Genomic DNA, 57531 nt, shown 5'->3' with positions numbered 1-57531 from the left:
AACTTCGATATACAGTTTGTTGCGGATACCGATCTTGATCTCATGCTTCTCTTCCTTCGTTCCGTCCGCATTCATCAGCGTTACGTAACGTTTGCCCTGCTGCTGCTGAAGGGCCTCGATTGGAAGCAGCAAAATATCTTTCTTGTCCTGCGTAATGATCTCGGCAGTGGCCGTCATTCCGTTACGCAGCTGCCCGTCATTCTTGACGGAGATGCCGACATCGAAGAAGGTCACGCCGTTTGTGGTCGTACCGACCGTAGAGACCTGATTGACTTCGCCTTCATAGATTTTGTTTGAAATCGAGTCCACCTTCACCGTCGCTTTCATGCCGACCTTCACATTAGGCAGATCGAGCTCGTCGACTTGTACGGGAAGCTGCATATAATCGAGGTTGGCTACGGCGCCAAGCTGCGTATTCGCCTCAATGGTCGAGCCTGCAGGGTAGCTCGCAAGCACGTTGGTCTTTTTGTTGGCGAAGTCCGTGGAGAAGATGCCGTCAAACGGAGCGGTAACCGTTAATTGGTCCAGCTTGTCCTGATAGTTTTTGATGGTAATCTTCTGTCTCTCGATCGCCGCCTGCTTGTTCAAAATATCGTTTTGCAGCGTGTCGTTCGTAATGGAGACGATAAGGTCTCCTTTATTGACGTAATTGCCGGTTTTGATATTGACGTTGTTCACGATACCGCTGGCTGCGGAGAGGACGCTTTCCACCTTCACAAAATCCAGGGTGCCTTTATCGGTGGATTGAGCTGTTCTGCCGCCTAGTACAGCGCTTCCTTTGACCTTCATGCCTGCGCCGAGGGTGCCGTCATTTTTCACGGATATTTCCACATCGAGCAATTTGCTGCCGTTTGCATCGCCTTTCGGCTGTTGTCCTACGGATTCGACGACGGCGGTTTTGGTCAGGTTGAAGCCGTCAATGGTCAGGTCTATGGTGTCGCCCTTCTTGAGCTGAACCGCATCCTCCAGCAGGAACGGGAGCTTGGTCGTCATCGACGAAATATCCGATATCGTTCCAATACGGCCGTTCTTGCTCACGTTGGAGCCGACATCCAGATTGGAGGTTAATGTCAGCGTGCCGCTGATCGGGGCGTAGATATTCAGGCTGTTCTGCTGAGTTCTCAAATCGGCGAGGTCCTTCTCCTGCTGCTGCAGGTTGACTTGAGCTTCCTGCAGATTCGCTTCCAGACTCAAGTCGGAGATAACGAACAGGACATCTCCCTTTTTGACCTGCTGATTGCGGGTCAAATTCATCGTTTTGATCGTTCCTTCTACAGGAGCAATAATATTTTGGACATCACGCGCTTCAAATTGAGAAGTACCTGATACGGAGGACGTAATGGCGCCCTTCTTAATCTCCGCTACCTTTTCCTGTGCGCTGGCAGCCGGTTTTTTGGTGTTATTGGACAAATAATAATATGTACCGCCACCGCAAAGAGCCAGCCCGATGATGACGGCTATCCATTTTTTACTGCGCAGTAATCCCATTCTTGCTTCTCCTTTCCGACATTTCAGCTTTTCTACCTTGCTGCTTTCTAACTTTATCAACGGTTTGTGAAAAAAATGTGAATTTAAACTTAAGGGGAGATTAATGCACGGAAAAAACAGGTCGATTGAAGGAAGCTTGCCGAAAAAGAGTGCGAAAAAAGCCGAAATCCTGTCGAAGGATTCCGGCTCTGGTATATGGTTGGTTGGAGGATTACTCCTCGAACAGCTTTTTCAAGTTTTCCTGGAACGGTGCGCGAACGATCCCTTTTTCCGTAATAATAGCGGTCACGTATTCGTTAGGGGTCACATCGAACGCAGGGTTGTATACCTTGATGCCTTTCGGTGCGGTCCGTTTTCCGAAGCCTTGCGTGATTTCGTCTTCATGCCGCTCTTCAATCGGGATATCCGCGCCGGTAGGCGTGTTCAAGTCGATGGTCGACATCGGGCAGGCGACATAGAACGGAATGCCGTGAGCCTTGGCTAGTACGGCAACGCTATAGGTGCCGATCTTGTTGGCCACGTCGCCGTTCGCCGACACGCGGTCCGTACCGACGATGACGGCCTGCACCCAGCCCTTGCTCATGACGGCGCCGGCCATATTGTCGCAAATGAGCGTGACATCGACACCGGCCTGCTGCAGCTCGAACGCCGTCAGCCGGGCGCCTTGCAGCACCGGGCGCGTCTCATCGGCGAACACCTTGAGGCCGATGCCGCGCTCCTGCGCCAAATACATCGGCGCAAGGGCGGTGCCGTAGCGGGCTGTGGCAAGGCCGCCCGCGTTGCAGTGCGTGAGGACGCCCATGCCGTCCTCGAACAAGGACAGCGCGTGCTCGCCGATGAGGCGGCACGTCTCCTCGTCTTCGCTCTGGATGAGCTTCGCTTCATCCAGCAGCGCTTGCTTCAACGCTTCCGGCTCCGTGCCGGCGGAAGCGAGCTCCTGGGTGCGCAGCTTCATGCGGTCGAGCGCCCAGAACAAATTCACCGCCGTCGGGCGCGACGTCGCGAGATATTCGCACTGCTTGACCGCAGCGTCAAGCAGCTCCTCACGGCCTCCGCTCACGCCGCGGACGCCGAGGTACACGCCATAGGCGGCCGAGATACCGATCGCCGGCGCTCCGCGTACCGCAAGCTGCTTGATCGCATCCCAAACCTGCTCCGATGTCGTCAGCTCCAGATAAACGATCTCATCCGGAAGCAGCCTTTGATCCAGCAGCTCGAGACGGTTTTCCGCCGAATTCCAACGAACCGATTGCAGCCAATCCGCCGTTTGCTTCTCTGTTGTACTCATGTAGTTATCTCCTTTGGTATAGCTAGACTCGTATTATTGTACGGCCTTCCACGCGATATCGATCAATTCGTCGATGGATTGGGCTTTGCGGTGATGCTTGATCAGCGCAGTCCCGATCCGCAGCGCGATGCGCTGAGCGCGTTCTTTGGCTGCCGCATCCTCCAGCTTGTTAATATCCGCCACTTGGGCTAATCCATGAACCCGGCGAACCGTCTTGCTTCCCGTATAGCCGATAGCATCCTGCAGAAGCTGCTGCATGTACCAGTCTTGGTAGCCCGGCGTTTTGGATACGCGATCGACGCCGTGCTCATTCCACAGCCTGCGGAATTCTTGCTCGAATACAGTCCAGCTTTCTTTGATGGTGTCCGTCAAATAGGTGCGGTAATCCTTGCGCGACGCTTCGTCCTTGCTCCAGCCCTCTTGAGCGGCGAAGTTCAGCAGCAGGTTCGCGAACACAGCTCCGATATCGAAGCCCATCGGCCCGTAATAGGCAAATTCAGGGTCGATAACCTTCGTGGAGTCCGGCTTGATAAAAATACTGCCGGTATGCAAGTCGCCGTGCAGCAGCGCCTGGGCTTTGGTCAAAAAGCCGTTGCGCAAAATCGCCACCTCCAGATGCAGCTCCTGGTCGTTCCAGATCGCTTCTACGGCGTCTTGAATAGCAGGGGGCACATCGTTCGTATCGGCATTCCGGTACGGGTCGTCGAAGATCAGATCCTCGGTAATTTTGCACAAATCCGGATTAATAAACTGCTGAACACGCAATTTCTTGTCCTGCTGGTTCATTCCTAGATCGGAAGTGTAAAACAACGTGTGGGCCAAAAAACGGCCGATATGACCGGCGAACAGCGGATAGCGGTTGCCTTCGATCAGCCCTCTGCGCATAATGACATGATCGCTCAGATCCTCCATCACCGTCAAAGCCAGGTCCTTATCGTATACAAACACATGAGGGACGAGGTCCGGGCAGAGCGACTCCTGGATCATCAACGCTTCGCTCTCAATTCTTGCGCGGTCCAGAGAGAGAGGCCAGGATTCCCCAACGACTTTGGCATAAGGGAGGGCCTGCTTCAAAATAATACTTTTGCCGGTGGACGGCTCCGTAATATGGAACACGAGATTAAGATTGCCGTCGCCGATCTCTTTGCTCGTTAGTTCGCTGCCTGCAGTGAACAGGTTGGGAATACCTCTTGCGTATTCCACCGCTTCGGCTTCCGTTAACGCGTGATATGAAGTCATGGGTGTATGATGCCTCCTTAAGGTTTTATTAAAGTTTTGCGAGAGCAAAACCGGCTTCAAATGCATGTATGGAAATTACTGCGCAAACTGGCTTTTTGTGCATCGCTTCCGTTGTGTAAAGCAGGAATAAGCCTTGCGGTAGTCCGTAAAACTATCATCCCATAGTATAGCAAATTGTGCGGGGTTGGAATAGACTCTCTCATGTTAATTCCTTATATATAAATCGGAATAATTTGCATTTATTCTTAAGACGGCTTTTTTACAAAAAATTCATGCTCCGATAATATCCCCATAATGCATGATTTTTACAATGATATCAGATCAATAACGACGGCATGACTAGGAGGTATGGCTCCCTTATGAATATTCTGCTTCGAATTCTTTGCGGCGCTGCTGCGCTAAGTATCGTATTGGCCCTCGGAATGTACGCGGACGAAGACCAGCCTGTGGCCGCCAATCCCATGAAAGCGAATCAACAGCAATACGATAGAATTCATGAAGCCTCCAAATTTTATGTGAACTCCGGCCGCTAAACAAACAATTTAATAGGTTATGGTTGAGCATTCTGCTAGAGCAGTGTGCTTTTTTTATTCCAATTCTCCTTACAGTACCTGAATCGGCATCGAAGCCAATGCAGTGTCTAAAGGTATAAAAAAATGATATGATAAAAAATGGAAAATAAACCATATAAAGAAACGGAGGTGGAGAGGATTGAACCGAAAGCAAGTTGTTGGCTTTCTGCTAGGCATGGGACGGTTATGCAGACGGGAAGTTCCATCCCGATAACCAGGTTAGTAAGGAAGAGTTTTTAAGCATGCTGATTAAAGCATTTGGGCACAAAACGGATTCCAATTCAGGAGCGGGATGGTCGGACAGCCTGTATACCTTTGCTCTTGAGCACAAATATCCCGTGAAGGGCGTGCAGTAGCACAGTATAAAGTCTTTACAATAACAGAATTTTTCATGGGAAGGATGGATTCAGGTGAAAAAAAGAATTATTGCCAGCCTGCTGCTTGGAGCAAGCTTCGCTTGTACAATGTCGGCAGTAGGTTACGCTCAAACAGTAGATTCGGGACTACCAGTTAGAACTAAGGAATCCATTGAAAGTAAATGGGCCACTTACAATCCGGAAGGCTACCAGGGCCAGGTATACGATGAAATCCCCGTCATAAGCACAGAGAAGTACAGTCCGGGAAAAGTGAACATCAGCTATTTGAGAGGCGGCTTGGCAAGAGCTAATTTTTATCGATATATTAGCGGGCTGCCGGATAATCTGGAGCTGGAAGAGGGTTTTTCAAGATCTGCACAATACGGAGCTGTAATCAGTGCAGCTGTTTACGGAAATCTTACTCAAGAACCCAAACAACCGAAGAATATGGATAATGATTTTTACTATATTGCCCGATCCTCGGCCAGAAACAGCAACGTGATCACAGTAGATGCTTCAAGAGGAAATAAAGCAGCTAAGGCAATAGATAGATATATGGGCGGCTCTATTTTTGACCTGTTTAAAGAGGAATATTACGGAGCTGACAAAAGTGGGTATGGCAAAGATAGATTAACCACCGGTCCCAATCTTCAGCTGCTAGACCCTTATTTGAAAAAAATCGGCATAGGATTAGCCTCAAGAGATAATCAGGCCTATTATACCGTATTGGACTTTACGGATCTCAGCAGCCGAGATGTTTTTAATTATTCGTACATTCCCTACCCAGCCCAAGGCTATTTTCCTGCAGATGTGTTTAGAGAAAATCAAGCCTGGACCATCATGCTGAGTTCTGCTTCTTTCTCACAAATAAAAGATGAAGTTTATGTGGAGTTAACGCGCCAATCGGATCAATACAAATGGACTTCTCGAAGCACGGACGATTCACACCGCTTGTACTTGAATCTTCAATTGGGTGTTAATTGGGGAGACCGGATTCATTTTCAACCCAAAGAGCTGGACAAAATTCGTGATGGCGATGTGTTTACAGTGAAGGTTACCGGTTTGAAAACTTCCTCTGATGAGGCAGCGGAGCTGAAATATGATGTAAAATTCTTCTATATTAACAAGGCGTCTGTCGAACCGGATGATAAAGAAAAGCCATCCTCCAGACCTTCAGCCCCGGAAGCCACCGTTCCTGCCGATACCGGAAATAAAGGAGAGCCGAACCAGAAGCCTTCCGAAATCCAATTCCCCGACATAGCAGGCCATTGGTCGGAGTCCACGGTAAAATGGGGCATAGCGAAAGGGATTGTCGACGGTTACGCAGACGGGAAGTTCCAGCCAGATCGTCAGGTTAGCGAGGAAGAGTTCTTGAGTATGCTGCTTAAGGCCTTCGGGCACAAAACGGATTCCAATTCAGGAGCGGGATGGTCGGACAGCCTGTACACCTTTGCCGTTGAGCATAAATATCCCGTGAAGGGGGCAGAGAACCGGGCGGCAAGGAGCCAAATGATCACAAGAGAATCTATGGCGGAAATTGTTGCGGCAGCCGACGGAGAGCCGTTGCTTAAGGATGTAGCGATCGGTTACTTGCTCTCGAAATCATACGCGGAAGGAAGAACCGATAACGGCGCTGCAGGATTCGCAGGACAGGAAGGGCTGACCCGTTCAGAAGCTTTGCAGATCATACGCAATGTGCAGGAGCATGGAATAAAGTCTTTACAATAATAAAATATAGAACAAAAAAACCTAACGTGACGCTAGGTTTTTTTGCCTGATCTGAAGCCGGTTATCCTATTCTGCCGCGGCGGTGCTCCACCAAATCAATTGCACCCAATACGACATGTGCAAGTCCGAATCCGGCGACCGCCGCCGCAGCCATCGGATATTTTCCCCGCAGCGCTACACCTGAAGCCGTTACAGCCGTACCCAATACAGTAGGAATGAGTCCTTCTCTCATATGCTTCATCCTCCTTGAAGTGAGTTTGTGTACGCAGGTATAGGTTCGCGTTTTTTCACTTCTTTTATGCCTGGCAACAGTTGCTTGAACGGAAATGAAATCTTATAATTATACCTTTAGAAGTCTTTTTCATTATACGATTTCATCAAGACAGCAAGATTAAATGAGGCTATAACAGGAAAGGATGGAACATAGTGAGTACCCCACCTGCAGCTTTAAAAGAATGGGCGGTTGCAGTGGAAGCGTTGCGAAGCGGAAGGCAAATTCTCATTATGCGCAAAGGCGGCATTCGGGAAGAAACAAGGCACTTTCAAGTGCAGAGCGACAGCTTCTATCTGTTTCCTACATATGAGCATCAAAAAAAACAGTGGATCAAGGCGGAAGACCAGCCAGTGCTGGACAAGACCCTGGAGCATTGGAGTGTTGAGGATACGGAGGTGACGATTCGTTGTTACGCCGAGCTTGCTGAAGACATATTAGTAGAGAATCAGGAGCAGCTTGATAAGCTGGCGGCTTTTCATCTATGGACGGATTCGTTCGCCGAGGAAAGACTGAAGTGGAAACGAACACAGCCTTTGCATGTCATGCTGCTTCGAGTGTACGAGCTTGCTGAACCCGTCCGGCTGCCGTTACTGGCTGAATATAGCGGCTGCAAATCCTGGATTGAACTGAACAGCTCCCGTCTTGACGGAGTAGGGCGCAGTGCGGTCCTGAATGACGAAGATTTCCAAGAAGCGGTGAGAAATATTAAATCTGCCTTAGGCTAGGATAGGCTCCCGCGGGCTTATGAAACATAACCGTATAAAAATGAGCTAAATGGGTCTTTATTGATTTGCCCCGGTAAGATATAATATAGTAACATTGAGAATCATTGATAATCAATTTAGAATGATTATTAACTAAGAATTACAATATCTAACGATTCATTTCAAAATGGAGGAAGAATACAATGGCAAATGCACCGGAATTTATTATAGACGGTTTGAAGGCAACTGTCGAAGGCAAAGAGATTTTGAAAGGGTTAAGCCTGAAAATCAAAGGCGGAGAAGTTCACGCGGTAATGGGTCCTAACGGTACCGGTAAAAGTACGCTGGCTTCCACCATCATGGGACATCCGAAATATGAAGTAACGGATGGCTCGATTTCCCTGAACGGCGACGATGTTTTGGAAATGGCCGTGGATGAGAGAGCAAGAGCAGGTTTGTTCCTTGCCATGCAATATCCAAGTGAAATTGCGGGCGTAACTAATGCAGACTTCCTCCGTAGTGCCATTAACGCGCGCCGCGGTGAAGGCAATGAAATTTCTCTGATCAAGTTCATCCGCTTGATGGAAGCGAAAATGAAAGAGCTTGAAATGAACCCTGAGTTCATGCACCGTTATTTGAACGAAGGCTTCTCCGGCGGTGAGAAAAAACGGAATGAAATTTTGCAAATGATGATGCTTGAGCCAAGCATTGTTATACTTGATGAGATCGACTCCGGTTTGGATATCGACGCCCTTCGTATCGTAGCTAACGGCGTAAACGCTATGCGTTCCGAAGACCGCGGCTTCCTGATCATCACTCACTATCAGCGTTTGCTCAACTACATCAAGCCTGACTTCGTACACGTAATGATGCAAGGCCGTATCGTAAAATCCGGCGGTCCTGAGCTGGCTCAGCGTCTGGAGAACGAAGGCTACGACTGGATCAAGGAAGAGCTCGGTATCGTTGATGAGACGGTAGGTCAAGAAGAGGAAGAATTCAAAGTTCCAATGAACACGACAGCTCCAAAATTCTAAAATAAGTCCACGACGGAGGAATATATCTATGAGTACACAAACCATTCTTCCAATCGATCGCCAAGCCATCGTGGAGCTGTCCCAATCGAGACAAGAGCCTGAATGGATGACCAACCTTCGCGCTGAAGCGCTGGAGCTGGCCGGATCATTGGAATTACCGAAATTGGAAAAAACGAGAATCGACCGCTGGAACCTGCGTTCCTACGGAAGCTATAAAGCGGAAGCGGCATTGACTACATTGGAGCAGCTGCCGGAATCGGCCAAAGCATTGCTGCAAAATGAAAATCCCGAAAATCTGCTTGTGCAAAAAAACGCAAGCATCGTATATCACAAAGCTTCGGAAGAGCTCGCTAAACAAGGTGTGATTTTTACAAGCCTTGAAGAGGCTCTGAAGCTGCATTCCGACCTGGTAAAAAGCCATTTTGGTAAGGCAGTAGCCAAGGACGAAAACCAGGTCACTGCTCTTCATACCGCTATTTGGAGCGGCGGCGTGTTCTTGTACGTTCCTAAAAATGTACAGGTGGAAGTGCCGGTTCAAGCGTTGTTCTTAACAGACGATGCGGATGCAACCTTCTCGCCGCATGTCCTGATCGTTGCCGAGGAGAACGCATCGGTAACTTATGTTGATAACTTCGTTTCCGAAGGCAATTTGAACAACCTGGTTCAAAACGGCGTAGTAGAAGTTATCGTGAAGCCGGGCGCTACCGTGAATTTTGCTTCGGTACACAACCTGAACGATTCGATCACGGATCTGACTTACCGCCGTGCTGTCGTGGAAAATGATGCTACCATCAACTGGGTTATCGGCGAAATGAACTATGGCAATGCTATGTCTGATACGACCTCCATTCTGAAAGGCAACGGCTCCAATTCGGATGCAAAAATCATCTGCGTCGGAACCAACGATCAGAAGCTGAACGTAACGACAAGAGCGGTTCACTTCGGCAAAAACTCGAGCAGTGATATGATCACTCGCGCCGTTATGCGCGACGAGTCCACTGCGATCATCAACGGCATTACCAAGATCGAAAAAGCGGCAACGGGAGCTAACGGGCAGCAAACGGAGAAAGTGCTTATGCTGAGTCCGAAAGCCCGCGGGGACGCGAACCCTATCCTGCTTATCGACGAAGACGATGTAAAAGCAGGTCACGCAGCGAGCGTAGGACAAGTAAATCCGGAGCAAATCCACTATTTGATGTCCCGCGGTATTACTCGTGAAGAAGCACAGCGCCTGGTCATTTATGGCTTCCTGGCTCCTGTTGTTTCCGAGATTCCAATGGAGAAGGTTCAATCCCAGCTGCAAAGCCTTGTAGAAAGGAAGCTCGGACAATGAAGACGTCGGAGATTCGGAAACTATTTCCCATCCTGCAGCAGGAAGTGAACGGGCATCCGCTGGTATATCTGGATTCCGCAGCCACTTCACAGAAACCAGTATCCGTAATCGAAGCCGTCAAGCATTATTACGAGTGGGATAACGCTAATGTGCATCGTGGAGTCCATACGCTGGGCTCCCGCGCTACTGACGCGTACGAAGGCGCTCGGGAGAAAGTGGCTAAATTCATTAATGCCAAATCGACGCAGGAGATTATTTTCACCCGCGGTACGACATCGGCCTTGAATTTGGCTGCATCCAGCTATGCCCGCGCCGTCTGCGGCGAGGGCGACGAGATCGTCCTTACTCCTATGGAGCATCACAGCAATCTCATACCATGGCAGCAAGTAGCGAAAGCTACCGGCGCTGTCTTGAAATATATTCCGCTTCAACCGGACGGATCCATTCGTCTGGAGGATGTAGAGGCCACTATTACCGACCGGGCGAAAGTGGTTGCTGTTACTTATGTTTCCAACGTTCTGGGCGTTGTAAACCCTGTGAAGGAAATTGCGGCGATTGCGCATCGTCACGGAGCCGTGATGGTAGTGGACGGGGCCCAAAGCACTCCTCACTTGAAGGTGGATGTGCAGGACCTGGATTGTGATTTTTATGCATTGTCCGGTCACAAAATGTGCGCTCCTACAGGAATCGGCGTATTGTACGGCAAGAAATCGCTTCTTGAGACCATGGAGCCGATCGAGTTCGGCGGCGAAATGATCGATCATGTGGATTTGTACGATTCCACCTGGAAGGAGCTTCCGTGGAAGTTCGAGGGCGGCACGCCTATTATTGCCGGAGCCGTTGGTTTGGGAGCGGCGATCGATTTTCTGGAAAGCATCGGGATGGATGAAATCTTCCGCCATGAGCAGCAGCTGACGGCTTATGCGATCGAACGTATGTCCGAAATTGAGGACCTAACGATATACGGACCGAGAAGCCATCGTGCCGGTACGGTTACTTTTAACCTTGGGGACGTTCATCCTCACGACGTTGCGACAGTATTGGATGCCGACGGCATTGCCGTTCGCGCAGGACATCATTGCTGCCAACCGCTAATGCGGTGGCTGAACGTTTCGGCTACGGCCCGCGCCAGCTTCTATCTTTATAACACAGAAGATGACATTGACCGGTTGGTGGCTTCACTAATCAAAACAAAGGAGTACTTCGGTCATGCAATTGGATGATTTATACCGCAGAGTCATTATGGATCATTATAAAAATCCGCGCAATCGCGGCACGCTGGATGATGAAGCCGTAACGATCGACTTGAACAATCCTACGTGCGGTGATAAAATTCAACTGCAAATGCAGGTGGAAGACGGTATCGTCAAAGCCGCCAAGTTCGTGGGAGAAGGCTGCTCGATCAGCCTTTCTTCCGCTTCTATGATGACGGATGCCGTTAAAGGCAAGACGCTCGAGGAAGCATTGGAGATGGCAGAGAAGTTTTCCGGACTAATGAAGGGTGAATCGGTGGAATTTGAGTACGAGGATATCGAAGCCCTGTCCGGTGTGAATAAGTTTCCGGCAAGAATCAAATGCGCTACACTTGCATGGAATGCGCTGCGCAAAGGAATCGAACAGGCTCACAATAAGCATTAGTTTGGGGTGACCTGAACTTAAGGAGGTTGGCGAACAATGGCAAAGAAAATGCCGGAGATGGAAGATTATAAATATGGTTTTCGCGATGAGCATAAAGCGGTTTTCCAAACAGGAAAAGGCTTGACTCGCGAGATCGTTGCCGAGATTTCCAGAATGAAAGGCGAGCCGGAGTGGATGCTCGATTTTCGTCTGAAATCGTTGGAGCAATTTGAGAAAATGGCTATGCCTCGTTGGGGTGGCAACCTGGACGATCTGGATTTCAATGATATCCAGTACTATGTAAAACCGTCCGAGAAGCAAGGCAAAACGTGGGAAGAGGTTCCTACGGAGATTAAAGAAACGTTCGATAAGCTCGGTATTCCTGAAGCGGAGCAAAAGTTTTTGGCCGGCGTATCCGCTCAGTACGAGTCTGAGGTTGTATACCACAGCATGCAGAAAGACTTGGAGGATCAGGGCGTTATCTTCACCGATACCGATACGGCTTTGAGAGAATTCCCTGAATTGTTCAAAGAATATTTCGGTACCGTTGTTCCTCCTAGCGACAACAAATTCGCGGCTCTGAACAGCGCGGTTTGGTCCGGCGGAAGCTTCATCTATGTACCAAAAGGCGTGAAAGTGGAAATTCCGCTGCAAGCTTACTTCCGTATTAACTCCGAGAATATGGGACAATTCGAGCGCACGCTGATCATTACTGATGAAGACAGCTTCGTTCACTATGTAGAAGGATGTACGGCTCCTATTTACAGCACGAACTCCCTGCACAGTGCGGTTGTTGAGATCATTTGTAAGAAAAACTCCCGTGCCCGTTATACAACGATTCAGAACTGGGCGCCTAACATTTACAACCTCGTTACCAAGCGTGCCGTGGCGGAAGAAAATGCGACCATGGAATGGGTTGACGGTAACATCGGTTCCAAGCTGACGATGAAATATCCTGCGGTTGTATTGAAAGGCCGCGGTGCTAAGGGTATGGTGCTCTCTATCGCTGTTGCAGGCCGTGGGCAGCATCAGGACGCAGGTGCAAAAATGACTCACCTGGCGCCTGAAACCACGTCGACAATCGTATCCAAATCGATCAGTAAGCATGGCGGTAAAGTAACTTACCGCGGCTTGGCATCCTTCGGACGCAACTCCGCAGGCTCCAAGGCTAACATCAAATGCGATACTTTGATTATGGATAAGGAATCGACTTCGGATACCATCCCATACAACGAAATCATGAACGACAACATTACGCTGGAGCACGAAGCTACCGTATCCAAGGTGTCCGAGGATCAATTGTTCTATCTGATGAGCCGCGGCTTGACGGAAGCGGAAGCTACCCAAATGATCGTAATGGGCTTTATCGAGCCGTTCACGAAAGAACTTCCAATGGAATATGCCGTAGAGATGAACCGTCTCATCAAGTTCGAGATGGAAGGTTCTATCGGTTAACCCAGTATTGACTGGATCAAGGTTATCCTCGATCTTACGAGTAATGTACAGATACGTGTCCGCAGTGACTTTGACATTCAATGTCCAAGTCGTTCGGACACGTATTTTTTATTCTCTCTTCTTCAAATTAACCTCACTGATTCCAGCATAGCTTATTTCTCCACTGCTTTTTCAAAATAAACGATTTCGCACAATCGAATGTGATGCTTTTTTCCATGAACTACAAGGGCTACGTGATCGATGAAAACATCGTCCAGAGTACCTACCAATTTGCCCACAGTTGTCGTGATGCTAACCATTAACCCTTTGTGTTGAATCAAATGCTCGATAAATTTAGGTTCCACAGTTGTCGTATACGTTATATTTTTCGGTAATACCAGAGTGTCCTTGCGCTGAACATCTTCATTTCGATAATAATGCGGAGCCGGGAATGAGGCATAGGCTTGCGGATAGCCATAGTACACAAATCTATTCATGTGCTGCTAACCCCTTTGTCACAAATTGGGAAACCAATTATAACATATGACAAATACCCAGGCGGGGTTCCAATCAAAGAATGAAGCAATGAATGGGATACCGTGCATGATATCCTCAATGTGCTGCTATGATCGGCACGCAGATTTCACAAAATTCATTATGAACCATAGCACCGGTATATCGTTCTAGAATCGGCTTATGGTCTATTTGGTAGCCGCTCTTTTGTAAAGTGGAAAAAATATCAATCCATGCTTTTTGAATATCTTCAGCAGTATGTTCAATTTGAAAAACAACATAGGGTCCGCCAGAAAGTTCAGTTACGGCAACGGAATGATCCGCTTCATAATCATTTGAAATGACGATGCATGCATCATATCTGCATGCTTCAGGAAGGGTGGTTTCCGGGTTATCCTGTGGTATTCCGAGAATGATCGCGGATCCTGTAAGCAAATGGTTCTCCTTAGCCCACTGCTTTAATTTCTCCATAGTCAGAGCATTGGATGGACCATAGGGGCCGATTTGTCTCATGTATGCAATACGATAGCTGGGAAGAGTTTCAACCTTATACTTCATACTTTCATTCCTGCCTTTCTTAATCATTTTGGGTACATTTCGAATGCTAACATGATATAAAAATAAATGCATTTGATATTAAAAATAATATTGATAAATATTTTTTATGGAAAAAGAGTATTCAGCTAAATAATGTGCTCGGAAAGAACGTTTGTTATTTTCAGTGGTTGGAAAGCCTTATATAACAAAAAATGAGCGCATTCCCAAACGGGAATGGCTCATTTTACTGTGCTGAACAGTGTACACCCATTAAAGCATTAAAGCGAAGGAAGCAGCGATGTCCTGCAGTCGGGGACTACCTATCCACAACGAAGCAATGTCTATCATTAGTTCTTGGAAAGAACTATAGGTCATTTACATATAGATTTCCTGAATCTCCAATTGAGGATGCTCCGACAGGTTAATAAATTGTTCGCCAACCTGAATCAATGGCCGAAAAAAGTCTGTAGGATGCGTCATAATAATGATACCGTTTTCACCATTGGTAAGCAGAATTCTTTTATTAATGAAGTTAGGAATCATGTTACGGATAAATACTTGGGTAATCTTAGGATCCAGCTTGCCGAAGCTGAGCCGGTGCAGTTCTTTAAGCACATGCAGCAAATCCTGCTTTTCCTGATAGACCCTATGCGAGATCATGGCGCTGTAAACATCAGCTACCGCTACGATTCTGGCAAGAGGATGAATGTCCTGGCCTCGTAGCCTGGCTGGATAGCCTGTCCCGTCCAAACGTTCATGATGCTGCAGAGCGGCCAAGGCAATAGGCTCAGGAAGCCCGGACGCAAGGATCATTTCGTGGCCGTACTCGGCGTGTTTCTTGACCTGCTCGAATTCATCTTTCGTCAGAAACCCCGGCTTTTGGAGGATGGCATTGTCGATGCGGCTTTTGCCAAGGTCATGCAAATAACCGGCCTTGCCAGCATAGAGTGCCTCCTCCTCCGTTTGACCTAGCCACTTGGCTATATAATAAGAGATCATGCCTACTTGGACACTATGCTGGTAGGTGTAATCATCTTTATTGTTCAATGTTAATAATAAAGAGACGACATCTTTTTGCTCGATAAAATGATTGGCAAGGGGTGCAAAGCATTGCTCCACTTGTTTTTCTTCAATTTTGCCCTGAGCGGTTATCTGATTGAACAAATCCTTGATTCCACTTACCGCTTCTTCATAAGCAGCTGTTTGAGCTAATGTCTGAGTTGGCTCGGAAAGGGCTGGCTGAAGCTGCTTCTCCGTGCTGTGCTCTGCTTGTCGCATCATGATGTCGACATAATCGATGTTGTGCAGTTGAAGTTTGTCAATATCATCGGCATTTAACACGGTGTGCGCGGATACAACAAGGAGCCCGTTCCAATTAAAAACGTCTGAGCCGGTTCGATCACCAACCTGTAAATCCATGACAGAAATTCTCATAGCCGTCTCTCCCAATCACAGTGTACGTATAAGCTAACTAGTATAAAGTTATGGTATCAAGAATGTATTATATTGGCAACCGAAATATGAGCATTTTGTCACAAAAAAGGGAGAAACGGTGAAAAATATCACAACTACATTCCTATATATCGACTATATAAGCTCTTGGCCATGACGGGATCATCCGTCCCTTGAACTATCAATCGGCCATCAGAGAAAAGGACCAAGGTCAATGAGTCGTTCGGGTAAAACTTTAAAAGGAACGGATTGAGCTCAATACGCCCGAGCGGGCGCCATTTTTCGGCCCAGTCGGACAAATGGAAGGTACCGGATCGAACCGGTTGAATTTGGACGGAATTACGTCCGCATAAGGTTTGAATCGTGTCCTCTTCGACCTCCTGCTGCAAATAGTCATAGTGACCATGCCCGCAGGCTGGACAGTCCGTTTTACGCGCTTTGCTCACGTCCACGGCAGCGTGCTGGTTGTACCATAAGTCCCAGTGGACCATCTTGCGGTTCAGCTGGGCGTGGGCGCCAACGAGCAGCTTGAAGGCCTCTGCAGCCTGGTGGGAGGCTACCGTATGAATAATAGGTCCGATCACTCCCGCTGTATCGCAGGTCTCTGTCGTTCCTTGGGCGGGTGCCTGCCCGAACATGCAGCGCAGGCAAGGAGTTTCACCAGGCACGATCGTCATGGATACTCCTCGGGAGCTGACAGCGCCGCCGTAAATCCAAGGGATGCGATGCTTCAGGCTGACATCATTGATCAGGAAACGGACGGCAAAGTTGTCCGTGCCATCCAGGATCAAATCGACGTCGGTAAGCAGCGATTCGGCGTTGGCAGGATGGAGGTCGGCGACCACGGGTTCAATCGTGACAAGCGAATTAATCTGCTGAAGCCTGCGCGCCGCAGCCATCGCCTTTGGCTCTGAGGAAGCAGCGTCGGCTTCATCATAGAGCATTTGACGCTGAAGGTTGCTCGCCTCAACGAAATCCCTGTCGATGATACGGACGAAGCCGACACCGGCGCGCACCATGTGATTGGCCAGTACGGTTCCCAATGCGCCCATCCCGACGATAGCCACCCGGGCTTGCATCAGCCGGGCCTGACCTTGCTCGCCAATGGGGCCAAACAATAGCTGCCGCGAATAGCGCTCCGCAGCTTGAGGGGGGATAGATTCACGGTTATGATCGGTATTGCTCATCGGTGGTTTCTCTCCTTATCCTAAAGGGTTCCATGGCCCTAGCTGATGTCCTTTCCATTCAGAACCATCCTCCCATATTTCTTTTTTCCAGATTGGAACGATTTGCTTGAGGCGTTCGATGGCATATCGGCTCGCTTCGTACGCAGCCTCTCGATGCGGCGAAGATACGGAGATCACGACGCTGATTTCACCGACATCCACTTTGCCGAGCCGGTGAGTAATGGCGCATAGGGTACCGTTCCAGCGCTCATGGATCTCCCGGGTGATTTGTTCCATAGTTTTCAGAGCCATAGGCTCGTAGGCGGAATATTCAAGCAGGCATGTTTTTTTGCCGTGAGTCCATTCTCTTGTCGTTCCTGTAAAAGTAAGGGCTGCTCCATGATTGGGATGCAGAACCTTTGCGGTAACCTTCTCGATGGAGATAGGCTCGTAAGTGATTTCGACGAGCTTCGGCTGACCCCCCGATACAGGAGGGATCAAAGCTATTTCATCCTGCGCGCTAATAAGCTGATCGTCCGGAGCATAGCTGTGATTAACGGCTACAAAGGCTTGTCCCAAGGCTTGAGCGGCTTCGGGATGTGTGTCTGCCAGCCGTTGTTTGATGAGGGCTGGAGTCACAACGGCTTCAGGCTTCCATTCCATGGTCAACACAGAGCCGCCCAGCTGCTCGGCCAGCCCTGCAAAAACGAATATTTGCAGCTTCATTCGCATCACTCCAACGTTTTATTCCAGCATACCATAATATCATAAGATAGTGATATAATAGAAGGGTTTCCTGTACATACAAGGGCCATTATGGAAGATGGAGAGGGATTGAAATGAAGATTACATTATATGATGAAATCGGCGGAACAGAGCAATTCACGGTAGCGGAACTGTGCTCCTTGGCACCTGTCCATTTTCCGATTGGGGAACGTGTGCCTGGCGTTGAAGGGCTCGCTTTTGAACTGAAGTCCTGGTATGAGGCCTGGATGAAGCGGCGGGAGGCGGTAACGGATCGCGAGCCTGTTGTCATGAAGGTGGAAGCGGCCGATGAGTTTCAAGCGTCGATCCCTTGGGAGCAGCTGGACCGTGCAGCGTTTCTCTATGAGCAGGACGGCAAGCCGCTGCAAAAAGGGTTTCCGATACGACTGTACGTGCCGGACGGGAGCAGTGAGTGCCTGAATGTGAAGAGTGTTGTCTCCATCCGATTCGAATACAACTCAACGGTTCATGAAGCATCCTATGGGTTTAAGAACAAGATTAGCATAGAGGAATTAAAGCGCAGATAAAGAAGGTAAAGCTGTAGCAGGATACAAGGAGGGGTGCAGCAATGGATTCACCGCATTTGCGGCTAAGAATCATTCATTCCAACGATATTCACAGCCATTATGAGCAGATGCCCCAAATCGCCGCAGCCGTTCAGGAGCTTCGCGCTTCAGCCGGCGAGGAGCATACGCTGACGCTGGATATTGGGGATCATTTGGACCGCATGCGCCCCGAAACGGAGGCGAGCGCCGGCAGCTATAACCTGGAGGTCATGGCAGCCACGGGGTATGAAGCGGTCACGCTCGGCAACAATGAAGGTCTAACCTTTACCAAGGAGGCGCTGGCGCAATTATATCGTCAATATCCGGATATCAAGGTCGTTTGCGCCAATCTGTTGGATGCTGTGACCGGAGACATTCCCGATTGGGCTGCGCCTTGCCATATACTGGATAAGGGCGGCATCAAGATCGGGTTGATCGGGGCGACCGCCTATTATGAGCAGTTTTACAGGCTGCTCGGCTGGGATATCCAGGAGCCCGTCGGTGTTATCCGGCATTGGGTCCAGCAACTTCGGCCGCAGGTTGACGTTCTGATCCTCATGTCTCATCTCGGTCTGTCGACAGATCAAAGAATCGCCGGGGACATTCCCGGGATTGACGTTATCTTGGGCGGACACAGCCATCACTTGCTTGAGCAGCCCCTTCGTATCGGAGGAACGCTCGTATGCGGTGCAGGCAAATTCGGGGGATACATCGGCGTGGTGGATCTCCAGCTGGATCCTCGTACCCGCAAGCTGACTCAAGCAGAAGGGGTTGTGCGCAAGATCGAGGCGGAGCCGTATGATTCTAAGCTTGCTGCAGCGATAAGGACGTTCGAGATTGAGGCCGGCAAGACGCTAAATCGGCAAGTCGCCTATTTGGAGCGGCCGCTCGCTGCCCATTGGTACGAAGAGGCTCCTCTCGGCAGCATGCTTGCCTCAGCGCTTCGACGGTGGGCGGGTGCCGAGATCGGTATCGTGAATGCAGGGCAATTCCTGGAAGGGCTGGAGCGGGGGACGGTAACCGCAGGCAGGCTGCTGGACATATGCCCCTCGCCGATCAATCCGTGCCGCATGACGCTAACCGGCGAACAAATCTTGCAGGCTCTGGAGGAGTCGCTGCTGCCCGAATTTATGGAGAAGCCCATCTACGGCTTCGGATTTCGATGTAAAGTGCTCGGCATGCTGAACCTTGATGGGATGACGGTGGAATACGATGCGGACGGCCCTCCACTCGCCAAGATTCGTCAGGTGCGTGTCGGGGAAGAACCGCTGGAGCTGAGCCGGGCGTATACGGTAGGGACAGTGGATATGTTCTCCTTCGGAATCGGATACTTGTCCTTATCCAAAGGAACGAACGTGCACTATTTCTTGCCGGAATTTTTGCGGGACATCATGCAGGAGGAGCTGAATAATCCTGACGCCATTGCTGCAGGATACGACAAGCACTGGTTCGCCTGCAGGCCGCTCGAACAAAAAGACTGTTGAGCCTATTTGGCTTCAACAGTCTTTTTATTGTGGGTAAGCTTACAGTAAGTAAAGATAAATGGCAAAAAGTGCGGCCAGTACAAAACGGTAGTAAGCAAAATAGGTGAGCTTCAATTTGGAGACGAGCTTGATAAACGTAACGACCGCAAGCAGCGCGACGATAAATGATACGACGAAGCCGACGACAAAAAATCCGATAAGATCCGGCGTAAACAGCTTGTATGCTTTTAGTAAGGACAGACCGGAGGCTGCGAACATCAGCGGTATCGCCAATATAAAGGTAAAGTCGGCGGAAGCCCCGCGGCTGACACCGGATAGCATGCCCCCTGCTATGGTTGCGCCGGAACGGGAGAAGCCTGGCCAAATGACGGCCAATATTTGGTATAAACCAATATAAAACGCCTGTTTGTAAGTAATATCGTCCAGCTCCTGCGCCGATTTGGGCGTGGATGACTTTTCCGCTATGATAAAGAGCACGCCGCCGACAACGAGGCTTAATATGACGGTTTTCGGAGAGAAAAGATGCTCGTCAACCCAATCGTTAAGCAGCAAGCCGGCAATGCCCGCCGGCAAAATACCGATCAGGATATGAAGCAGGTTCAGCTTCTTCCTGCCTGCCCGGCTCGGGTCCTTTTTCAATCCAAAAAGAAGCAGAATTCGGTTCCAGTAAATGACGACCACAGCCAATATGGCGCCGAGCTGAATGACAACCTCGAACGTTTTCAATATGGCATTGTCTTCAGGTATACCAAGGAGCGCTTGCGTCAAAATCAGATGTCCGGTGGAGGACACGGGCAAAAACTCGGTAAGCCCTTCAACAATTCCCATAATAATTGAAACCCAATAACTTAACATAATTGCCTCCTACTTTGTTTGTGAGAACCTATTCTATTTTAGCCTGTTCAGGGATGTCCTACAATACTAACTTAAAGGGTGTGGAGAATCTTAATAATTCCTTAACAAATAGTGAAAATCATGCGGAAGAAGATCGTAAATCCTCGAAAAAAAGTCGAAATATGTTGCTTCTTTTCGATGAATCCTTTACTCTAGGTCATAGAAACTATCTTTACTTTTATAGAAAGAAGACGTGGTTTAATCATGCGTTTGCTTCCGCTCAATATGGTTCGTCCGGGTATGAAGCTCGGGAGAAGGATTTACAATGAAGAGGGAATTACTCTTCTCGGAGAGCGTGTCGAATTATCACAAAAATTGATCCAGCGGTTAAGCGAACATGGTATTGATTTCGTATATATAGATGACCCGAGAACCAATGACATCACGATTCCGGAGATGATCTCCGAAGAAACGAGATTAAAAGCGACTTCCGAAATCAGGACTTCCTTTCGCGGCATGATGGAGTCCTCCGTGCGAAGCAAGACGGCTAACGACAGACGCTTGGGCAAAACGTTCAGCAACGTGATGAAGATGATCATAGATGATTTAAGCAGTCATGAAGGCGCAATGATCATGCTGACGAACATCAGTGTCATGGATGATTACTTATTTCAGCATTCATTGAATGTATGCATCTATACGACGCTGCTCGGAATGGCACACGGCTATGGCCGGGAGGAGCTGACCACACTTGGACTGGGCGCTCTTCTGCATGATATCGGCAAAACCCAGATTCCGCTGGAGCTGCTGCGCAAGAACGGCAAGCTGACCGACAGCGAGTTCACACAGGTGAAGAAGCATACCGAGTACGGCTTTCAGCTGCTGAAGGAAGAGCCGAATATTCCTTTGATCACCGCTCACTGCGCATTTCAGCATCATGAACGGCTGGATGGAAGCGGGTACCCTAGAGGCATCACAGGCAGAGATATTCATGATTACGCCCGATGGATAGGTATGGTGGATTCCTATGACGCCATGACAACCCACAGGGTATACCGGAGAGCGATGCTGCCTCATCAAGCCATGGAAATATTGTATGCGGGAACGGACACGTTATATGAAAAGAAAAAAATCGAATTGTTTCGAGACAACATTGCGATTTATCCGATAGGCATTAGTGTTACGTTGAGTACGGGAGAGACGGGAACCGTCGTCGGGCTTAACAAAATGGTACCCCACCGGCCGATTGTACGGATATTGAAGGATGCGGAGGGGCAGGAGCTGAAAGCGCCCTTCGATATGGATTTGTCCGAGAAATTATCGATCATGGTGACCGGAGTCAATGAGGATATGGGCTAGCCTTATACATACGACAGAAGAAACCCGGGGCTCCGGGTTTTTTGCATGTGTAAAAGTCCTTAACGCAGAATGGGAGTACAGAGCGGCTCCTATTTCCAGAAAAAGCTGGAATTGCTTCGTTTAGTTTCATTTTCGTGCGTCATACGATACAATAGGTGGTAAAAATACTTTATACAGTCAGGTGTGAAATTCAACATGATGATAGATAAACTGAACTCCGTTCTACCGGACATAACACCCGAGAACGATCCGTGGGATCCCATTCGTTCCCTGCACAAGTATGGCAAGCACGTACTTACCAGCGTAGAACTGACGGTGACCAACCTGTGCAATATGAGGTGTGAGCATTGTGCGGTGGGCGAGATGCTGACCATGACGGAGGGGCCGCGCATTCCGGTTGACCAGGTGCTTCGCCGCCTGGAGCAGGTGGAGCATCTGGAGACCATCAGCATTACCGGGGGAGAGCCGAGCTATCATGAGGCGACAGTCAGGGATTATATCGTACCGATCCTCAAATACGCAAGGGAACGGGGCGTGCGGTCGCAAATCAACTCCAACCTTACGTTGGATTTGTCCCGATATGAGATGCTGGCGCCTTATCTGGACGTGATGCATATCTCATTCAACTATTTGAATGCCGATGATTTCCATCAAGTCGGCTTTGTCCGCACAGATCGGACGGTGACCCGGAGCACAGCTGCCAAGATGTACGAACGGATGGTCGAAAATACGATAGAGCTGAGCCGCGGCGGTATGTTTGTGTCAGCCGAGTCGATGATCAATTACCGGACTCATGAGAAGCTTAGCGATATACATAAGCTTATTGTAGAGATGGGCTGCCGGCGCCATGAGGTGCATCCGATGTATCCAAGCTCCTTTGCCTCGAACCTGCCGGTGTTGTCCCTGGAGCATTTTCGCAAGGCGATCCACAAGCTTCTCGATACCCGTGACCGCAATCTCTGGATGCTGTTCGGAACGCTGCCTTATTACGCCTGCAGCACTCGGGAAGAGGATCAGCGTATGATCAGAAGACTTAGGGAGGAACCTAATGTAACGGTACGCAACGATCCGGATGGACGTAACCGGCTGAACGTGAATCTGTTCACAGGCGATGTGTACGTTACCGATTTCTCCGATGTGCCTGCACTGGGCAATATTCATAGAGACACATTGGAACAAGTGTTCCAAAGATGGGAAGACCATCCGCTGAACCATTCCGTCAACTGCCATTGTCCGGCCGCTCAATGCTGCGGTCCCAACCTTTTGGTCGTTGATACGTATTATAAGGATATCGACTTCAAGCAGCGCAAAGCGGTGGTTTGACCAATGGCAGCCTTGAATCCAATGGCAACAGGATAGACGATTTACTCATCACACAAAAAGGAGATTGAGGTTCCTTGGGCTTTGATTGGGGTTTGATCGTGCTAAATTTGGTATTGGTGCTTTTGCTCGTATTATTAAACGGATTTTTTGTCGCCGCCGAATTCGCTTTGGTCAAGGTGCGGACGACCAGGCTCCAGCAATTGCAGAATGAAGGCGTGGGAAGAGCCAAATATGCCCTGGCCGTGACCAAAAAGCTGGATGCCTATTTATCGGCTACGCAGCTTGGCATCACGTTGGCGTCGCTCGGACTGGGCTGGCTCGGCGAGCCTGCGATTTCCCATCTGATCGTCGATCCCTTGTTTGCACTGCTGCATTGGGATAAGGCCTGGTACAGCTCGGCACTGTCCGTATTTATCGGGTTTGCGACGATCACGTTCCTGCATATCGTCTTAGGGGAGCTCGCTCCCAAATCTTTGGCGATTCAAAAATCGGAAACGGCTTCTCTGTGGCTGTCCGGACCGCTGCTCGCGTTCTACAAAGTATTTTTTCCGGCCATTTGGCTGTTGAACGGTGCCGCTAACCGTATGCTGCGCTTGATTGGCGTTCAGCCTGCGAATGAGCATGATGCCGTACATACAGAGGAAGAAATAAGAATTTTAATGAACCAGAGCGCGAAGAGCGGACATATTGACAAGGACGAGATGGCGCTGTTCGATAATATTTTCGAATTCTCCGACCGGGTAGCGAGGGAGATTATGCTGCCCCGTACCGACATGGAGTGCCTTTATGCCAATCTGCCGTTTGCCGAGAATTTGAAGACGGTTTACCGGACCAAGCATACCCGCTATCCGGTAGCCAATTATGACAAGGATACGATCATCGGCTTCGTGCACATAACCGATATACTGACGGCTGACCCCGATGAAGAGCATGATTTGCAATCGTTCATCCGCCCCGTCCTGATGGTTCCGGAATCGATGGAGATCAGTCATGTGCTAAAGCTTATGCAGCGTAAGCACTCGCAGCTTGTCATCATTGTGGATGAGTATGGAGGAACGGCAGGTCTGCTGACGACGGAGGACATCTTGGAGGAGATCGTGGGTGAAATTCACGATGAATTCGATGAGAATGAACGTCCGAGTATCGAGAAGAAGGGCAACCAATACTCGGTCGATGGGCGCGTGCTGCTTGAAGACCTCGATGACTTGCTGTCGCTGGGCATTGAAGACGAGGAGGTAGATTCCATAGGAGGATGGCTCTTTACCCAGCTGGAAGGGGCTGTTGCCAAGGGGAAAAAGCTGAAGCATGGTTCATTTGAATTCGAAATCGCGGAGGTGCGCCGACTGCGCATTATGAGGGTAACGATTACCCGCATGGAACAACCAAGCACGCCGACAGAAGCTCAAGATTAATAATAAAGGGTAAAGGGGAATTGCCCGTTTATGTCTCTGAGGACGATTCTGTTTTGCGCCATAGGAGTCCTGCTGCTCTATGGTTTGTTTACCATTGGATTTCCGTTTTTGCTGGCAATGCTGATAGCGATATTTTTAGAGCCTCTCGTACAGTGGCTGATGAAGCTCGGAAGAATGAACAGGGTGTTCGCCGCCTCTATTGCCTGCACTTTGTTTACAGGCGCTTTGCTCGGATTTTTTTATCTGGTCGGGTTCAAAATGGTGTCGGAGCTGATCCAATTCTGGAAGTACGCCCCCGATTACTTAAACGATGCGAAGCTGTTCATTGAGGATACGACGGAGAAGACGCGGCTGTTCTATAACTCGCTGCCAACCGGGATAGCGGAGCAGCTTCAAGGCTGGATCGAGTCAGGCATTAATACGATTACGGATAACATTAAAGGTATCGTGTCGGCGGTATCGGCTTATTCTCTGAATGTCGCCAAGACGATTCCGAACTTATTCATCTTTTTTGTCGTGTTCGTGATCGGCTTGTACTTGATATCGATCGGCTTGCCGAATGTATACCGGTCGTTTCTGAATCTGTTTGACAAGCTATCGCAGCCGAAGGTCACCGCTGTCCTTAAGGACTTGCGCCGCGCGGTGCTTGGATTTTTGTTTGCGCAGGTGCTGATCAGCCTGCTCACCTACATAGTGACCCTTATCGGCTTGCTCTTCTTGCGGGTGGATTATCCACTCGCCGTAGCGCTGCTGATAGTGGTCGTCGATATCCTCCCTATTCTCGGCACGAGTGCCGTTCTCGTCCCCTGGGCTCTGTACAGCTTTTTGGCCGGGAACATGCATTTAGGAGTCGGACTTTTGATACTTCTCGTGTTCATCATGATTTTCCGCAAGCTGATTGAGCCGAAGATTATCGGGGATGCTGTGGGGATTAATGCGTTAGCCGCATTGATGAGCATGTACATAGGCTTTAAGCTGATCGGTGTCATAGGGCTTATCTTCGGCCCGGTTCTTATCATTGTCTATCAGGCGATGCGCAAAGTCGGGCTGCTCAAGATCAATATCAAGCTGGACTAGCGGACAGCCGAACTGCATGAAAAGGAAGGTCCTAGGCGACCTTCCTTTTTATTTAGCTCAATAATACCGCCGAGCCCCCGTATACTTGGGTCCCCAATAGCTGCTGTCCAGCTTCTGAATGTAGACGCCCGCCGAACGCGTGGCCGAAATAAATTCCCCGTTGCCGATATAAATCCCGGCGTGAGATACGACACCAGGATCATTCAGCGCAAAGAACACCCAATCCCCCGGCTGCAAGCCCGATCGCGATACACGGGTCCCCATTGCAGCCATCTCCGCAGCGGTAGTGCGGTTTAACGAAACCCCGAATTTATTGAACATAAAGTAAATAAAGCCCGAGCAGTCGAAGCCGTCTGGCGTCGCGCCGCCCCAAACATAAGGCACCCGCATATAATGGGAGGCATCCTGTACGATTTGTTTTTTTACAAGGGCATGGGAGATGGCGGTTTGAGTGGCGGCATCGGCGGCACCGGTTACAGGCAGACTGTAGGCCTGTTGAAAAGCGCGTACAGCTTGAGCCGTAATGGATCCGAAATAGGCGGTGCTTTTCGGGTATGTAAAATAACCTAATGTTTTGAGATTGCTTTGCAAGGTACCGACGCCGGGATCGGACATTCCTTGAGAAAGCACGGTCGATGCGGTGCCCGCGGCGGAGGACGCATAGACGTGTTGGCCGCCGGAAAACGGCAGAAGCGAGGATAACCCGACAAGACCTGCGGTCAAAGTGATTGCAAGCGTTTTCCTCAAAGAACATTCAACTCCCTCTCCCCGATTTACTGGGTCTGATGAATTTGTTCCCATTTTATACTCATAATGGACGAGGCGGCAATGTATAAATATTGGTAGTAGATTTTCTCAATAAAGGAGGCAATCATCCATGTTCACGCAGGAAAAAGTATGGTGCCCGTACGTTGGCCCCTTTGACCCTTGCCCGCCGATACGAGAAAAGGTATATTCGACCCCGCCCCAATTGTATATTCCGTTCCAGCCGCCTAATCTTCCACAATGGTCTCCCCACGAGGCATTAAAAAAAGGGACGTTATGGCCCGCACTTTACAGTCCTTATGAACCGAGACCGAGACTATAGGCCGGAAAGGAGTGGATCAGTCGATGGAAGACAAACGAATGCCGGATCATTATTACGCCATGCTGGAAGAGCTTCAGGCCATTGATTTCGTACTCGTGGAGCTTACGCTGTATCTCGATACCCATCCGCTGGATAACGGCGCTCTTGAGCAGTATAACCAATGCGCCCAGCAGCGCATGCATCTGGCCCATCAATTTGAACGGGAGTTCGGTCCTTTGAAAAGCTATGGGCAGAGCTTCTCTGCATATCCATGGCAATGGATCGATACGCCGTGGCCTTGGCAGGTTTAATCGCAGCGGCACGATAACCGAAGGGAGAGGAGCAGTGAAATGTGGATTTATGAGAAAAAACTGCAATACCCGGTCAGGGTAAGCAAGTGCGATCCTCATATGGCGAGGCTGTTGCTGGAGCAATACGGGGGAGCGGACGGGGAGCTTGCAGCCGCGCTGCGTTACATGAATCAGCGTTACACGATTCCGGATAAAATCATCGGGCTGTTGACGGATATATCTACCGAGGAGTTTGCGCATCTGGAGATGATTGCTACGATGGTTTACAAGCTCACGAAGGACGCGACCGCAGAGCAAATTAAAGCGGCGGGTCTTGATCCCCATTATGTAAGCCATGACAAGGCGCTATTTTATGAGAATGCTTCAGGGGTTCCTTGGACTGCCGCTTACATACAGGCGAAGGGAGACCCTATCGCGGATTTGTATGAAGATATTGCCGCAGAGGAGAAGGCGCGGGCTACGTATCAGTGGCTTATCGATATGACGGATGACGTGGATCTACAGGACGGATTGAAATATTTACGGGAAAGAGAGGTAGTCCATTCTTTACGGTTCCGGGAAGCGGTCGAAATATTGAAATCGGAGCGGGGAACGAAGAAAGTGTTCTAGCCATAGGAGAGGAGCGGCATGAGCAGATAGCAAAAGCATCCCGAAAGACGCCTGCCAGGCTCGGGATGCTTTTTTGACATGTAGCATGCGTGGTTTCTTGCCCAAATGAAGAATCAGGATTTTTTGGCTTTAGAACGGTTAGTGCGTTTAGAACGATTAGAACGATTAGAGGGATTAGTTGGATTAGTTGGATTAGATGAATTAGAGCGATTTTGCCTATGTCCGCCATGACCGCCATGCCAGCCTCCGTGGCCTCCATGCCAGCCTCCATGACCGCCATGCCAACCACCATGGTCTCCATGCCAGCCTCCGTGCCAACCGCCATGACCGCCGTGCCAGCCGCCATGCCAACCTCCCGGCCAACCGCCGCCATACCAGCCCCCGTATGGGTAACTCCAAGTGCTGTAGGTACCGATAGGAACCGTCACAACGGTTGGATAAGTATAGGGAATATAAGCCATTGCCATAGTCTCCTTTGCTTGTTTTGATACCAACAATGTATGCTCGGGAGACAAATCGTGATACTTGACCTAGAGAAATAGGCATTTGTCATGCATAAAAAAAGAGAGCGGCACCGCCGCCCAAAATCCAAAGTTTCTATTTGGCAAAATAATATATGATAGCGGCGATGATTAGAACAATGATAATGATCCATGTGATAGTACCCGCTTTAGAGCTGCTTTTTTGGTCAGGTGGGGATGCGGCTTGATCCGTTGAGCTTAAGAAGGTTCCGCAATACTTACAGACAATGTCTCCGTCACTCATCTTTTCATTACATTTTGAACAAAATTTCACCATTTGCATCACCCGCAATCTGATGGATTTTGTTAACTAGGCGCTTCATTACATATGTATGGTTCAACCATCGTTCCATCCATATCCAGAATGGATTGATAAACAATAAATATGCTTAAAGTGAGATGAATTGCTCGGATTCACAAGGCTGCATTGACACGTGGAGATTATTGGAATTATGATGTCTAAAGGATCCTTTACACGTCCGCAATGACTTCCCTATGAGCTTAATGCTTAGGAAAGCCTCGTTTGACAATGATCATGTATAAAAAGAAAACAGCATTCGGAGGAGTTAACCATGAAACCGACTTTATCCAAGCCGGAAGCGATGATATTTGATTTGGACGGAACTTTGTTCCAGACGGAAACGCTGCTTCTGCCGGCTTACCATGCCACATTTGACCAGCTGAGGGCTGAAGGAGCCTATTCGGGACCTACGCCGCCGGAGAGCGAAATATTGGGGAGCCTGGGGATGCTGCTCGAGCATATATGGCAGCGGGTGATGCCGGATACGGATGTTCAGGTGCACCGCAGAGCGGATGAATTGCTGCTGGACTATCAAATTCAGGGTCTGCTGCGCGGGGAAGGGCGGCTGTACGATGGAGTTGCGGATACGCTGAAGGCGCTGCATGAGCAAGGCGTTCGCCTGTTCGTAGCGAGCAATGGGCTGGAGTCTTATGTGAAAAATGTTATTCAGCATAAAGGGCTGGGACCTTTATTCGAAGGTTTATACAGTGCCGGAGAATTCAGAACCCGTTCCAAGGTGGATCTGGTCCGCATGCTGTTGGAAACCTATAACGTAAAGACGGCCTGGATGGTCGGGGATCGTTCCTCTGATGTGGAAGCGGGTCTTGAGAACGGGTTAACGGTTATCGGCTGCGATTATGCCGGTTTCCGTAAAGAAGGGGAGCTGGAGGGAGCCCATGAGCAAATCGGCAGCTTTAGTGAGCTGTTCTCTCTGCTTCAGACTTCGCTGCAGCAGTCCCGATAAAACATCAATTTCAAAAAGGTTGCACTTGGAGCTGTCAATTTCATAGGAAATTAATGGGGAGGCCGGAATTTCGGTCTCCCTTTCATTTACATCCAAAGTCTGTTTTTTCGCGGAATAACCCCTATGCAAGCTGAAATATTTTACAATCCTCTACTTTTTCTGGCTGCTCAGGTATGCCGATGGAATAATTTGCACCATGAAATAGCCAGGTGCCCATGCTACACTAGAGTGGCTCAAAAAACCAGAAACGCGGTTTCAACGCCGCTTGGGTTATATAGGGCAAAATCATAATAAAGGCCGAAGCTAATAGAAGCACGGGGGAACCAATCTTTGGGGTGAAGCCGCATCAGCGGCAGGGTGATTGACCTTTGACCCGAATCCGTCAGCTAACCTCGCAGGCCGAAAAAAGGAGAGGTTTATTTTGAATCGTTTGATGAAAATTGTTTTGACAAGTGCTTTGGCACTTAGCCCGATTATCGGTGTAACTGGAGTATCCGCAGCTCCCGCAACAACATCTACCGTATCGAGCACCAAGGCGTCCACATTATCTGTTGCCGCTAAACGGGACAAGGTTGTTAAAACGGCGCTTTCTCTGCAGGGTAAAGTTCAGTATGTTCCGTGGACACAACGCCAAGAGGCCCACGCTCCATATAAAACGGACTGCTCCGGTTTTACGGCTCTCGTTTATAAGCTCGCTAACATTGGAGTTACTCTAGTTGATAGAGACGATGACCATCAAGCCCAAGTAGGAACAAAAATCACTTCCTACAAGAACCTGCAAAAGGGCGACCTGCTGTTCTTCGGTAACATTGGAAGCTCGAAAAGCATGAAAGACGTAGGCCACGTCGGGATCTATATCGGTAACGGTAAAATGATTCACAACATCAACAGCAAATCCGACGTGAAAATTTCGGATATTAACTCGAGCTACTACAAAAACAAATTTATGTTCGCTAGAAGAGTAATTAAATAATAGGGCACGTACCTTAATCTAGCCTGAATATAAAATAATAAAAGCCTTCCAAGCCTGGACCCGGAAAACGGTCCGCTTGGAAGGTTTTTTCCATATTTACAGCTGTATAAGTTCGATGATCCCTGCAATGTTCCGGAATCCGCTGTGGAGACAAGGCATCACTGTGAGATTCTAGCGTTAAAGAATTTTAAAGTCCGATTGATGATGGTATCTGGGGATATGTTTTTTTAAGTGATGGACCATTTTTGACATGCGCTCCGCTTCGTTTCCATTCCGGTTTGGATGCTTTTCCAGCGTGTTTAATAATGGAACGACCCGAAAAGCGGTACGTCCTTTAATCTTGGTGCTGCGAGTCCAAGTAGGGATAAAATCGGCCTGAACGATCTGTACTCTTCCATCGTCATGCTTTCGAATATGAAGACGGTTAATAAGACCGGTCAGCGTATGATCGTTTCCGTATAATCGGGTGGAAACGAAATTCCCCAAGGAATAAGCGGCGTACCTTTTTTTCTTGACCCCGGTAATATCCCTGGATTCCTGGAAAATAGCCGGTTGGATGACATGGGAATGCGCCCCGAGAATAATATCGGCGCCGTGCTTGAACAGTAGTTGGAAGTAGCGCTTCTGCTCCTCATTCGGATACTTGCTGTATTCTCTTCCGAAGTGCATGCATACGATAATAAGATCCACCGATCTCGACTTTAGCCTTCGGATATCGGATATGATTTTGCTTGGACTAATCCGATTGACGGCCCAGGATTGACCGCTTGGTACCGGGATTCGGTTGGTTGTTTTAGTATAGGACAAAATACCGATTTTGATTCCTTTGACATTTTTAATCAATAGCTGCTGAGAATCTTTGTGCGTGCGGAAAGTTCCCGTATGCGACAACCCCTTGGAGTCAAGCACCTTAAGGGTTCGTTTCAGTCCGTTAATGCCGCAATCCATACAATGGTTGTTTGCCGTTGTCAGTACGTCGAATCCCAGCCTTTTCAAAGTGCTCGCAAAGGAATCGGGACAATTGAACAGCGGCCAACCGGTTTTGGCGCTTCTTCGCGATACGGTGTACCCGATCTCCGGGCCTGAAAAAGTGGTTTCAAGATTTCCGATGGTTAGATCCGCATCACGCAAATAGGGAGCAACCGGTTCAAATATCTCGTCAAAGGAATAACGCTTCTCTCCGGTGACTCTGGCGCTGCCAATAAGTCGATATTTCATTAAAAAATCTCCGACCGCGGCGATCGTAATGTCCGTACTCATGACCCATCCCCGTTTCTGTTGAAATAATCGTCTGCCGGGCCCTCGAAGAGTGGAACCGCATAATATCATATGAGCCTGCCGTTGGATCTGTCTTTGCTTTATAAGCCCATTTTTAGAGGTAAAGTGTGCAGTCCTATATGGATACAGGCCAGGTACTCTTTGCTTTGGAGCCGAATAGTATAAGTAACGTCATATTGCTGGTTGTATGTATTGGCGTTCAACCGCTGCTCATCACACGGAGGAGATCCTACAGTGAAAGGAAATTTGCTTAAGTATCCCGGCGGAAAATGGTTGAAGCACGAGGCGCTTTGGAGTGAAGATGCGCTTCGCTCCCTATTGCCGGAGACGGAGATGTTTTCTGCGGACACGTTCATTCAAATGATCGAAAAGCATACGGTCCTTTTTCTCAAACCGGATCTTGGAATGAGGGGACAAGGCATTATCAAGGTATCACGGGAAGAAGGCGGAGCCTGCATCGTCAGGACAGCTGCAAAGACCTACAGATACCGTAACGTAAATGATGCCTCCCACAAGCTGAATAAGCTGACGGAGGGCAAAAGCTATATTGTTCAGCAAGGGATAGATTTGATCAGGATTAAAGGAAGCCCGGTAGATTTCCGGGTGCTGCTCCATATCGGACCTAATAACAGGTGGAGATTTTTTGGAATCATGGGGAAGGTAGCGGCCAAAAATCAATTCGTTACAAACCACAGCAGCGGCGGAAAGCCCATCCGGCTGCACCAGGCCCTGTCTCTTACGCTTGGCATCGGAAGAAAGGACGCCCCCCAGTGGGATGAACGGATCAAGAAGCTATCCTTTACCATTGCCAGAGCCATGAAGAAGCATTATCCGAACATTACGGAGCTGGGACTGGACATTGCCATTGATAAAAGTCACAAAATTTGGCTGCTCGAGGCCAATACCAAGCCTCAATATCAGTTATTTAGGTACCATGCCAATCCGTATCTGTATGGAAATATCGTCAAATCTGTCCGGCATCTTAGGGCCGCGGCGCTTACGAAAGCGTCACGGCGTTAAACCGGAACAAAGACCGTTAGGGAAGAAAGCTTCTTTTGTCATAACGACAGAGGAGCTTTCTTTTTTTAATCCGTCTAATGCAGACAGGTTGGTTCATTTGTCCCTATCAACGGCTTCCGCCGCAACGTATTGTACAATATCCGAAGGTGACAAGTATGAGAATCAGTAAGCATGTGCTGGCGAAGAACAGTAAGTTCGAGACGCCTTATTACATTATCGACGGAGAGCTGCAGGGAAGCACGGTTATGATAACGGCAGGTGTTCAAGGGACAGAACGGGCAGGCTTTCTCTCTGCGAAGAAGCTGCTAGAACAGCTTCGAAGCGATGTTATCCATATCCGTAGCGGAAGGTTGATTATTATTCCTATTGTCAATCGTATCGCTGTTCGGCGGCGTATAAGGGGAGTTCCGGATCTGAACCGGACGTTCCCGAGACGCTATGGCAAAAGGCGTGCCCGTCATCCGCTCTCTAGAGCGGTGTTCCGGCTTGCACGAGAGCAGGGTCCGGATTGGTACGTGGATTTGCATGAAGCGAACGGGTTGTTCCGAATCCAACCGAAGGCATTGGGACAAACCTTAATCGTCAATCCGGGAAGCAAGGTCATTCCAGCCGCCAAAAGAATCATTCGACGAATAAATCCATCCATCAAGAGGAGATCGAGACGGTTCTCTCTCCTTCAGCGCAAATTGCCCGGTTCGGGCCGTTCAGCCGCGTACCGTTTGCTGCATGCCAAGGCCATAACAGTAGAAACGGGAATCAGATTGCCCCTCGAAGAACGTATCCGATACCAAATGAAAATAGTGAGCAGCATATTAAAAGAAGCGGGTTTAATCAAAACAGGGGATGAATCCTGACAAAAGAAAGCGCCGCTTGGGTTTAAGCGGCGCTTCGCAGGGCTGTGTGAAATGATGGAATGAGGGCTGAAAGAAAGTTGAACCTATTGTTTTACAACCTGTGTATATTTGGTGTTAGTCGTTATGTAAACCGTTTTGCCATTCCATTTTACTTGATACCAGTATTGGTTGGCTTTCTTGATCAGTTCCGCTTTTTGCCCCAGCTCCAAACGTCCTACCGTAGCTGAGCTCGAGCTTGCAGAGGCTTTGAAGGAAACCCATCCGTTCTTGGTAACGACGTATTCCTTCTTCTGTGTATTTTCAGCCGGCGGAGTTGGCTGCGGCTGTTGTCCGGAGCCCGAATTAGAGCCGGAATTAGATCCTGAGTTAGATCCGGTATTAGGCCCAGTCCAAGCAGGAACCTTTTTTTGAGGCGGGAGTACATAAGAGCTTGGAATCACTGGAGGATTGATTTTATGTCCTGCCATGCCGGTAAAGCCTGCGTCAGGCACTACGCGCCTAGCGGAATGGAAGTTCTCTCCCCACCAGTAGGACCAGCTGTCGATGGTACCAAGGCCGGTAGGATTACCGTCATCCCGGGTTCCGAGAACGACCGGCTGACCGTCGCGATTGGTCCCCATGTAGATGGCAACGTGGGAAATATGGTCTTTCTCCTGCCAGGTTAGAATATCGCCGATCCGCAGGTTCTCAATGCCGGTCAGCTGCCATTTTCCATTCACTTTTTTCTTGCCCACCCCTGCTACCTTGGTTCCAACGGAATCATAGTTAGCGGATGTGCCCGTAATGTTAAAGCCGAAATCACCGTATACGAGTCGAGTGAAGCCGGAGCAATCTTCATAGCCGTATTTTCCATAAGCATCGTTTCCGTGCCCATAAACGAAGTATCCGTTTTCCATATACCAGATGGCTCTGTCAACGATTTGATAAGCGAGAGAACCAGAGACATTCGCATACTTGCTGCGGAAATCCGCTACATTATACAATTCATCTTTTACATAACTGTCCGCATTAATGTACTTGTTGTATTTGGCAATGGCTTCGGAAGTGGTATAACTTGCATTAGCGGAAGCTATTCCTGTAATTCCCAGGGACATTGCTAACGTTAAACCAATAATTCTTTTCTTCAATATTACCATCTCCTTCTCTTAGTTCCATAACCTCTCCTAATATGGGTTACTTAACCATCATAACAAGGGTTGTCCAACCATTTCACTGGTAGATATAGCCAAGCGGCTGACGGATGTATTTATTTGGAAATACCGAATCGGTGAAAGCTGCTGGAAATGGGTCTTTATTTTCTCATTAAAGGGCTTCATTTCCTTATACGGCGCGGGTTTAGTGCTTCCAAGGGTATCCGGGAGGGAGAGATTATGGAAGGAAAGCGTTGTCATAAATTAACACATCTATATATTTCCATCCATCTTATTTCAAGCGGAAACTTCTGGGATGTGTCATCTATATATGGGTTTAAATGTAAAATGGCAGCGTGGAAATTGACGCAGGGAATCTTTATCCGGAGAGAAGGCACGGAATCTTTCACCAAGGAGAAAAAGCCCACATATGATGAAGTAGTTCGTTTGTTATGTTCCAAGCATAATGCTGTCTTTATGGCAAGTCGATGCTGGGAAGGGGTTTCTCATGAAAAGAACAAAAGTAAAGGTACAAATTCAAAGCTCCGGCGTCTCTTCAGAAGGTTCGACTATCAAACTTAGTGAAGCCATAGCGAAAAAATGGAAGATTCCCTTTCATACTCCTCTGAAACTATGCTTCGGAATGGACCGGCAGGAGGTTACGGTAGTACCTTCCTCCAAAGTCGGCGTCCTGCAAGTCAGCGAGTCTCTTGCTTCCAGATGGAATTTACCCATCAACGAAAGCTTATGCCTTCGCTATAAAACGAAGGCGCGTACGCTTCATATCGGCCCGCTTATCGGCGTGATGGTCAGCCGTGTGTTTACGGATAATCCGGATAAACCGTTTGGCGTGAATACTGCGTTTTGCCGGGAACTGACGGAAACGTGCAAAAAATACGGAGCGGCAGTCTTCTTTTGTACTCCCAAGGATATGCTGGGTGAAAGTGATACCATCCGAGGGTGGCGGTTTACGAACAAATGGGTAAAATCAAGCTATCCGCTTCCCAATGTGATCTATAACCGTCTGACATCCCGGAAAACGGAAAATTTGGCGAACGTTCAGCAGTTCATCAAGCACGTAAAAGCCCAAAAGGATCTTGTATTTTTCAATGATAAATACTTGAACAAAATGGAAGTCTTTGATGCATTAAAGAAAGAGCAGGGATTGAACGCCTTTTTGCCTGAATCGCACTTGCTTCGGAATGTCTCTATACTCAAAACCATGTGCGGCAAATATCCTGTCGTGTTTCTCAAGCCGGTCGGAGGTAGCCTCGGAAAAGGGATTATTCGGGTGAACCGCAGCTCAGGGGAAAGCTTCGCTTGTTATTACACAGGCAAAAGCGGAGTCCGCAAAAAAACCTTCTCCAGCCTGGAGGACTTGTACGCGTCCATTACGCAAAAAAAGAAGGCGACACGATATCAAATCCAGCAGGGCATTTCTCTGCTTACCGTGAATGACCGGCCGGTGGATTTCAGGGCGCTCGTACAACGCGGAGAGACCGGGAATTGGGGCGTTACCTCAATTGTGGCGAGGATTGCCGGCGATCACCACTACGTCTCCAATCTGGCCCGCGGCGGCTCTCTGAGTACGGTCAAAGACGCATTGGCACGATCAGGTAACCCTAACGCCTCCAGCGGCAACTTGAAGCTGAGGAGGGCTGCTGTTAAGATTGCCAAAGGGATCGAGGCGCAAGTACCCGGACATTTTGCCGAGCTTGGGATTGACCTGGCTTTGGACTCCCAAGGCCGCGTCTGGCTGATAGAGGTGAACTCCAAGCCGTCCAAAGACGATAATGCGCCGCTCTCGGTGGAAGGGAAAATACGTCCGTCCGTAAGAAAATTTGTACAGTACGCCCGGTTTGCAGCAAAGTTTTAACCGATGGTGTACCGACGTAAAACCTTCAATAGGCCAAAAGAAAGATCGCTGTCTCGATCCGGACAGATCCGGGCGAAAAGCGATCTTTTTTCTATAGCAAATAGACCTCTTCTTGGTTAAGAAGAGGTCTTTACCCGAAGCCAAAGCTTCGCTTTTGTGGGGATGATTGGGGCACCCCGCAAAGTACCTGAATTGACCTCGAAGCCAAAGCCTCGCTTTTGTGGGGATGATTGGGGGCACCCCGCAAAGTGCCTGAATTATCCTCGAAGCTAAGGCCTCGCTTTTGTGGGGATAAAACTAGGGCCCCTCCAATTGCTTGGGGGAGCCCGTTTCCTTGCTAGTATTAGTTTTTGGTCTCATGGGCAGCCGTTAGTTTACGCTTTGCTGTTCCGGCAGCGGGCCGTGAAGGTTTTATCGTTGAGTTGGCAAGGTACATACTGAACAAGATAAGATTGTCTAGAGATTTTTGGCGAATATGAGGCTCGTCGAACTTCATGGGCTTGGAGTTGGCCTCGAAAAACCAGATCTGGCCATTGGTATCGACTCCCAGATCCATCGACATTTCGCCTAGCATCGTCTGGCTCGCTTTTTCAATCTGTTTGGCCAGGATCAAGGCCGACTTTTTGGCTTTACTTAAAATTTTCTTGCTGGTGGCAGATCCGAAGCCGGCATCGAGCAGCTTGGCGGGGTCGTCAATGGAGCCTCCCCTGGGCACGTGAGTCGTTATGCTCAGCTTTCCCGCCAGTCTGGCGCCGATACCTGCGACGCTCCATTGTCCCTTACCGTTTTTTTGGACGAGTACCCTGAGGTCGAATGGACGATGTTTGTAATTAGCCAAGGTGATCCCCTGCTGAATGATATAATCCTTGTTGCCTATGGCCTCGCGGATTTGAGTCCACAGCTGCGGAACGTTGGAGTAGCGGGAGATATGGCTCTTGGTCTTGTTTTGAATGCTCAGCTGATACCTTCGGGTTTTGGACGCTTTCTCGGGAATTTGGCTTACTTTCATAATGCCTTTGCCTGCTTTTCCGCGAATCGGCTTCAAATACAGGTTTTGATGCTTCTGCAGAAAGCTCTCCAGATCCTCGCTTGTCGTCAGCTTTTGGGTTGCCGGAATCAGAGACTGCGTGTTTTTCGATTTACTAAGCCATTCGAATAAGGTCCATTTGTTGAAAAAGTTCGGATTAAAAAAATGAATTTTTCCGTGCCTCATGCAAATTTGGAGCACCTGCTGCACTTCCGGCAAAAGCTCAAACTTGCGGTAAGGAATCCGGTTATAAATCACGTGAGGAAGCGGAAGCAGCTGCTTTTTCCACTTCTTCGTTTGAAAATTATAGGCATAGCCAAGGGCTTTTTTCCCTAACAGCTTGAAATCTGTAGTCGTCATGACGTACACGAGCACGCCTTTTTCCTGACCGGTACGGATCAAATCGATAAAATTTTCCTGATTTCCGCGAAAAACCCGGTTCTCATCGGCATACGTGAGAATGGCCATCGTCGGCTTTTGCGGTTTTTCGTGTAATTCCATGTCCACTCAGGTATCCCTCCTTGCTCGAAATCGGCTAAGGTAGAGGCAGTAATCATAAATGTACTGCAGTGCCGCCTTGCCTTCTCCCTTGAGGGCGGGATGCTTGAAGATAGAGCGCCCTGGTTTAGAGTTGGCCTCGAACATCCAGATTCGTTCATTCTGGTCGATACCGATATCAAAGCCTAGCTCGCCCAAGGTATGCAGGCTTTTTTGCTCGATCGCTTCAGCCAGCTTGATCGCCGTTTCCTTAGCGCTATTCAATACTTGACCGGAACGGCTGCCGAATATTTGCTTCAGCACCTGTTCGGGAGTGAACAGCTGGCCGCCGTTTCTCACATGCGTCGTCACGCTGCCTTTGCCGGCTTTTTTGGCTCCGATGCCTGCGACGACCCATTGGTTGTTGATGTTTTTGGTGAGGTGGAAACGAAAATCGATCGGACAGTTGTCGATCTCAATAAGCCTTATCCCTTGCTGAGCGACATAATGATTAAGTCTTCCTCTGTTGCGGGTAAGCAGTGCCATTAAAGCTTCGAATTTGCTGAAGCGGAGAAGCACGTTTTTGTCCCCCTGCCGGTAACGGGCATAGTATCCGCGTTTCGGGTTATACGTCAGACGGTAAATCCCGATGCCCAGGCTGCCTGCCGTCGGTTTCAGATAGATGAATTTGTGCTTCTCGAGCATCTCCTTGATCTGTGCGGCAGAAGGGTTGAGCTGTGATTCGGGAACATACTTGAACTCATCGGTTCCTTCCAGCAAATTGTAGATATCCCATTTCTCGAAAAATGCCCAGTTAAACAGCGGCGTGCCCCGTTTGACAAAGCGCTGCTTGAACGCGTTCATCGACGGCTGCTTTTCGGATTTGCGGCTCGGCAACCGGTTGTAGATGACATCGGGAAGAGGGACGATTTTCTTGAACCAGCTGCCATCCTTCCGCTGGAACGTGCCGTTTACGGTTTCCTGTGACCAGTTCACATCCCTGGGCGAGAAAGCGAAATAATAGGAACGATCCGAGCCGACTTTCATGAATTGACGGATGAATTCCGTGCGCTGCCCGAATGGGGCGCCTGTTGACGAGATTGTGGTCAGGATCCCTATCAAAGGACCAAGGCGAATATCCTTGCCATTGTTGCATAAAGCCAAGCTGGTTCCCAAACGAGGGAGACGAAGCTGGGATATGATGGACATAGGTACATATAAATGGTTGCCTGACTTTTTCAAAAGCTTGAAACCTGTGGAGGCGCTTTTAGATCCTAGATGCAGGGACACGGATTTCGTTTTCGCCAGCTTGAGGGTTCTCGCCAATTCACTTGTCATGTAGATGACTCTTTCTTGTCTCTGTGTCACATGAATCGTGCAAGTTGTCAAACTCATGGTTTTCCTCCTAAGAGCTTTGCGCCAGCAAAGCTATCTTCGTAAGCAGTGGCTTAAGCTTTGCGCCAGCAAAGCATTCTACGCTACAGAATTTGTAAATTTCAGCACTCCCCGCAAATCACCTGAATCTGTCTCGAATCCAAGGCCTCGCTTTGTGAGGCCATACATCAGGTCGGATCGGCGTTCGGGGAATCAGGGTCGGGAGATTCGCCGGGGAGAGGGGCTGATTTTACGCTAAGTTTCGTTTCGCCGCCCGATTCTCTATTCCGATGATGACGCATCAGATAGCGCGCATAACGGATCGGATTGGCCAATGCGTTGAAGCGAGCTTTCTTGTCATGCAAATAGCTGAAAATCGCACGTCCCGGCTTGGAGTTAACCTCCAAAAGCCAAATGTGGCCGGAAGTATCCACTCCAAAATCGATACCCAGCTCGGCAAGCCGCCCGTGAGACTGTTCTAACGCTTCTGGAATCTGCTTGGATAGCTTCTTCATCTCGCTCAAGATTTGGTCTGACCGGGCGTTTCCGAATTGAGCGGTAAGATAGGCTTTGACGGGCTCTACGGTCCCTCCGCCGTGAAGATTCGAGGTCAGGCTGCCTATCTGACCCTTGCGAACGGCCATCCCGGTCACCTGCCATTGTCCGGTGCCGTCTTTTTGCACGAGCGAGCGAACGTCATACGCTTCGCCTGAGCGGCCATGCAGCGGCAAGTACTGCTGCAGTAAATAGCTGCGCTGCGCCGTGAACCGGCGCAGCCAGCGTAAAAGCGAAGCCGTGTCGGCAAAGCTGCGCGCGACCCGGCCGTTACGCGCGTCGCGCCCGATCACGGTAAACGCCGCACCGGCGTTTGCCGTGATCTCCACCGCGGCAGCGTGCTTGCGCGCTTGTGCTCTACGGCCTGCGGCACGTCTCACGAGCACCACGCCGCAGCCCTGTGAGCCGGCCTGCGGCTTCAAGAGCACCTCGGAGCGGGCCTTGAGCCACTCCGCGGCGGACTGGACGCTGCGCATCACTTCGGTTCGCGGCAAATGGCTGCCGAAGCGGCCGTCCTGCTCCAGCATCTGCTGGACTTCCCACTTGCCCTTCAGGCCATAACCGAGAAGCAGTGGGGAGGGAAGCGTCCGTAAGGTGCGCATCACCTCGCGGTATGCCTCATGTTGATTCCGGTTCACAAAGAAACAGCGGTCGTACACGACATCAGGCATCGCATAATCCTGGCTGACCCATCTACGGGCCGCCGCATCAAACGAATAGCCGCGGACCGTCCCTTCGGACCATCGGATCCCTTGCGGGGTAAACACGAACACGGTCATTCCGGCACGGCTGCCGATCAAACAAAGCTTCCGATAAAAATCCCTGCTCAGAAAAGGGGGAAACCCTTCGGATTGCGTTGTCATGATGCCGAACAAGCGTGAGGGTGACGGGGTCATCATGGAATCACCTCAACATCCGTCAAAATTTAGCTGCGTATCGGGAGTACTGTATGATCCTCTTTACGGATGTACGAACCGTACCTTGGGTCCGTAAAGGAGGATTGTCTTCCTTGGAAGGCTTGGAATTTACCTCAAGAAGCCAGACCTTGCCTTGTGTATCGATCGCCAGATCAATGCCGAGCTCTGCAAAATGCGCGTTGATATGCGTTTCGATTCCTTGGGCGATGGATAGGGCCGCGCGCCTGAGCAAAGAGGCACCTCCCGCTGCTGCAGCCGCTGAATGGGACTGTGCCAGCGCGTCCTTGACGGTTGACATACGGCCTCCGCGCGCCAAATTTGAAACGAAATGTTGATGCCCTGCAATTCTGGCGACAACGGAAGTGACCTCCCATTGTCCAAGCTCGTTACGCTGGACCAAAGCGCGAAAATCAACGGGACACCCTCCTATGGATATCAGCTCAAGCCCTTGCTGGATTTGATAGTGCTGCTGTTTGATTTTGCCGGACAGGGCGAAGAACAATTGGCTTAAGGACTTGAACGATTGCTTGCGGGCGCCGTTCAGATTTGTGAAATAACACGCGTAGGATAGATCCGTTTGCTTCGCGACGCGAATGATCCCTTTTCCCAAGCTGCCTGTAACGGGCTTCAGGAAAACAACAGGATGCTTGGCGCACATCGACTTTAATATTTCATAATGCTGCAGCAAATGAGATTCCGGCAAATAGCTGCGGAGATCGGCTGCTTTGTTAAGCGCATCGAATACCTCGGCCTTGTTTAAATACTTCTCATTGAACAAAGCGGCATGATGCTCGGTTTTGGCATGCTGAAGAAACTGCTGGACATGTTCACGGTTTTCCAGCTTGCGGGAGGTCAGACGGTTATAAATAACATGAGGCATCGGAAATTCCCTCTGCTCCCATCGGTCCGTATAACGCCAGCCTCTGACCGTTGAATGGGGAACATGCAGCTCATCCGGGGTAATAAAGCATACGGAGGCGCCAAGCAGCCTGCCGGTATCGTGCAGCTCCCGATAAAAGGAGGTGGAGGCACCGAACGGCTTTTCGACATTCCCGGAATAAACTCGGCTGATCAAAACGCCAAGCAACGGTCCGATGTGAAGGGTCTGATCTGCGGCCTTGTATTGCAGGCACAGCGAGTCCCGGCTTGACAGCCCCCACGTGACTGCCAGGGACTCTTGGATTTGAAGGACGCCGGCAAGTGCCGTTGGAACGACGCGAACTTCATGTGCGGCCGACCCGAAGCGCAGCGTGAGTAGGGTGTGCTTCGGGATTTTCCATTTTTTGATTACGGTGCTGCATAAACCAATCGTGGGATCGTTCAATGGAAAGCTGGCACTAAGAAACTGAATAGTGACCTTCGTTCTTTTCACTTTTGGCAGCTCCTTCCCTTACGCCAGCTTGCAAAAATATCAAGTGAACTACTTCATCATATGAGGGCGTTTTACCCTTGGTGAAAAGAAACTGTACGGTTATAGCAAGGAACGCTCTGAACCAGGTTCGTTGGATGGAGCGGATTCGATAGAGTGGCAAAAGGGGAGAATACCTCTTTTGAAAAATTTGGCGTAACTTGAAGGAAGAATGGCAAACCATGTAGAATGATGGTAAATAGGTCTTAAGACTTATGGAATATTGGGAATTTATTTTGTTGAGGAAAATGAAAAAATGGCTCCCAACTGTAACCATTATTTTTCTTTTTTCGTCCATACTAAGGAAAAGAGCCGGCGGACGGTTTATAGCGCAGCTTCGACTGCACTGTAAGCTCATGTCTTTTAAGGCCCTTGATTACAAAAAGGCGGAGAATTTTGTTGCTCGATCAATTTCCAAGCAGAGGAGAGAACCGTATGAAGCATACAAACATTTCATGGTTGTTGATGATATTGGCTGTTGTTCTGTTTACCCTTGCGGCAGGCTGCGAGGACCGCGGCACATCCGTGAATACGTCCGGGCCGTCGGCTGCAGCACCGACTGCAGCTCCTTCCCCTGCGCCGGGCGAGCAGGAGTCCAAGCCAGCCTCCAATACGGATGACAAAGCACCGGCTCCATCGGCAAGCCCGACGGCGGAGCCCGCCCAAAATGCACAACTGTCAGAGACCAATGCTACGGAGACAGCCGTAGCCTCTATTAAGTTTATCAGCCCGACAGAGGGATGGGCCGGTGGAGACGGGGTTATACTCCACACGAAGGATGGGGGAAAGCACTGGGAGAAGCAATTTCAAGGACCCGGTCAGATTGAGGCGTTTTCATTCCTGGACAGCACCAGAGGATGGGCTTATGTCCGCACGGGAGGCTCTCCCGGCGACACCGGCTCCGCTGCCAAAGGTAGACTGCTACAGACTACCAACGGCGGCGCCTTATGGACTGTGATTTCCCAATCCGCTCCGATTAGCAAGAGTATCCGTTTTGTATCGGAGCAGGAAGGCTTCAGCGGAAATCAATACACTTCGGACGGGGGGAAGACGTGGAACGCGCTTCCGGTTCCTTCGAATATGAAGGGAGAACCGTTCTTTATCAACAAAAGCCAGGGCTGGGCTGTCACCATGAAGGATTCGGATTATGAGGTACAGCTGACCAAGGACGGGGGCAAGACATGGAAGCCCGTATGGACGCATTCGACTGTAAGTCAAGTGAACAATGCCGTTATCCGTTCGACGGAGGCAAGCGATGTATGGGTGCTTTTGGTTGGAGACAGCGGCATGAGCCAAACCTCTTATACGCTGCTTCACAGCAAGGATGAAGGGAAGAACTGGAAGACGGTCGTGGCCAATTCCACGGCAGGAGGCGGCCCTGCGCCAGGCTATAAGATTGGCGAACAGCCTGGACCGAAAGGGCCGGGAACCAAGCCTGGCCAGCTGCAAGCCGTAAGCGCTCAAGTTGCCTTTCTGACAGGCGAATGTCCGCCGTGTGGAGATTATGGCGCGGTAACGATCGGATCGACGCAGGATGGCGGAACCACTTGGGTCAATGGAAGCCAGCAGCTTCCGGGGACGAATGCAGATGCCTCCTTCCTGGACGGCAAGCAGGGTTGGATCGTGGTTGGGGCCTATAATCAGCCGACGAAGCTGTATCAAACTACGGACGGCGGGAAAAAATGGACCGAGGTGCAGACCTTCGGCAAACCGGCCTCTTCATAAACGGGAAAAGAAAATCACTGTACTTATGCGAAGCGAGGCTGCTTTCTGCATAAGTACAGTGATTTTTTGCTGCATTGGGGATGTGACGAATCCGGCCGTCACGAAGCTCCTACAGGCTTTGTCTTGATAGCCGGAGGACATCCAGCAGGGGGACTCTCTTGCGGGTCAGGTCGTGATACAGCTCATTGCCTTGAATATGATCGATATAAAGAACTCCGTTCAGATGATCGATTTCATGCTGGATGCATCTGGCCAGATAACCTTCGCCTTCCAGCGTGACCGTTTCCCCCGCCCGGTTCCAGGTTGTTATTTGGACATACTGGGCTCGTGTGACGATTCCGGTATGCTCCGGAAAGGACAGGCAAGCCTCTGGACCGGTTTGTTCACCCCTCATCCGAATGATTTCGGGATTGATAAGCTCGATCAAGCCGTCCCCGCAATCCATTACGATGACTCTTTTTAAGATACCTATTTGGGGAGCGGCTAAACCGGCCCTGCCCTCCTTCGCATATAAGGTGTCCTTCATGTCATCAAGCAGCTTGAATAATTTGGCATTGATTTCGGTAACCGGCTTCGCCGTTTTGCGCAAAATCGGATCGCCGAATGGAACGATGATTTTCTCGGCCATCGCTAGTTCCCTCCCTCTGCAATGTGGCTGTCAGGTGTGAACACCCACAAATCGTTCGGCGTACATTCGAGCGCCGTACACAGCGCATCCAAGGTTTCCGCCTTCATCTGACGCGGCTGGCCTGACAGAAGCGCGCTGATGGATGGAGCGGATAAGGAATAGCCTGCCTTCTCCTTCAAGAGCCGGGCAAGCGCCGCGCCGCTCCATATGCCTCTGCTGGCCATAACCTGTCTTAACATCCAAACCAGCATTTCTTAAGCCTCCTGCTCTGACGCTGGATTATCCATTGCCTTCATATATTAGGTATTACCTAATAGTAGTAGCTGTTAACTAAAATGTAAAGCTCAAAAAGGCTATGCCCTTAAGGCATAGCTTGAGTTTGTCGAGAAGCCTATCGTACAGAAAATGCGAAAGGTGATAGGTGGGGTATCTCCTGGAGGAGCGATAGCGTTCGCCTGTTCTCGGGAAATCACCGCTATATAGCGATTATAATCAATATTTCCCGAGAACAAGAGCGGCCGGAAGGGGATACCTCTCCGGGGTACCAAAGCCATTTTTCAGATTTTCGAGTTTCTCGAGCTCGCTATGCCTATAAGACATAGCTTTTGAGCTTTCTCAGCAGGAAGAGTAATCCGCGGAAGTGGCCGGCTTCATTTTGGATAGAACAGCCAGCATGGCGACCAGCAGCACTCCGAGGAGGACGAGAAACCATAAGGTGAACGATACCGAGGAATGCTCCATCAGACGGCCGGTCAGCCAGGAAAAGGCGGCTCCGCCGATGCCGCTGGCGGCAATGAGCTTGCTTGTAGTTTGTTCCGTTCTCCCCGGAAACAAGGAATTGCTGAAGATCAGCGAGATGGAGAACAGTCCGGACATGAACAATCCGATCAACAGGATCATGATGAAAGCTCCAACGAGGTGCTTCATTAAGGCCAGACCTATCAGCACAACCACGGTCGCTGCCGAACACCAAAGCAGGTATCGGGTATAACCGTATTTCTCGGCGAGCAGACCGCAGACGAACCGGCCGAGGACCATCGTCCCCCAAAACAGGCTGACGCTGAGCGAGGCGACCGCCGCATTGACATTCATCGATTCAAGAAGGATGGAGGGCAGGAAATTGACGATGCTCATCTCCAGTCCCACATAAATGAAAAATACGATAATGCAGCAAATGAGCATGGTGTACGTGAGCCTACTGCCGCGATTTCCTTTTGCCGGAACGGCTGCAGGAGCTGCTTCAGCTTCTAGGCTTTCGCCAATGTTAATTATCTGACGGTTCCCGGTACTGTAACGCCACCAGACGAAGGCGAGCAGCAGGGAAAGGAAGCAGGTGCCGAAGAAAGTCAGCTCCCATCGTCCATTGGCTATAAGCAGGCTGATAGCGACAGGCATCAGCAGAGCGCCCGAGCCAAAGAAAACCTCGAGCCGGCTCATTGCCACGGCTTTCTTGTCTTGTATGGCATCGATGATCAGGGCGCCGACGGTGGATTCGATCATCCCCGATCCGAAGCCGACAAGCGGCAGGCACAGCAGCACGACAGGCCAGGGGGGAAGCAGACCGATAATAAAATAACCGAAGCAGATGAAATATAACGTAAAAGAAAGCATACGAATGCGTCCAAACCGCTTGGACCACCACGGCTGGGTGATGACGCCAAGCAAAAAGCCGAAAAATTGCGCAAAGATCAGATTGCCCCCATCTGCATAATCACGTCCGTAATGCATCATAAGCTCAGGCAGCAGGGCGGCGGCTATGACAGAAGTGAATCCGATCAGTAAATAGAAGCAGCAGCCGATCCAGAGCAGCTTATTCATCCGCGTCCTTCCCTCCCGATGGCGTTGCCGGTTGAGGCTTGTAACGCCCATTCCACCGCGTCAGCCACGCTCTCAGTGATGCGCGCCGCTTTGGCTCTCAAGTCGGGATGACTGCCGGCCATGGCGAAGCTGTGCGGTGTCGTGGCGAACATGGATACATCATTGAAGGAATCGCCGATGCAGACCGTTTCCTCGGGAAGGATGCCTAAATGCTGCTGAAGCGCCTTTAAGCCGGTTCCCTTGGAAATATGGCGCGGCATAACATCCAGGCAATCCACGTCGGCGATATAAGCGTCAATCTGATCGCCGTAAGAGGCTAACAGCTGCTTTTGCAATACAAGAAGCTGGTTCATATCACCGAGATACGTAATTTTTCCGCAGATCAGCTCGGTACCCAATGCTTCAACCGCATGAGGCATTACTTTCACGGGAGCCAACAAGTTGGCTTGGATGTGGGCGTTGCGTTCGTTCAGCTCCGTCAGCACGTAATGATCGGGTGCGCACATGACGGTAATGAGCGGCAAATCCAGGGCCACGACGGCCAATTCCTTGATAAGGGACGTTTCGAACGTATCGTGCCGAATCAGATGGCGGTCCGACGTGTGAACGTAAGCTCCATTCTGAGAGACAGCATGTACTTCCAGCTCAAGCTCGCCCATGACATGCCGAATTTCCGGGTACATCCGTCCGGACGCGAAGCATACGGAGAGCCCGCTCTCGAGAGCCTTGTGTACGGCTTTGCGGTCTCTATCATGAATATGATGGCCTTTTTGCAGCAGCGTGCCATCCAAATCGCTGACAATCAATTTAATCATGCGGGTTCTCTCCTTTGGCTACAATGATGTCAATCTCGTGCCGGTGAAGCGCCTCTTTCATCTCCTCCGACGGTTCCTCATCGGTAATGATGATATCGATGGGCTCTAGACCGGATATCCGGTTAAATTGCCGCTTGCCGAACTTGGTATGATCTGCGAGCAGGATGACCTGATCGGCGCGGCGCATCATTTCTCTGACGAGAAAGCCTTCCTCCTCGTAGGGATTGGAAAGGCCGTCATGCGTTATGGCGCAGGTACCCAGCAGCAGCTTGTGAACGTGGTAGTCGCTCAGCATTTCCATAGCGCGTGCGCCATAAATCAGGCGATGCTCCGGGTGGAGCTTCCCGCCGAGAAGGTGAACGTCGATATGTTCCTTACGGTTCAAAATATCGGCGATATCGATGGAGTTCGTCACAACGACATGTCCTTGCGTATGCAGGCTTTCCGCGGCATATTGAACCGTAGTCGATGCGTCCAGCAGCAGGTAATCCCCATTATGGATGAGGGTGGCGGCCATGCGTCCGATGGCTTTTTTCGATTCCGTCGTTGCCTCGTCTCGCAGCCGCTCGCTGTAGTTGGCCACATGGCTCGATAGCGTCGGAAGGATGGCGCCGCCGCGTGTGCGCAGGATGCGTCCTTGCTCTTCAAGCCGGATGATATCCCTGCGGGCCGTATCCCGGGACACATCGAACAGCTCGCATATGGTTTCTATATTGATTCTTTGATGGTGTTCCAAATGATTCAGGATCCCGATCAATCGCTCTTCCTGGTACATGGGAGCCGTCTCCTTTCTATGCAAATTCATTCATTGTAAGCATAGTATAAGGCAATGTGCATGAATAATGCAATGATTTATAAGTAAATATAAGTTAATTTACGTAAAGTTAAGTTTTTTGAGCGAGATTTGTTAGCATCCCTCTAATTTATGGTACAATGGTAAGGTATAGCAATATCAATAAACTCATGGATATTTTTGAGGAGATACGGAAGGATTGGGTTTCGTTTGGCTGCAAAAAAACCAAAGTTATTGGAGCTGGATATTGTAAGAGCTTTTGCCATATTGGCGGTGTTATTTATCCATAATACCTCCGAGGCGACGGTGGAGCTTCCTGTCGGAAGCGTCTCACAGGCTGCGTACCTCTCCATTAACAAGTTCAGCAATTTTGCCGTGCCGGTGTTTATTTTCATCAGCGGGCTGGTGCTCTTTTACCGCTATATCGATGATTGGAGCGGGAAGCAGGCGGTGACCTTTTACTTGAAGCGGGTCAAGCAGGTGCTGTTCCCCTATTTGATCTGGTCGGTGGTTTATTACTTGTATAATCAGTGGATTTACGACCCGAGCCGGCTGCATTTTGACGGGAAGGAATTTCTGGATCTGCTGCCGTGGGCGGACGCTTCCTACCATCTTTATTTCATGATCATTATCGTGCAATTCTATCTCATCTTCCCCCTGCTTGTCTGGCTGTGCCGGGTGTCGCAGGTCTTCCGCAGCAATCTGTTCCTGATCGGGATCGCCGTTCAAGCCGCTTGCTACGTTTACGGACATTGGGTCGAACCGCTGCCGCACAGCGCTTCGTTATGTGTCACCTACTTCAGCTTGTTTTCGCTGGGGGGGTATCTGGGCATTCATTATGCATCATTCAGCGCGTGGATCAGCAGACATATCGGCTGGGTGCTGCCATTAAGCGTGCTTTTGGGCTTAAGCTTTATGGGGCTGTTCCTGCTTGAGGAGCTGCTGCATATCACACTGGATAATACGTGGTATGAGGTTATTTTTAATACATATCCGATGTTTGCGGGGATGAGCTTTATCTGGATTGGCCGTAAGCTGGTTCAGTATTGGCCGCGGGTAACCAAATGGCTCCTCTCGTTAGGAGCCGTATCGTACGGCATCTACTTAATGCATCCCGCAGTGCTGACTTACTGGCGCACTCATGTCATTAACGACAGCGGTGCGATGCGTGACTATCATCTGTATATTTTGAGCGGATTTGTGTTAAGCCTGGCTATCCCATGGCTGCTGTCTTATGTGTACGGACAAGCCATGAGGAAGCTACGGCCGACCCCCAAGAAAAAGCTGTCCCAAGGAACAGCTTAAGCAAGCCGCGTTCGCAAGCCCTCTATCCACTGCCGGATAAGGGGCTTTTTGCATTAACCTGTGCTTGTCCGTCCGTTTAGAGTGCTATTTTTGCAGGAGGGCTCATACAATGTATTGTACAAGTAGGGACGAAAGGGAGGAGCGGGACTTGAAGGGAACGAAAAATATTGTGTTGATGGGCTTGGCGCTGGGCATGCTGTTTTACGCGGTACCGAGACTGGATTTAAGCTCGGAATCTATCCTGCCGACCGTATTCGGCATTGCATGGATCGCTTTTGCTCTGCTGATCATCGCTGCGCATTTGCATGAGCTGCTCGGGGTGGATGAGGAAGCCAGAGAGGAAATGGAGAAGGTCAAGCGGATGAAAAAATGGCAGCTGGAGCAGATGGTCCAAGGAAAGCGCAAAATGCTGCAGTTCAAAAAATAATCCCCCTAATATGGAAAAACCCGACCGCATAAGCGGCCGGGTTTCTTGAGTGGGCGGTTTTATTTGAAGGATGCGTAGCCTTGGTCCACCATCACGACACTGCCGTTGATCGCTTCGGCTTCATCCAGCGAGACCAGGTAAACCGAATTGGCGACCGTTTCCGGCTTCGTCAACTCGCCTCCCATAACTTTGGCTCGCATACTATCGAGCATTCCTCTATCCTTAAAGCCTTGAATAATCGGCGTATCCACGGCCCCCGGGGCGATGGCGACGACGCGAATGCCGTAGGGCGCCAGCTCCAAGGCGGCGGATTTGCTCATCATAATCACTGCGCCTTTGGTAGCGTGATAGGCGAAGGTCCCTGGGGAAGCAAGGAAACCGAAGACGGAAGCGGTATTAATAATAACTCCGCGGATTCCGAGCTCCTTCATTTTCTTGCCCGCTGCGATAATACCGTAGGCTACCCCATGCTGGTTAATGCTGATCGTACGGTGATATAAGTCCATGTTTTGTTCCAGAACAGGACCGGCCCCGCCGATGCCGGCATTGTTGAACATCACATCGACACGTCCGAAGTGCTGTACGGTCTTATCGAGCAGGGCTTCAACCTCCTCCTGCTTGGAGACGTCCACTTTGATAAAAATAGCCTCGCCCCCTGCTTGAGCAATGAGGTCGACCGTTTCTTGTCCGCCCTGCTCGTTAAAATCGGCAACGACGACCCGGTCGCCTTTGCTTGCAAATTTCAGGCAGGCTTGACGTCCGATCCCGCTGGCTCCTCCCGTAATCACCGCTACTCGTTGTGTGTTCATACGAATCCCTCCAGTTATGCGTTCGGGTACCCCCGCACCGCAGTTATGTGTTAAGTTCTATAACGATTGTACTCCTGGCTCGAAAATTAGTATATTTAAACTTAGTTAGGTTTAACTTAAGTGCCGCTAAACTATATTTCGACCCGATATCCACATAAGTCTGCGATTAGGGTTTACGTAGCGGTCCCCTGTTATTCAGAGAAGCCTTCTTGCGGAGAGATAACAGCCAACAAAAATAACCCCGTAAAACGGGGGCTAGGCTTCGAATCCGATTCAGGTACATTTTAGGGAGCGCCTGAAATAAGTAAATAAAAATCCGTGCTTATCGCACGGATCAGGTTGGGTACTAAAGAAGAGAAATGACAAGCAGCTCATACAGCACCAGCGGCAATATCACGTTGTTAAACCCGCCGAAGGCTGGATTGAAAAATCCGCGTACATGGGTCGGCATCATCTGCAGGTATACATTAAAGCCATCCGTATCCACGATGACACCGTCATAGGTGTGACCGTGAATCGTTTGCACACGAACAGGTCTGTTTAAGTACTTGCTGCACAAGCCGTGAATATGTTCCTGAGTTCTTTGAAGCGTTTGGATGACCGAGGGGTCCATTTGGAATACGGTTTGCATTTGGGGGACTTCAGGCTGGTTATACATGGGCGGCACCTCCATTCAATATACGGTATCCTATGCATTTGCCCAGTTCGAGGTTCTTGAGAATATGGGCTTTTTTTTAGGCCGCGGAAATCCTATAATAGAAATAGTACAGATGAGTACAGAATGGATAGGATGAGGTGTAACAGTTATGGACCATATATTGCAGGAGACGTCAACAAAGCATGAACAGATCTTAAAATATATCGAAAGCTTGAAGATAGGCACCAAAATTTCAGTAAGAAAAATTGCGGAAAAGATGGAGGTCAGCGAAGGAACCGCTTACAGGGCGATCAAGGAAGCGGACAATCTGGGCCTGGTCAGCACCAAGGAAAGAGTCGGTACCGTGCGCGTCGAGAAGAAGCTGCGGGATAATATCGACAAGCTGACGTTCGGTGAAGTAGTGAATATGGTGGACGGAGAGGTGCTCGGAGGAAGCGGAGGATTGCATAAGACGCTGAACAAGTTCGTGATCGGCGCGATGCAGCAGGACGCCATGATGCGTTATATCGACGCGGGAAGCCTTCTTATCGTCGGGAACCGGAGCAAGGCCCATATGTGTGCGCTGGAGCAGGGGGCGGGCGTTCTGATCACGGGGGGATTTACCACAAGCGAGGATGTGAAAAAGCTTGCGGATCAGCTGGAGCTGCCGATCATTTCGAGCAGCTACGATACGTTTACGGTAGCATCCATGATCAACAGAGCGATTTACGACCGGCTGATTAAGAAGAAAATACTGCTCATAGAAGATATCGTGCCGGCCCAAATGCAGGTTTATGTCATGAAAGGCCATCAAACGCTGAAGGATTGGCAGCAGCTGCATGAGCAGACGGGGCATGGCCGCTTCCCGGTAGTCGATGAGTGGAACCGCGTCGTGGGCATGATTACTTCACGGGATTTGATCGGTGCGGAGCCGGAGCAGACGATCGACAAGCTGATGACGCGCAATCCGTTAACGGCAAGCCCGAATACCTCGGTCGCTTCCGCAGCTCACATGATGGTATGGGAAGGCATCGACCTGCTGCCTGTCGTTGATGCAAACCGCAAGCCGCTCGCAGTAATCAGCCGCAAAGACGTGCTCAAAGCGATGCAGCATATTCAGCGGCAGCCACAGAACGGGCAGACCTTCGAGGACCTGATCTGGTCCGGCTTCAGCGAGGAGCGGACGAAGGACGGTCAGCTGACGTTCCGGGGCCTGATCACCCCGCAGATGATTAACCAGCTCGGCACCGTCTCGGAAGGGGTGCTCACGATTCTTGTTATCCAGGCGGCGTATCACGTTGTGCAGGATATCAAGAAGGGCGATCTTGTGATGGACAACATGTCCTCTTATTTCGTCAAGCCGGTGCAGATCGACAGCGAGATTCACATTATTCCCAAAATTATCGAGGTCAGCCGCAAGTTCGGCAAAATTGAGGTGGAAATTTACCATGCGCAGACGCTGGTTGCCAAAGCCATGCTGACCACCCAATTTATCGATCAGCTGTAGCCGGATTCACCGGAAGCATGGGCTTACTGCTGCCGGCTGAAATGGCTGTGATTGCGCAGTCCCGCGAACAGATTGAACATACCGAGCAGGAAGCAGACGATGCCGAATACGCGGCGGGTATTCGAATCCGTAAAGAAGAACAGCTGCGAAATCGCAATGACGATAAGCATCAGGCCCATGGCGATGTTCATTCGGGAAGCGTAGATGCCGCGAAGCTTGGGCTCCTGGCTTCTTCTGGACCGGAAGCTGTAAAATACCGAGAAGGCCAGGGTAATGACGATTAGCGCGGGTAAAATGATCTGGGTTAGTTCCATTGCAAAGGCACATCCTTATATTCGTATCATTCAAACCTGTTCTAACTTTACCCATTTTTCGGCTGAAAATCAATGAACCGGCGGCGGGTTGTCTTTCGTTTTTGTACGCTTCATTAAGAAGAAGCTACATGGTTGTCCGTTTGAATTCTTCAGCAACGACCCATACCTTCAGCTCCGTCTGAATCAGAAGCATCGTTTTCATATTCACCATATAATCCTTGTCGAGAATGCCGCGGTACGTTTTTTTGGAGAGAAGGCTTTGATAGATGTGGGGGGATTCCGCGATAACGGAAATTTTTTGCCCCTTGATCACTGCCAGGTCATTCCGTACGCGCTTTTCGATCTCCTGCTCCGTCACCTTGTCCAACGGATTTAGGGGACTCGACTCCACGACGACATCGATTTGATTAACCACACTTTGCTGATTTCTTGTTTTTTTGTATGTGTTGTTGTCGAGCATCAGCTTTTCGTTTTCGGCGATAAGCTCGCGATTTTCAATCAGAATTGTATTGAGCTGTTGATGATAAATGCTCAGAAACAGGGCGCTGCCTATAATGATGCCCGAGATGAGAAGTCCGGTCGATTGCAGCAGTCCCTTATAGCTTTCAAACGGAGGCACTCTCAATTGGAGTCGCCTCCTTTGCATATCCAGTAGATGAGAGAGGTACCCGACTGAGCCCCGATAAAAGCGAATACAATCAGCAGAATTTGTTTGATCGCCGGTGAGATGTAGCCCTCTGCCAGGTTGCTTTCGATGAAGCGGATCGGATCGATCGTCCCTCCTACGGCGGCAACGAGCGCCCAGATTTTGATTTGCTCGGAAATGTGCAGCATTTTTAGTGTAGGGGGCTCCATCATGAGCACGGCGGCAATGCCTCCCAGCATGGAACCGCCCAGTACAACTCCGAAGGCAATAAAGAAATCCAGCACGCATTTCGTCAAAAAGTTAACCACTCCGTTCTCCTCCTCATCCCGTTTCAAGCGAGCGAATAAGCCTTACTTGTCTAATGTATGGTACAAGTGTTCGCATTATGATAAAATAAAGAGAAATTTTACTAAGCAATCTAAAAAGCAGCAACGGTCCCGCAAATAAGCAGGCATGTCAAGCGTATGACGGGGATTTTGAGGGCTGACTTACAGAGAATTAAGGGAGGCGGCGCAGGTGAGTGATTTTGTCCATCTGCATGTGCACAGCGAATACAGCCTGTTGGACGGCGCGGCGCGTATCGACGATCTGGTAGGCCAGGCAGCCCGGCTCGGGATGAAAGCGTTGGCGTTAACCGATCACGGTGTGATGTACGGCGCCATACCATTTTATAAAGCGTGCAAGCAGCACGGGATCAAGCCGATTATTGGCTGTGAGGTGTATTATACGGCAGGCTCCATTAAGGAAAAGGGAAGCAGGCAGGAGCAGCCGATCTATCATTTGATTCTGCTGGCGAAGAACGAGACGGGTTACCGGAATTTGATGAAGCTGTGCTCCATCGGGCATCTGGAGGGCTATCATTACAAGCCGAGAATCGACGCCAAGCATTTGGCTCAATATTCGGAAGGGCTTATTTGTACCAGCTCGTGCCTTGGCAGCGAGGTTTCACAGCATTTGCTCCATGAGCGGTACGAGGAGGCGATGCAGGCGGCCAACCGGTACCGTGCCATCTTCGGCGACGACTTCTTCCTGGAGCTTCAGGATCACGGGCTGCTGGAGCAAAAGAAAGTGATGCAAAGCATGCTGAAATTAAGCAAGGATACCGGCATTCCCCTCATTGTGACCAATGATGTTCATTATGTGCGGGAAGAGGATGCGAAGGTTCAGGATATATTGCTGTGCATTGGAACGGGCAAGACGGTAGATGATCCGGAACGGCTGAAATTTCCGTCCACGCAGCTCTATTTGAAAAGCGATGAAGAGATGAAGCGGATGTTCGCTCATGTGCCGCAAGCGATCGAAAATACTCGGATTGTGGCGGACCGGTGCAATCTGGAGCTCGAATTCGGCCGTTCGATCTTGCCGCGTTTCGAGCCGCTTCCCGAGCATGCGACGGCGGGGAGCTATCTTGCCGAATTATGCCGCAAGGGGCTTGAAGCCCGTTATGCGCATCTGCCGGAATGGAATGACGGCAGCTACCGCAAGGACGTGGAGGAGCGGCTCGCTTATGAGCTGTCCATCATCGACCGGATGGGTTTCTCCGATTATTTCCTGATCGTATGGGATTTCATCCGGTTCGCGCATGAGAATGGCATCGTGACGGGGCCGGGCCGGGGGTCTTCGGCCGGAAGCCTGGTTGCTTACGTGTTGAAGATCACGGATGTCGACCCGATACGGTACCATCTTCTCTTCGAGCGGTTTCTCAATCCTGAGCGGATTACGATGCCCGATATCGATATCGACTTCAACGACATCCGCCGCGACGAGGTTATCGATTATGTGGTAGGCAAGTATGGTACTGACCGTGTGGCGCAAATCATTACGTTCGGAACGATGGCGGCCAAGGCGGCGGTGCGCGATGTCGGCCGCGTACTGAATCTGCCCTACAACGAGGTGGACCGGGCAGCTAAAATGATTCCGCACCAGCTCGGCGTAACCTTGGCGGAAGCCATTGAGGCCAATCCGGAGCTGAAGGCGCTTGCCGCCAAGCAGCCGAAGACAGCGGAGCTGCTCCAGCTGGCCATGCGGGTCGAGGGCATGCCCCGTCACGCCTCGACGCACGCGGCGGGCGTGGTGATCTCGCGGGAGCCGCTGACGCAGTATGTGCCGCTACAGGAAGGCAACGAGCAGACGGCGCTGACCCAATATTCGATGGAGCATCTGGAATCCATCGGCCTGCTCAAGATGGACTTTCTCGGCCTTAGAACGCTATCGATTATAGAGCGAACTCTGCAATGGGTGAAGGAGCAGAAGGGTGTAGAAATCGATTTTCACAAGGTGCCGATGGATGATCCGGCAACCTATGAGCTGCTGAGCCGCGGCGATACGACGGGGGTATTCCAGCTGGAGTCCCCTGGCATACGGAGAGTGCTGAAGGAGATGCGGCCCAGCCAATTCGAGGACATCATCTCGGTAGTGGCGCTGTACAGGCCGGGTCCGATGGAATTTATCCCTCAGTATATTCAGTGCAAGCACGGGCTGCAGGAGGTGGAGTATCCTCATCCTACGCTGGAGCCCATTCTGGGAGATACGTACGGCATTATCGTATATCAGGAGCAGATTATGCAGATCGCTTCGAAGATGGCGGGCTTCAGTCTTGGCGAAGCGGATTTGCTGCGAAGGGCGGTCAGCAAGAAGAAGCGGGAGGTGCTTGATGAGGAGCGCACCCACTTCGTCAAAGGCAGCGTAGCACAAGGGTTCACCGAAGCGGAGGCGAACAAGGTGTACGACATGATCGTACGGTTCGCCGACTACGGCTTCCCCCGGGCTCATGCTACGGCTTACGGCGTACTGGCGTTCCAGACGGCGTATTTGAAGGCCCACTATCCCGTCCATTTCATGGCGTCCATGCTGACTGCCGTGATGGGCAGCCACAACAAGGTGGCCGAATATGTCGACGAATGCCGCCGCATGGGCATTCCTGTACTGCCCCCGGACGTGAACGAGAGCAGCATCGCGTTTACACCCGTCATGACACCGGTAGCAAGGCAGCATGGAGATGCCCAGGCGGCAGACGATGCCGGGGAGCCCGTATCGGCAATACGCTTCGGACTGGCCGCTGTCAAGAACGTCGGCACGCAGGCGATCGATTCGATCATGAAGGAGCGGAGCAAGGACGGCGGCGCTTACGAGAGCCTGGTCGACCTGTGCCGCCGGGTAGATCTTCGCGTCTGCAACAAAAGGGTGCTTGAATCGCTTATCCAGAGCGGAGCGACGGATTCGCTTCCGGGGCATCGCGCGCAGCAGCTGGCGATGCTGGAGGAAGCGATCGAGGCTGCGGCCAAATGGCGCAAGGAACGTGACGATCTGCAGCTGCACCTGTTCGGATTTGTCGAAGAGGTGAACTGGGAAGTCGAATATCCGGAGATTCGCCCCTTCACGATGACCCAGCAGCTGGAAATGGAGAAGGATTTGCTCGGTCTGTACATATCCGGCAGTCCTCTCGATGATTATGAAGAGCTGCTGCGCCAGCTGGAGCACGATCCGCTGCATTTCCTCCAGGAAATGCCCGACCATAGCGAAGTCATAGTGGCCGGCATGGTGCTGTCCAGCAAGACGATAGTGACCAAGAAGGGACAGCCTATGGCGTTCATGGAGCTGGAAGACCGTGTAGCCAAGGTGGAGGTAGTTCTGTTCCCAGAAGCGTGGAAGCAGTATGCCCCATTGGTGCAGAAGGGCAAGCCGGTGCTGGTCCGGGCCAAGCTGCAGCAGGGGGATGAGGATGTCAAGCTGCTCGCGGACCAGCTGTTTGCGCTGAACGACCCGGACCTCCGGTTCAAGGCGGTGCGCAGGCCCGCTCAACAGCCGGCCGCAAGAAATGTGCAGCAGCAGGTTCCGTCCTCGGCCAAGAGCCGCCCCGCGCCTGCCCCGGCTCCTGCTGCAACCGACAGGCCAGTGAGCCAAGGATCCGCT

56 protein-coding genes and 1 riboswitch (2 of these 57 only partly in view) are annotated in these 57531 nt (G+C 50.2%); of the genes, 27 read left to right on the top strand and 29 right to left on the bottom strand.

Features of this window, described 5'->3' with window-relative positions:
* The 3 genes from GGC63_RS03980 to mtnK form a co-directional block, all read right to left on the bottom strand.
* Nucleotides 1-1488 carry the 5' portion of an efflux RND transporter periplasmic adaptor subunit gene (locus GGC63_RS03980; protein WP_192701170.1) on the bottom strand. Its footprint begins 213 nt before the window's first position, so the window shows 1488 of its 1701 coding nt (coding positions 1-1488); the start codon lies at nt 1486-1488; its stop codon lies beyond the left edge, outside the window.
* A 211-nt stretch (nt 1489-1699) separates the two neighbouring features.
* The gene (mtnA, locus tag GGC63_RS03975) at nt 1700-2776 is read right to left on the bottom strand and encodes an S-methyl-5-thioribose-1-phosphate isomerase (protein ID WP_192701169.1); all 1077 of its coding nucleotides are present in this window, start codon (nt 2774-2776) and stop codon (nt 1700-1702) included.
* Between the two features lie 33 nt (nt 2777-2809).
* Complete coding sequence (gene mtnK / locus GGC63_RS03970; RefSeq protein ID WP_192701168.1) at nt 2810-4015, bottom strand: S-methyl-5-thioribose kinase; 1206 nt, start codon at nt 4013-4015, stop codon at nt 2810-2812.
* A 359-nt stretch (nt 4016-4374) separates the two neighbouring features.
* Here mtnK and GGC63_RS03965 point away from each other — a divergent pair, with 359 nt between their 5' ends.
* Both GGC63_RS03965 and GGC63_RS35060 read left to right on the top strand, forming a co-directional pair.
* Nucleotides 4375-4548, top strand: a complete 174-nt coding sequence (locus tag GGC63_RS03965; RefSeq protein ID WP_179135834.1) for a hypothetical protein — start codon at nt 4375-4377, stop codon at nt 4546-4548.
* Between the two features lie 449 nt (nt 4549-4997).
* Nucleotides 4998-6671: an S-layer homology domain-containing protein gene (locus GGC63_RS35060; RefSeq protein ID WP_192701167.1), complete on the top strand. Its 1674-nt coding sequence runs from the start codon at nt 4998-5000 to the stop codon at nt 6669-6671.
* Nucleotides 6672-6732: 61 nt separating this feature from the next.
* Here GGC63_RS35060 and GGC63_RS03955 read toward each other — a convergent pair whose 3' ends face one another.
* Complete coding sequence (locus tag GGC63_RS03955; protein ID WP_079908353.1) at nt 6733-6903, bottom strand: asparagine synthase; 171 nt, start codon at nt 6901-6903, stop codon at nt 6733-6735.
* A gap of 194 nt (nt 6904-7097) precedes the next feature.
* Here GGC63_RS03955 and GGC63_RS03950 point away from each other — a divergent pair, with 194 nt between their 5' ends.
* The 6 genes from GGC63_RS03950 (at nt 7098) to sufB (ending at nt 13088) form a co-directional block, all read left to right on the top strand.
* Nucleotides 7098-7670, top strand: a complete 573-nt coding sequence (locus GGC63_RS03950; protein ID WP_412973843.1) for a DUF1802 family protein — start codon at nt 7098-7100, stop codon at nt 7668-7670.
* A 182-nt stretch (nt 7671-7852) separates the two neighbouring features.
* A complete protein-coding gene (sufC, locus tag GGC63_RS03945) occupies nt 7853-8683 on the top strand; it encodes a Fe-S cluster assembly ATPase SufC (protein WP_079908355.1) in 831 nt (276 codons plus the stop codon).
* A 28-nt stretch (nt 8684-8711) separates the two neighbouring features.
* Complete coding sequence (gene sufD / locus GGC63_RS03940; RefSeq protein WP_192701166.1) at nt 8712-10016, top strand: Fe-S cluster assembly protein SufD; 1305 nt, start codon at nt 8712-8714, stop codon at nt 10014-10016.
* The gene (locus tag GGC63_RS03935) at nt 10013-11239 is read left to right on the top strand and encodes a cysteine desulfurase (protein ID WP_192701165.1); all 1227 of its coding nucleotides are present in this window, start codon (nt 10013-10015) and stop codon (nt 11237-11239) included. The genes sufD and GGC63_RS03935 overlap by 4 nt, the downstream gene beginning before the upstream one ends.
* Nucleotides 11226-11654: a Fe-S cluster assembly sulfur transfer protein SufU gene (sufU, locus tag GGC63_RS03930; protein WP_079908358.1), complete on the top strand. Its 429-nt coding sequence runs from the start codon at nt 11226-11228 to the stop codon at nt 11652-11654. Before GGC63_RS03935 ends, sufU begins: the two co-directional genes overlap by 14 nt.
* A 36-nt stretch (nt 11655-11690) precedes the next feature.
* Nucleotides 11691-13088 carry a Fe-S cluster assembly protein SufB gene (gene sufB / locus GGC63_RS03925; protein ID WP_079908359.1) on the top strand — a complete coding sequence of 466 codons (1398 nt, stop codon included), beginning with the start codon at nt 11691-11693 and terminating at the stop codon, nt 13086-13088.
* Nucleotides 13089-13240: 152 nt separating this feature from the next.
* Here the strand turns inward: sufB and GGC63_RS03920 are convergent, their stop codons facing one another.
* The 5 genes from GGC63_RS03920 to GGC63_RS03900 form a co-directional block, all read right to left on the bottom strand.
* On the bottom strand, nt 13241-13564 hold the full coding sequence (locus GGC63_RS03920) for a DUF2642 domain-containing protein (protein ID WP_079908360.1): 324 nt from the start codon (nt 13562-13564) through the stop codon (nt 13241-13243).
* A 115-nt stretch (nt 13565-13679) separates the two neighbouring features.
* On the bottom strand, nt 13680-14138 hold the full coding sequence (locus tag GGC63_RS03915; RefSeq protein ID WP_192701164.1) for an AraC family transcriptional regulator: 459 nt from the start codon (nt 14136-14138) through the stop codon (nt 13680-13682).
* A gap of 354 nt (nt 14139-14492) precedes the next feature.
* Nucleotides 14493-15551: an HD-GYP domain-containing protein gene (locus GGC63_RS03910; protein ID WP_079908362.1), complete on the bottom strand. Its 1059-nt coding sequence runs from the start codon at nt 15549-15551 to the stop codon at nt 14493-14495.
* A 134-nt stretch (nt 15552-15685) separates the two neighbouring features.
* Nucleotides 15686-16756 carry a ThiF family adenylyltransferase gene (locus GGC63_RS03905; RefSeq protein WP_192701163.1) on the bottom strand — a complete coding sequence of 357 codons (1071 nt, stop codon included), beginning with the start codon at nt 16754-16756 and terminating at the stop codon, nt 15686-15688.
* A 15-nt stretch (nt 16757-16771) separates the two neighbouring features.
* The gene (locus GGC63_RS03900; RefSeq protein ID WP_192701162.1) at nt 16772-17461 is read right to left on the bottom strand and encodes a molybdenum cofactor biosynthesis protein; all 690 of its coding nucleotides are present in this window, start codon (nt 17459-17461) and stop codon (nt 16772-16774) included.
* A gap of 113 nt (nt 17462-17574) precedes the next feature.
* Here GGC63_RS03900 and GGC63_RS03895 point away from each other — a divergent pair, with 113 nt between their 5' ends.
* The gene (locus tag GGC63_RS03895; protein WP_192701161.1) at nt 17575-18027 is read left to right on the top strand and encodes a molybdopterin-dependent oxidoreductase; all 453 of its coding nucleotides are present in this window, start codon (nt 17575-17577) and stop codon (nt 18025-18027) included.
* 41 nt (nt 18028-18068) lie between these two features.
* Nucleotides 18069-19529: a bifunctional metallophosphatase/5'-nucleotidase gene (locus GGC63_RS03890; RefSeq protein ID WP_192701160.1), complete on the top strand. Its 1461-nt coding sequence runs from the start codon at nt 18069-18071 to the stop codon at nt 19527-19529.
* Nucleotides 19530-19568: 39 nt separating this feature from the next.
* Here GGC63_RS03890 and GGC63_RS03885 read toward each other — a convergent pair whose 3' ends face one another.
* Nucleotides 19569-20384 (bottom strand): undecaprenyl-diphosphate phosphatase, encoded by an 816-nt coding sequence (locus tag GGC63_RS03885; protein ID WP_079908367.1) that lies wholly within the window; start codon nt 20382-20384, stop codon nt 19569-19571.
* 243 nt (nt 20385-20627) lie between these two features.
* Here GGC63_RS03885 and GGC63_RS03880 point away from each other — a divergent pair, with 243 nt between their 5' ends.
* The 4 genes from GGC63_RS03880 to ytvI all read left to right on the top strand — a co-directional run bounded on the left by GGC63_RS03880 (nt 20628) and on the right by ytvI (nt 25534).
* Complete coding sequence (locus tag GGC63_RS03880; protein WP_079908368.1) at nt 20628-21722, top strand: HD-GYP domain-containing protein; 1095 nt, start codon at nt 20628-20630, stop codon at nt 21720-21722.
* A gap of 195 nt (nt 21723-21917) precedes the next feature.
* On the top strand, nt 21918-23045 hold the full coding sequence (gene yfkAB, locus GGC63_RS03875; protein WP_192701159.1) for a radical SAM/CxCxxxxC motif protein YfkAB: 1128 nt from the start codon (nt 21918-21920) through the stop codon (nt 23043-23045).
* Between the two features lie 74 nt (nt 23046-23119).
* Nucleotides 23120-24457 (top strand): hemolysin family protein, encoded by a 1338-nt coding sequence (locus GGC63_RS03870; protein ID WP_192701158.1) that lies wholly within the window; start codon nt 23120-23122, stop codon nt 24455-24457.
* A gap of 30 nt (nt 24458-24487) precedes the next feature.
* Nucleotides 24488-25534 (top strand): sporulation integral membrane protein YtvI, encoded by a 1047-nt coding sequence (ytvI, locus tag GGC63_RS03865; protein ID WP_192701157.1) that lies wholly within the window; start codon nt 24488-24490, stop codon nt 25532-25534.
* Nucleotides 25535-25591: 57 nt separating this feature from the next.
* Here the strand turns inward: ytvI and GGC63_RS03860 are convergent, their stop codons facing one another.
* Entirely contained in the window at nt 25592-26281 is a 690-nt protein-coding gene (locus tag GGC63_RS03860) for a C40 family peptidase (protein WP_225947889.1), read from the bottom strand.
* A gap of 130 nt (nt 26282-26411) precedes the next feature.
* On the opposite strand from GGC63_RS03860, the gene GGC63_RS03855 reads away from it, so the two are divergent.
* From GGC63_RS03855 to GGC63_RS03845, 3 genes are read left to right on the top strand one after another with little or no spacing between them, the layout of a single operon-like run.
* Nucleotides 26412-26621 (top strand): spore coat associated protein CotJA, encoded by a 210-nt coding sequence (locus GGC63_RS03855; protein WP_192701155.1) that lies wholly within the window; start codon nt 26412-26414, stop codon nt 26619-26621.
* Between the two features lie 23 nt (nt 26622-26644).
* Nucleotides 26645-26911, top strand: coding sequence for a spore coat protein CotJB (locus tag GGC63_RS03850; protein WP_192701154.1), 267 nt, complete (start codon nt 26645-26647; stop codon nt 26909-26911).
* A gap of 39 nt (nt 26912-26950) precedes the next feature.
* On the top strand, nt 26951-27520 hold the full coding sequence (locus GGC63_RS03845) for a manganese catalase family protein (RefSeq protein WP_079908374.1): 570 nt from the start codon (nt 26951-26953) through the stop codon (nt 27518-27520).
* A gap of 113 nt (nt 27521-27633) precedes the next feature.
* Here GGC63_RS03845 and GGC63_RS03840 read toward each other — a convergent pair whose 3' ends face one another.
* The gene (locus GGC63_RS03840; protein ID WP_192701448.1) at nt 27634-27981 is read right to left on the bottom strand and encodes a hypothetical protein; all 348 of its coding nucleotides are present in this window, start codon (nt 27979-27981) and stop codon (nt 27634-27636) included.
* Between the two features lie 136 nt (nt 27982-28117).
* Nucleotides 28118-28318: a zinc-ribbon domain-containing protein gene (locus GGC63_RS35295; protein ID WP_225947888.1), complete on the bottom strand. Its 201-nt coding sequence runs from the start codon at nt 28316-28318 to the stop codon at nt 28118-28120.
* A gap of 295 nt (nt 28319-28613) precedes the next feature.
* Between GGC63_RS35295 and GGC63_RS03830 the strand changes: the two genes are divergently transcribed.
* Both GGC63_RS03830 and GGC63_RS03825 read left to right on the top strand, forming a co-directional pair.
* A complete protein-coding gene (locus GGC63_RS03830) occupies nt 28614-29306 on the top strand; it encodes an HAD family hydrolase (RefSeq protein WP_079908376.1) in 693 nt (230 codons plus the stop codon).
* A 285-nt stretch (nt 29307-29591) separates the two neighbouring features.
* Nucleotides 29592-29722, top strand: a riboswitch (cyclic di-AMP (ydaO/yuaA leader).
* Between the two features lie 5 nt (nt 29723-29727).
* Nucleotides 29728-30279 carry a C40 family peptidase gene (locus GGC63_RS03825; protein ID WP_079908377.1) on the top strand — a complete coding sequence of 184 codons (552 nt, stop codon included), beginning with the start codon at nt 29728-29730 and terminating at the stop codon, nt 30277-30279.
* Between the two features lie 177 nt (nt 30280-30456).
* Here the strand turns inward: GGC63_RS03825 and GGC63_RS03820 are convergent, their stop codons facing one another.
* The gene (locus GGC63_RS03820) at nt 30457-31539 is read right to left on the bottom strand and encodes a CapA family protein (protein WP_192701153.1); all 1083 of its coding nucleotides are present in this window, start codon (nt 31537-31539) and stop codon (nt 30457-30459) included.
* Nucleotides 31540-31791: 252 nt separating this feature from the next.
* Between GGC63_RS03820 and GGC63_RS03815 the strand changes: the two genes are divergently transcribed.
* Entirely contained in the window at nt 31792-32577 is a 786-nt protein-coding gene (locus GGC63_RS03815) for a YheC/YheD family protein (RefSeq protein WP_192701152.1), read from the top strand.
* A 155-nt stretch (nt 32578-32732) separates the two neighbouring features.
* Complete coding sequence (locus GGC63_RS03810) at nt 32733-33431, top strand: succinylglutamate desuccinylase/aspartoacylase family protein (protein ID WP_192701151.1); 699 nt, start codon at nt 32733-32735, stop codon at nt 33429-33431.
* Nucleotides 33432-33514: 83 nt separating this feature from the next.
* Here the strand turns inward: GGC63_RS03810 and GGC63_RS03805 are convergent, their stop codons facing one another.
* Nucleotides 33515-34558: a C40 family peptidase gene (locus GGC63_RS03805; RefSeq protein ID WP_192701150.1), complete on the bottom strand. Its 1044-nt coding sequence runs from the start codon at nt 34556-34558 to the stop codon at nt 33515-33517.
* Between the two features lie 511 nt (nt 34559-35069).
* On the opposite strand from GGC63_RS03805, the gene GGC63_RS03800 reads away from it, so the two are divergent.
* Nucleotides 35070-36437 (top strand): YheC/YheD family protein, encoded by a 1368-nt coding sequence (locus tag GGC63_RS03800; protein ID WP_192701149.1) that lies wholly within the window; start codon nt 35070-35072, stop codon nt 36435-36437.
* 343 nt (nt 36438-36780) lie between these two features.
* Here the strand turns inward: GGC63_RS03800 and GGC63_RS03795 are convergent, their stop codons facing one another.
* The 4 genes from GGC63_RS03795 to GGC63_RS03780 all read right to left on the bottom strand — a co-directional run bounded on the left by GGC63_RS03795 (nt 36781) and on the right by GGC63_RS03780 (nt 42159).
* Nucleotides 36781-37965 (bottom strand): YheC/YheD family protein, encoded by a 1185-nt coding sequence (locus GGC63_RS03795; RefSeq protein ID WP_192701422.1) that lies wholly within the window; start codon nt 37963-37965, stop codon nt 36781-36783.
* A 6-nt stretch (nt 37966-37971) separates the two neighbouring features.
* Nucleotides 37972-39336, bottom strand: a complete 1365-nt coding sequence (locus GGC63_RS03790) for a YheC/YheD family protein (protein ID WP_192701148.1) — start codon at nt 39334-39336, stop codon at nt 37972-37974.
* A 167-nt stretch (nt 39337-39503) separates the two neighbouring features.
* A complete protein-coding gene (locus GGC63_RS03785) occupies nt 39504-40769 on the bottom strand; it encodes a YheC/YheD family protein (RefSeq protein WP_192701147.1) in 1266 nt (421 codons plus the stop codon).
* A 19-nt stretch (nt 40770-40788) separates the two neighbouring features.
* On the bottom strand, nt 40789-42159 hold the full coding sequence (locus GGC63_RS03780) for a YheC/YheD family protein (RefSeq protein WP_192701146.1): 1371 nt from the start codon (nt 42157-42159) through the stop codon (nt 40789-40791).
* Nucleotides 42160-42630: 471 nt separating this feature from the next.
* On the opposite strand from GGC63_RS03780, the gene GGC63_RS03775 reads away from it, so the two are divergent.
* Nucleotides 42631-43920: a WD40/YVTN/BNR-like repeat-containing protein gene (locus GGC63_RS03775; RefSeq protein ID WP_192701145.1), complete on the top strand. Its 1290-nt coding sequence runs from the start codon at nt 42631-42633 to the stop codon at nt 43918-43920.
* A 109-nt stretch (nt 43921-44029) separates the two neighbouring features.
* Here the strand turns inward: GGC63_RS03775 and def are convergent, their stop codons facing one another.
* From def to GGC63_RS03750, 5 genes are all read right to left on the bottom strand, one after another.
* Complete coding sequence (gene def / locus GGC63_RS03770) at nt 44030-44548, bottom strand: peptide deformylase (RefSeq protein ID WP_079908387.1); 519 nt, start codon at nt 44546-44548, stop codon at nt 44030-44032.
* A gap of 2 nt (nt 44549-44550) precedes the next feature.
* Nucleotides 44551-44799, bottom strand: coding sequence for a helix-turn-helix domain-containing protein (locus GGC63_RS03765; protein WP_192701144.1), 249 nt, complete (start codon nt 44797-44799; stop codon nt 44551-44553).
* A 364-nt stretch (nt 44800-45163) separates the two neighbouring features.
* Nucleotides 45164-46366: an MFS transporter gene (locus tag GGC63_RS03760; RefSeq protein WP_192701143.1), complete on the bottom strand. Its 1203-nt coding sequence runs from the start codon at nt 46364-46366 to the stop codon at nt 45164-45166.
* A complete protein-coding gene (locus tag GGC63_RS03755) occupies nt 46363-47181 on the bottom strand; it encodes an HAD family hydrolase (protein ID WP_192701142.1) in 819 nt (272 codons plus the stop codon). The genes GGC63_RS03760 and GGC63_RS03755 overlap by 4 nt, the downstream gene beginning before the upstream one ends.
* Nucleotides 47174-47956 (bottom strand): DeoR/GlpR family DNA-binding transcription regulator, encoded by a 783-nt coding sequence (locus GGC63_RS03750; protein ID WP_192701141.1) that lies wholly within the window; start codon nt 47954-47956, stop codon nt 47174-47176. Before GGC63_RS03750 ends, GGC63_RS03755 begins: the two co-directional genes overlap by 8 nt.
* 228 nt (nt 47957-48184) lie before the next feature.
* Here GGC63_RS03750 and GGC63_RS03745 point away from each other — a divergent pair, with 228 nt between their 5' ends.
* Together GGC63_RS03745 and GGC63_RS03740 are read left to right on the top strand one after the other, a co-directional pair.
* Nucleotides 48185-49279, top strand: a complete 1095-nt coding sequence (locus tag GGC63_RS03745) for an acyltransferase (protein ID WP_225947887.1) — start codon at nt 48185-48187, stop codon at nt 49277-49279.
* Between the two features lie 148 nt (nt 49280-49427).
* A complete protein-coding gene (locus GGC63_RS03740) occupies nt 49428-49706 on the top strand; it encodes a hypothetical protein (protein WP_225947886.1) in 279 nt (92 codons plus the stop codon).
* A gap of 59 nt (nt 49707-49765) precedes the next feature.
* Here GGC63_RS03740 and GGC63_RS03735 read toward each other — a convergent pair whose 3' ends face one another.
* Both GGC63_RS03735 and GGC63_RS03730 read right to left on the bottom strand, forming a co-directional pair.
* Complete coding sequence (locus GGC63_RS03735; protein ID WP_192701140.1) at nt 49766-50515, bottom strand: SDR family NAD(P)-dependent oxidoreductase; 750 nt, start codon at nt 50513-50515, stop codon at nt 49766-49768.
* Nucleotides 50516-50861: 346 nt separating this feature from the next.
* Nucleotides 50862-51173: an acetyl-CoA acetyltransferase gene (locus tag GGC63_RS03730; RefSeq protein ID WP_225947885.1), complete on the bottom strand. Its 312-nt coding sequence runs from the start codon at nt 51171-51173 to the stop codon at nt 50862-50864.
* A 148-nt stretch (nt 51174-51321) separates the two neighbouring features.
* Between GGC63_RS03730 and GGC63_RS03725 the strand changes: the two genes are divergently transcribed.
* Nucleotides 51322-52659, top strand: a complete 1338-nt coding sequence (locus GGC63_RS03725) for a DRTGG domain-containing protein (RefSeq protein ID WP_079908395.1) — start codon at nt 51322-51324, stop codon at nt 52657-52659.
* Nucleotides 52660-52682: 23 nt separating this feature from the next.
* On the opposite strand, the gene GGC63_RS03720 is transcribed toward GGC63_RS03725, so the two are convergent.
* The 3 genes from GGC63_RS03720 to GGC63_RS03710 all read right to left on the bottom strand — a co-directional run bounded on the left by GGC63_RS03720 (nt 52683) and on the right by GGC63_RS03710 (nt 53927).
* Nucleotides 52683-52973, bottom strand: a complete 291-nt coding sequence (locus GGC63_RS03720; RefSeq protein ID WP_079908396.1) for a YtpI family protein — start codon at nt 52971-52973, stop codon at nt 52683-52685.
* Nucleotides 52974-53097: 124 nt separating this feature from the next.
* Nucleotides 53098-53598: a hypothetical protein gene (locus GGC63_RS03715; protein ID WP_192701139.1), complete on the bottom strand. Its 501-nt coding sequence runs from the start codon at nt 53596-53598 to the stop codon at nt 53098-53100.
* Nucleotides 53595-53927: a YtrH family sporulation protein gene (locus tag GGC63_RS03710; RefSeq protein ID WP_079908398.1), complete on the bottom strand. Its 333-nt coding sequence runs from the start codon at nt 53925-53927 to the stop codon at nt 53595-53597. Before GGC63_RS03710 ends, GGC63_RS03715 begins: the two co-directional genes overlap by 4 nt.
* Before the next feature lie 208 nt (nt 53928-54135).
* Here GGC63_RS03710 and GGC63_RS03705 point away from each other — a divergent pair, with 208 nt between their 5' ends.
* Nucleotides 54136-57531, top strand: partial view of a DNA polymerase III subunit alpha gene (locus GGC63_RS03705; RefSeq protein ID WP_192701138.1) — the 5' portion only. The gene runs 264 nt beyond the window's last position; 3396 of the gene's 3660 nt are visible here — the first part of the coding sequence; its start codon is at nt 54136-54138; its stop codon lies beyond the right edge, outside the window.

Origin of the sequence: Paenibacillus sp. OAS669 (assembly GCF_014873645.1) — a bacterium.
GTDB classification, from domain to species: Bacteria; Bacillota; Bacilli; order Paenibacillales; family NBRC-103111; genus Paenibacillus_S; species Paenibacillus_S vulneris.
This window is presented reverse-complemented; position numbering and strand designations above follow the sequence as displayed.

Excerpts from the sequence above, each read along its gene's own strand:
- mtnA (WP_192701169.1), bottom strand. The coding sequence starts at position 2,776 with ATGAGTACAACAGAGAAGCAAACGGCGGATTGGCTGCAATCGGTTCGT.
- mtnK (WP_192701168.1), bottom strand. The coding sequence starts at position 4,015 with ATGACTTCATATCACGCGTTAACGGAAGCCGAAGCGGTGGAATACGCA.
- GGC63_RS03965 (WP_179135834.1), top strand. The coding sequence starts at position 4,375 with ATGAATATTCTGCTTCGAATTCTTTGCGGCGCTGCTGCGCTAAGTATC.
- GGC63_RS03955 (WP_079908353.1), bottom strand. The coding sequence starts at position 6,903 with ATGAGAGAAGGACTCATTCCTACTGTATTGGGTACGGCTGTAACGGCT.
- sufC (WP_079908355.1), top strand. The coding sequence starts at position 7,853 with ATGGCAAATGCACCGGAATTTATTATAGACGGTTTGAAGGCAACTGTC.
- sufD (WP_192701166.1), top strand. The coding sequence starts at position 8,712 with ATGAGTACACAAACCATTCTTCCAATCGATCGCCAAGCCATCGTGGAG.
- GGC63_RS03935 (WP_192701165.1), top strand. The coding sequence starts at position 10,013 with ATGAAGACGTCGGAGATTCGGAAACTATTTCCCATCCTGCAGCAGGAA.
- sufU (WP_079908358.1), top strand. The coding sequence starts at position 11,226 with ATGCAATTGGATGATTTATACCGCAGAGTCATTATGGATCATTATAAA.
- sufB (WP_079908359.1), top strand. The coding sequence starts at position 11,691 with ATGGCAAAGAAAATGCCGGAGATGGAAGATTATAAATATGGTTTTCGC.
- GGC63_RS03920 (WP_079908360.1), bottom strand. The coding sequence starts at position 13,564 with ATGAATAGATTTGTGTACTATGGCTATCCGCAAGCCTATGCCTCATTC.
- GGC63_RS03915 (WP_192701164.1), bottom strand. The coding sequence starts at position 14,138 with ATGAAGTATAAGGTTGAAACTCTTCCCAGCTATCGTATTGCATACATG.
- GGC63_RS03910 (WP_079908362.1), bottom strand. The coding sequence starts at position 15,551 with ATGAGAATTTCTGTCATGGATTTACAGGTTGGTGATCGAACCGGCTCA.
- GGC63_RS03905 (WP_192701163.1), bottom strand. The coding sequence starts at position 16,756 with ATGAGCAATACCGATCATAACCGTGAATCTATCCCCCCTCAAGCTGCG.
- GGC63_RS03900 (WP_192701162.1), bottom strand. The coding sequence starts at position 17,461 with ATGAAGCTGCAAATATTCGTTTTTGCAGGGCTGGCCGAGCAGCTGGGC.
- GGC63_RS03895 (WP_192701161.1), top strand. The coding sequence starts at position 17,575 with ATGAAGATTACATTATATGATGAAATCGGCGGAACAGAGCAATTCACG.
- GGC63_RS03890 (WP_192701160.1), top strand. The coding sequence starts at position 18,069 with ATGGATTCACCGCATTTGCGGCTAAGAATCATTCATTCCAACGATATT.
- GGC63_RS03885 (WP_079908367.1), bottom strand. The coding sequence starts at position 20,384 with ATGTTAAGTTATTGGGTTTCAATTATTATGGGAATTGTTGAAGGGCTT.
- GGC63_RS03880 (WP_079908368.1), top strand. The coding sequence starts at position 20,628 with ATGCGTTTGCTTCCGCTCAATATGGTTCGTCCGGGTATGAAGCTCGGG.
- yfkAB (WP_192701159.1), top strand. The coding sequence starts at position 21,918 with ATGATGATAGATAAACTGAACTCCGTTCTACCGGACATAACACCCGAG.
- ytvI (WP_192701157.1), top strand. The coding sequence starts at position 24,488 with ATGTCTCTGAGGACGATTCTGTTTTGCGCCATAGGAGTCCTGCTGCTC.
- GGC63_RS03855 (WP_192701155.1), top strand. The coding sequence starts at position 26,412 with ATGTTCACGCAGGAAAAAGTATGGTGCCCGTACGTTGGCCCCTTTGAC.
- GGC63_RS03850 (WP_192701154.1), top strand. The coding sequence starts at position 26,645 with ATGGAAGACAAACGAATGCCGGATCATTATTACGCCATGCTGGAAGAG.
- GGC63_RS03845 (WP_079908374.1), top strand. The coding sequence starts at position 26,951 with ATGTGGATTTATGAGAAAAAACTGCAATACCCGGTCAGGGTAAGCAAG.
- GGC63_RS03840 (WP_192701448.1), bottom strand. The coding sequence starts at position 27,981 with ATGGCTTATATTCCCTATACTTATCCAACCGTTGTGACGGTTCCTATC.
- GGC63_RS35295 (WP_225947888.1), bottom strand. The coding sequence starts at position 28,318 with ATGGTGAAATTTTGTTCAAAATGTAATGAAAAGATGAGTGACGGAGAC.
- GGC63_RS03830 (WP_079908376.1), top strand. The coding sequence starts at position 28,614 with ATGAAACCGACTTTATCCAAGCCGGAAGCGATGATATTTGATTTGGAC.
- GGC63_RS03820 (WP_192701153.1), bottom strand. The coding sequence starts at position 31,539 with ATGAGTACGGACATTACGATCGCCGCGGTCGGAGATTTTTTAATGAAA.
- GGC63_RS03810 (WP_192701151.1), top strand. The coding sequence starts at position 32,733 with ATGAGAATCAGTAAGCATGTGCTGGCGAAGAACAGTAAGTTCGAGACG.
- GGC63_RS03800 (WP_192701149.1), top strand. The coding sequence starts at position 35,070 with ATGAAAAGAACAAAAGTAAAGGTACAAATTCAAAGCTCCGGCGTCTCT.
- GGC63_RS03795 (WP_192701422.1), bottom strand. The coding sequence starts at position 37,965 with ATGGAATTACACGAAAAACCGCAAAAGCCGACGATGGCCATTCTCACG.
- GGC63_RS03790 (WP_192701148.1), bottom strand. The coding sequence starts at position 39,336 with ATGAGTTTGACAACTTGCACGATTCATGTGACACAGAGACAAGAAAGA.
- GGC63_RS03785 (WP_192701147.1), bottom strand. The coding sequence starts at position 40,769 with ATGATGACCCCGTCACCCTCACGCTTGTTCGGCATCATGACAACGCAA.
- GGC63_RS03775 (WP_192701145.1), top strand. The coding sequence starts at position 42,631 with ATGAAGCATACAAACATTTCATGGTTGTTGATGATATTGGCTGTTGTT.
- def (WP_079908387.1), bottom strand. The coding sequence starts at position 44,548 with ATGGCCGAGAAAATCATCGTTCCATTCGGCGATCCGATTTTGCGCAAA.
- GGC63_RS03765 (WP_192701144.1), bottom strand. The coding sequence starts at position 44,799 with ATGCTGGTTTGGATGTTAAGACAGGTTATGGCCAGCAGAGGCATATGG.
- GGC63_RS03760 (WP_192701143.1), bottom strand. The coding sequence starts at position 46,366 with ATGAATAAGCTGCTCTGGATCGGCTGCTGCTTCTATTTACTGATCGGA.
- GGC63_RS03755 (WP_192701142.1), bottom strand. The coding sequence starts at position 47,181 with ATGATTAAATTGATTGTCAGCGATTTGGATGGCACGCTGCTGCAAAAA.
- GGC63_RS03750 (WP_192701141.1), bottom strand. The coding sequence starts at position 47,956 with ATGTACCAGGAAGAGCGATTGATCGGGATCCTGAATCATTTGGAACAC.
- GGC63_RS03735 (WP_192701140.1), bottom strand. The coding sequence starts at position 50,515 with ATGAACACACAACGAGTAGCGGTGATTACGGGAGGAGCCAGCGGGATC.
- GGC63_RS03730 (WP_225947885.1), bottom strand. The coding sequence starts at position 51,173 with ATGTATAACCAGCCTGAAGTCCCCCAAATGCAAACCGTATTCCAAATG.
- GGC63_RS03725 (WP_079908395.1), top strand. The coding sequence starts at position 51,322 with ATGGACCATATATTGCAGGAGACGTCAACAAAGCATGAACAGATCTTA.
- GGC63_RS03720 (WP_079908396.1), bottom strand. The coding sequence starts at position 52,973 with ATGGAACTAACCCAGATCATTTTACCCGCGCTAATCGTCATTACCCTG.